The organism is Achromobacter sp. UBA4530, from assembly GCF_002388205.1.
In the GTDB taxonomy this organism is placed as follows: Bacteria; Pseudomonadota; Gammaproteobacteria; order Burkholderiales; family Burkholderiaceae_B; genus Achromobacter; species Achromobacter animicus.
Genome location: NZ_DGMA01000031.1, coordinates 126123 through 183476 on the forward strand (window position 1 = coordinate 126123; position 57354 = coordinate 183476).

At 66.6% G+C, this 57354-nt stretch carries 48 protein-coding genes (2 of these 48 running past the window's edge); 22 read left to right on the forward strand and 26 right to left on the reverse strand.

Going from position 1 to position 57354, the window contains the following annotated elements:
• On the forward strand, window positions 1-686 hold the 3' portion of the coding sequence (locus B2W22_RS21765; RefSeq protein ID WP_286939530.1) for an SMP-30/gluconolactonase/LRE family protein. Its footprint begins 199 nt before the window's first position; 686 of the gene's 885 nt are visible here — the last part of the coding sequence; its start codon lies beyond the left edge, outside the window; its stop codon occupies window positions 684-686.
• 14 nt (window positions 687-700) lie between these two features.
• On the opposite strand, the gene B2W22_RS21770 is transcribed toward B2W22_RS21765, so the two are convergent.
• On the reverse strand, window positions 701-1642 hold the full coding sequence (locus tag B2W22_RS21770; RefSeq protein WP_191579074.1) for a LysR family transcriptional regulator: 942 nt from the start codon (window positions 1640-1642) through the stop codon (window positions 701-703).
• Between the two features lie 108 nt (window positions 1643-1750).
• On the opposite strand from B2W22_RS21770, the gene B2W22_RS21775 reads away from it, so the two are divergent.
• Window positions 1751-2815, forward strand: a complete 1065-nt coding sequence (locus tag B2W22_RS21775) for an LLM class flavin-dependent oxidoreductase (protein ID WP_175184744.1) — start codon at window positions 1751-1753, stop codon at window positions 2813-2815.
• Between the two features lie 11 nt (window positions 2816-2826).
• On the forward strand, window positions 2827-3624 hold the full coding sequence (locus B2W22_RS21780) for a flavin reductase family protein (protein WP_286939531.1): 798 nt from the start codon (window positions 2827-2829) through the stop codon (window positions 3622-3624).
• A gap of 72 nt (window positions 3625-3696) precedes the next feature.
• On the opposite strand, the gene B2W22_RS21785 is transcribed toward B2W22_RS21780, so the two are convergent.
• Window positions 3697-4659: a tripartite tricarboxylate transporter substrate binding protein gene (locus tag B2W22_RS21785; protein ID WP_239211270.1), complete on the reverse strand. Its 963-nt coding sequence runs from the start codon at window positions 4657-4659 to the stop codon at window positions 3697-3699.
• A gap of 259 nt (window positions 4660-4918) precedes the next feature.
• Window positions 4919-5671: a Crp/Fnr family transcriptional regulator gene (locus B2W22_RS21790; RefSeq protein ID WP_246282898.1), complete on the reverse strand. Its 753-nt coding sequence runs from the start codon at window positions 5669-5671 to the stop codon at window positions 4919-4921.
• 147 nt (window positions 5672-5818) lie between these two features.
• On the opposite strand from B2W22_RS21790, the gene B2W22_RS21795 reads away from it, so the two are divergent.
• The 3 genes from B2W22_RS21795 to B2W22_RS21805 all read left to right on the forward strand — a co-directional run bounded on the left by B2W22_RS21795 (window position 5819) and on the right by B2W22_RS21805 (window position 8801).
• Complete coding sequence (locus B2W22_RS21795; RefSeq protein ID WP_175138001.1) at window positions 5819-7036, forward strand: ABC transporter substrate-binding protein; 1218 nt, start codon at window positions 5819-5821, stop codon at window positions 7034-7036.
• Window positions 7037-7046: 10 nt separating this feature from the next.
• Entirely contained in the window at window positions 7047-7961 is a 915-nt protein-coding gene (locus B2W22_RS21800) for a 3-keto-5-aminohexanoate cleavage protein (RefSeq protein WP_175137888.1), read from the forward strand.
• 63 nt (window positions 7962-8024) lie between these two features.
• Window positions 8025-8801 (forward strand): SDR family oxidoreductase, encoded by a 777-nt coding sequence (locus B2W22_RS21805; protein ID WP_218342821.1) that lies wholly within the window; start codon window positions 8025-8027, stop codon window positions 8799-8801.
• Between the two features lie 37 nt (window positions 8802-8838).
• On the opposite strand, the gene B2W22_RS21810 is transcribed toward B2W22_RS21805, so the two are convergent.
• Window positions 8839-10143 carry a YbfB/YjiJ family MFS transporter gene (locus tag B2W22_RS21810; RefSeq protein ID WP_286939532.1) on the reverse strand — a complete coding sequence of 435 codons (1305 nt, stop codon included), beginning with the start codon at window positions 10141-10143 and terminating at the stop codon, window positions 8839-8841.
• Between the two features lie 177 nt (window positions 10144-10320).
• Window positions 10321-11196 carry a LysR family transcriptional regulator gene (locus B2W22_RS21815; protein ID WP_286939533.1) on the reverse strand — a complete coding sequence of 292 codons (876 nt, stop codon included), beginning with the start codon at window positions 11194-11196 and terminating at the stop codon, window positions 10321-10323.
• A 171-nt stretch (window positions 11197-11367) separates the two neighbouring features.
• Between B2W22_RS21815 and B2W22_RS21820 the strand changes: the two genes are divergently transcribed.
• The 3 genes from B2W22_RS21820 to B2W22_RS21830 all read left to right on the forward strand — a co-directional run bounded on the left by B2W22_RS21820 (window position 11368) and on the right by B2W22_RS21830 (window position 15547).
• Window positions 11368-11949: a sigma-70 family RNA polymerase sigma factor gene (locus B2W22_RS21820; RefSeq protein ID WP_286939535.1), complete on the forward strand. Its 582-nt coding sequence runs from the start codon at window positions 11368-11370 to the stop codon at window positions 11947-11949.
• Entirely contained in the window at window positions 11946-12938 is a 993-nt protein-coding gene (locus tag B2W22_RS21825; RefSeq protein ID WP_286939536.1) for a FecR family protein, read from the forward strand. The genes B2W22_RS21820 and B2W22_RS21825 overlap by 4 nt, the downstream gene beginning before the upstream one ends.
• Before the next feature lie 251 nt (window positions 12939-13189).
• Complete coding sequence (locus B2W22_RS21830; RefSeq protein ID WP_286939650.1) at window positions 13190-15547, forward strand: TonB-dependent receptor; 2358 nt, start codon at window positions 13190-13192, stop codon at window positions 15545-15547.
• Between the two features lie 16 nt (window positions 15548-15563).
• Here B2W22_RS21830 and B2W22_RS21835 read toward each other — a convergent pair whose 3' ends face one another.
• Genes B2W22_RS21835 through B2W22_RS21855 form a run of 5 tightly spaced genes read right to left on the reverse strand, consistent with a single transcriptional unit; the run spans window position 15564 to window position 20607 of the window.
• Window positions 15564-17666 (reverse strand): TonB-dependent receptor family protein, encoded by a 2103-nt coding sequence (locus B2W22_RS21835; RefSeq protein WP_286939537.1) that lies wholly within the window; start codon window positions 17664-17666, stop codon window positions 15564-15566.
• A gap of 32 nt (window positions 17667-17698) precedes the next feature.
• A complete protein-coding gene (locus B2W22_RS21840; protein WP_218342825.1) occupies window positions 17699-18139 on the reverse strand; it encodes a CopD family copper resistance protein in 441 nt (146 codons plus the stop codon).
• The gene (locus B2W22_RS21845) at window positions 18136-18834 is read right to left on the reverse strand and encodes an ATP-binding cassette domain-containing protein (RefSeq protein ID WP_286939539.1); all 699 of its coding nucleotides are present in this window, start codon (window positions 18832-18834) and stop codon (window positions 18136-18138) included. The genes B2W22_RS21840 and B2W22_RS21845 overlap by 4 nt, the downstream gene beginning before the upstream one ends.
• On the reverse strand, window positions 18827-19606 hold the full coding sequence (locus tag B2W22_RS21850; RefSeq protein WP_286939540.1) for an ABC transporter permease: 780 nt from the start codon (window positions 19604-19606) through the stop codon (window positions 18827-18829). The genes B2W22_RS21845 and B2W22_RS21850 overlap by 8 nt, the downstream gene beginning before the upstream one ends.
• Window positions 19603-20607: an ABC transporter substrate-binding protein gene (locus tag B2W22_RS21855; protein WP_286939541.1), complete on the reverse strand. Its 1005-nt coding sequence runs from the start codon at window positions 20605-20607 to the stop codon at window positions 19603-19605. Before B2W22_RS21855 ends, B2W22_RS21850 begins: the two co-directional genes overlap by 4 nt.
• 57 nt (window positions 20608-20664) lie before the next feature.
• Here B2W22_RS21855 and B2W22_RS21860 point away from each other — a divergent pair, with 57 nt between their 5' ends.
• Window positions 20665-21378 (forward strand): Crp/Fnr family transcriptional regulator, encoded by a 714-nt coding sequence (locus B2W22_RS21860; RefSeq protein ID WP_286939542.1) that lies wholly within the window; start codon window positions 20665-20667, stop codon window positions 21376-21378.
• A 118-nt stretch (window positions 21379-21496) separates the two neighbouring features.
• The gene (locus B2W22_RS21865; RefSeq protein ID WP_254594909.1) at window positions 21497-22231 is read left to right on the forward strand and encodes a DUF1971 domain-containing protein; all 735 of its coding nucleotides are present in this window, start codon (window positions 21497-21499) and stop codon (window positions 22229-22231) included.
• Between the two features lie 18 nt (window positions 22232-22249).
• Here B2W22_RS21865 and B2W22_RS21870 read toward each other — a convergent pair whose 3' ends face one another.
• Window positions 22250-22948, reverse strand: a complete 699-nt coding sequence (locus tag B2W22_RS21870) for a response regulator transcription factor (protein ID WP_175122404.1) — start codon at window positions 22946-22948, stop codon at window positions 22250-22252.
• Between the two features lie 78 nt (window positions 22949-23026).
• Here B2W22_RS21870 and B2W22_RS21875 point away from each other — a divergent pair, with 78 nt between their 5' ends.
• The 3 genes from B2W22_RS21875 (at window position 23027) to B2W22_RS21885 (ending at window position 30067) form a co-directional block, all read left to right on the forward strand.
• Window positions 23027-25066, forward strand: a complete 2040-nt coding sequence (locus tag B2W22_RS21875) for a sensor histidine kinase (RefSeq protein ID WP_286939544.1) — start codon at window positions 23027-23029, stop codon at window positions 25064-25066.
• A gap of 289 nt (window positions 25067-25355) precedes the next feature.
• Window positions 25356-28376, forward strand: a complete 3021-nt coding sequence (locus B2W22_RS21880; protein ID WP_175122406.1) for an autotransporter domain-containing protein — start codon at window positions 25356-25358, stop codon at window positions 28374-28376.
• A 176-nt stretch (window positions 28377-28552) separates the two neighbouring features.
• A complete protein-coding gene (locus B2W22_RS21885) occupies window positions 28553-30067 on the forward strand; it encodes an argininosuccinate lyase (protein ID WP_286939545.1) in 1515 nt (504 codons plus the stop codon).
• A 53-nt stretch (window positions 30068-30120) separates the two neighbouring features.
• Here B2W22_RS21885 and B2W22_RS21890 read toward each other — a convergent pair whose 3' ends face one another.
• Window positions 30121-31023, reverse strand: coding sequence for a LysR family transcriptional regulator (locus tag B2W22_RS21890; RefSeq protein ID WP_286939546.1), 903 nt, complete (start codon window positions 31021-31023; stop codon window positions 30121-30123).
• A gap of 144 nt (window positions 31024-31167) precedes the next feature.
• Here B2W22_RS21890 and B2W22_RS21895 point away from each other — a divergent pair, with 144 nt between their 5' ends.
• A complete protein-coding gene (locus B2W22_RS21895) occupies window positions 31168-32586 on the forward strand; it encodes an MFS transporter (RefSeq protein WP_286939548.1) in 1419 nt (472 codons plus the stop codon).
• Window positions 32587-32680: 94 nt separating this feature from the next.
• On the opposite strand, the gene B2W22_RS21900 is transcribed toward B2W22_RS21895, so the two are convergent.
• From B2W22_RS21900 to B2W22_RS21915, 4 genes are read right to left on the reverse strand one after another with little or no spacing between them, the layout of a single operon-like run.
• On the reverse strand, window positions 32681-33646 hold the full coding sequence (locus B2W22_RS21900) for a Bug family tripartite tricarboxylate transporter substrate binding protein (RefSeq protein WP_175122410.1): 966 nt from the start codon (window positions 33644-33646) through the stop codon (window positions 32681-32683).
• A gap of 42 nt (window positions 33647-33688) precedes the next feature.
• Window positions 33689-34933 carry a CaiB/BaiF CoA transferase family protein gene (locus B2W22_RS21905; RefSeq protein WP_286939549.1) on the reverse strand — a complete coding sequence of 415 codons (1245 nt, stop codon included), beginning with the start codon at window positions 34931-34933 and terminating at the stop codon, window positions 33689-33691.
• A 30-nt stretch (window positions 34934-34963) separates the two neighbouring features.
• Window positions 34964-36109, reverse strand: a complete 1146-nt coding sequence (locus tag B2W22_RS21910; RefSeq protein WP_175122412.1) for an FAS1-like dehydratase domain-containing protein — start codon at window positions 36107-36109, stop codon at window positions 34964-34966.
• Window positions 36110-36150: 41 nt separating this feature from the next.
• Window positions 36151-37728, reverse strand: a complete 1578-nt coding sequence (locus B2W22_RS21915; protein ID WP_175122413.1) for an acyl-CoA synthetase — start codon at window positions 37726-37728, stop codon at window positions 36151-36153.
• A 168-nt stretch (window positions 37729-37896) separates the two neighbouring features.
• Between B2W22_RS21915 and B2W22_RS21920 the strand changes: the two genes are divergently transcribed.
• Genes B2W22_RS21920 through B2W22_RS28555 form a run of 3 tightly spaced genes read left to right on the forward strand, consistent with a single transcriptional unit; the run spans window position 37897 to window position 39362 of the window.
• Window positions 37897-38697, forward strand: a complete 801-nt coding sequence (locus B2W22_RS21920; RefSeq protein ID WP_175137867.1) for an IclR family transcriptional regulator — start codon at window positions 37897-37899, stop codon at window positions 38695-38697.
• A 4-nt stretch (window positions 38698-38701) separates the two neighbouring features.
• On the forward strand, window positions 38702-39244 hold the full coding sequence (locus tag B2W22_RS21925) for a PaaI family thioesterase (RefSeq protein ID WP_286939551.1): 543 nt from the start codon (window positions 38702-38704) through the stop codon (window positions 39242-39244).
• A complete protein-coding gene (locus tag B2W22_RS28555; protein ID WP_414632013.1) occupies window positions 39159-39362 on the forward strand; it encodes a pentapeptide repeat-containing protein in 204 nt (67 codons plus the stop codon). Before B2W22_RS21925 ends, B2W22_RS28555 begins: the two co-directional genes overlap by 86 nt.
• Here B2W22_RS28555 and B2W22_RS21930 read toward each other — a convergent pair.
• The gene (locus tag B2W22_RS21930; protein ID WP_175184723.1) at window positions 39266-41113 is read right to left on the reverse strand and encodes a methyl-accepting chemotaxis protein; all 1848 of its coding nucleotides are present in this window, start codon (window positions 41111-41113) and stop codon (window positions 39266-39268) included. The genes B2W22_RS28555 and B2W22_RS21930 overlap by 97 nt on opposite strands.
• 352 nt (window positions 41114-41465) lie before the next feature.
• On the opposite strand from B2W22_RS21930, the gene B2W22_RS21935 reads away from it, so the two are divergent.
• Window positions 41466-42218, forward strand: a complete 753-nt coding sequence (locus B2W22_RS21935; protein ID WP_286939553.1) for a 3D domain-containing protein — start codon at window positions 41466-41468, stop codon at window positions 42216-42218.
• A gap of 237 nt (window positions 42219-42455) precedes the next feature.
• Window positions 42456-42893, forward strand: a complete 438-nt coding sequence (locus B2W22_RS21940; protein WP_175122418.1) for a hypothetical protein — start codon at window positions 42456-42458, stop codon at window positions 42891-42893.
• 67 nt (window positions 42894-42960) lie between these two features.
• Here B2W22_RS21940 and prpF read toward each other — a convergent pair whose 3' ends face one another.
• From prpF to B2W22_RS21980, 8 genes are all read right to left on the reverse strand, one after another.
• Window positions 42961-44145 (reverse strand): 2-methylaconitate cis-trans isomerase PrpF, encoded by a 1185-nt coding sequence (prpF, locus tag B2W22_RS21945; protein ID WP_175122419.1) that lies wholly within the window; start codon window positions 44143-44145, stop codon window positions 42961-42963.
• A gap of 84 nt (window positions 44146-44229) precedes the next feature.
• A complete protein-coding gene (gene acnD, locus B2W22_RS21950) occupies window positions 44230-46845 on the reverse strand; it encodes a Fe/S-dependent 2-methylisocitrate dehydratase AcnD (protein WP_286939651.1) in 2616 nt (871 codons plus the stop codon).
• Window positions 46845-47555, reverse strand: coding sequence for a GntR family transcriptional regulator (locus B2W22_RS21955; RefSeq protein WP_286939554.1), 711 nt, complete (start codon window positions 47553-47555; stop codon window positions 46845-46847). The genes acnD and B2W22_RS21955 overlap by 1 nt, the downstream gene beginning before the upstream one ends.
• 140 nt (window positions 47556-47695) lie before the next feature.
• Window positions 47696-49501, reverse strand: coding sequence for an NAD(P)/FAD-dependent oxidoreductase (locus B2W22_RS21960; protein ID WP_286939556.1), 1806 nt, complete (start codon window positions 49499-49501; stop codon window positions 47696-47698).
• Between the two features lie 311 nt (window positions 49502-49812).
• The gene (locus B2W22_RS21965) at window positions 49813-51711 is read right to left on the reverse strand and encodes a sigma-54-dependent Fis family transcriptional regulator (protein WP_286939557.1); all 1899 of its coding nucleotides are present in this window, start codon (window positions 51709-51711) and stop codon (window positions 49813-49815) included.
• Between the two features lie 190 nt (window positions 51712-51901).
• Window positions 51902-52873, reverse strand: coding sequence for a Bug family tripartite tricarboxylate transporter substrate binding protein (locus B2W22_RS21970; protein ID WP_286939558.1), 972 nt, complete (start codon window positions 52871-52873; stop codon window positions 51902-51904).
• Window positions 52874-52977: 104 nt separating this feature from the next.
• The gene (locus tag B2W22_RS21975; protein WP_286939559.1) at window positions 52978-53862 is read right to left on the reverse strand and encodes an alpha/beta fold hydrolase; all 885 of its coding nucleotides are present in this window, start codon (window positions 53860-53862) and stop codon (window positions 52978-52980) included.
• On the reverse strand, window positions 53859-54461 hold the full coding sequence (locus B2W22_RS21980; RefSeq protein ID WP_286939560.1) for an amino acid synthesis family protein: 603 nt from the start codon (window positions 54459-54461) through the stop codon (window positions 53859-53861). The genes B2W22_RS21975 and B2W22_RS21980 overlap by 4 nt, the downstream gene beginning before the upstream one ends.
• A 123-nt stretch (window positions 54462-54584) precedes the next feature.
• Here B2W22_RS21980 and B2W22_RS21985 point away from each other — a divergent pair, with 123 nt between their 5' ends.
• Entirely contained in the window at window positions 54585-55493 is a 909-nt protein-coding gene (locus tag B2W22_RS21985; RefSeq protein WP_286939561.1) for a LysR family transcriptional regulator, read from the forward strand.
• Between the two features lie 33 nt (window positions 55494-55526).
• Here the strand turns inward: B2W22_RS21985 and B2W22_RS21990 are convergent, their stop codons facing one another.
• The gene (locus B2W22_RS21990) at window positions 55527-56432 is read right to left on the reverse strand and encodes a LysR family transcriptional regulator (protein ID WP_175184715.1); all 906 of its coding nucleotides are present in this window, start codon (window positions 56430-56432) and stop codon (window positions 55527-55529) included.
• A 113-nt stretch (window positions 56433-56545) separates the two neighbouring features.
• On the opposite strand from B2W22_RS21990, the gene B2W22_RS21995 reads away from it, so the two are divergent.
• Window positions 56546-57354: the 5' end (the start) of an indolepyruvate ferredoxin oxidoreductase family protein gene (locus B2W22_RS21995; protein ID WP_286939562.1), read on the forward strand. The gene runs 2728 nt beyond the window's last position; the window shows 809 of its 3537 coding nt (coding positions 1-809); the start codon lies at window positions 56546-56548; its stop codon lies off the right edge, out of view.

The following is a 57354-nucleotide window of genomic DNA, read 5'->3' on the forward strand; positions in this document are numbered from 1 at the left end:
TGGTGGCGCTGAAGGAGTCGTTTGCGCGCTTTTGGCCGGCGGACGGCAGCCTGCGGATGCTGGCCATTATCGAGGACAGCCACCCGAATCTGCGGTTGAACGACGGCACGCCCCTGCCGGACGGCAGCTTCGTGGCGGGGACCATGCATATCTACCGCGAGGCCGGGGAGCCGCCGCTGGGCGGCCTGTACCGCCTGGATCCCGCCGGCCGCCTTGACCGCATCGACGCGGGGCTGGGGGTGGTCAACGGGCCGGCCCTGCATCCGGATGGCACGCACTTTTACGTGTGCGACAGTTCGGTGCGCAAGATCTACCGCTACCGCATGGACGCGCAGGGCAGATTGTCGGAACGCGACGTCTTCGTCGATACGGACGCGCTAGGGTCGGCGCCCGACGGCTGCTGTTTCGACCGCGACGGCGGGTTATGGACGGCGTTGGTGCATGCCGGCGCCATTGCCAGGTTCGACCGCGACGGAAAGCTGGATGTGCGCATCGACCTGCCGGTCGCGCATCCGGCGTCGCTGTGTTTTGGCGGGGACGGGCTGGCCGACCTGTACGTCACCTCCATCAGCGACAGCGGACGCCTGTCGGCGGACGGCCCGATGGATGGTGCACTGCTGCGCGTGCGCGGCACGGGTTATGCCGGCGCGCCGCGTCCGCATTGCCGGATCCGGCCGCAAGGCTGATGCCTGCCGGCGCGTTAGTCGCTGGCGGCCGGCTTGCCGTACGCCGCAAAGCGCAGTTCCGCGCCGGATACGTGCGAGGCCACGAAGTCCAGGAACAGCCGGATCTTCACGGGGATCATGGCGGTGTCCAGGATGGTGGCGTACATGCCTTCTTCAAACGTCGTGTTGGTGACCCGGTAATCGGGGCATAGCCGCACCAGCGTGCCGCGCTCGATGTCGTGGTGCACGGTGTAGTCGTCCAGCAGCGCAATCCCTTCGCCCAGCCGGGCCAGTTCCAGCAAGGCCACGCCGTTGTTGGTGACGTGCCGGGGCTTGATCAGCACTTCGTCGATCGTGTCGCCCTGCTTGAAGCGCCAGCACGTCTGGTCGCCTGGCAGCAGGTAGGCCAGGCAGTCATGCTGCGCGATGTCCGCCGGCCGCGTAGGCAGTTCGCGATTCGCCAGGTACGCCGGCGAGGCCACCAGGTATCGTTCGCTCTTGAACAGGATGCGCCGCTTCAGCCCGGCTTCGACGGGCGGCGAGATGCGAAAGTCGATGTCGAAGTTATTGCGCCGCAGATCGGTTTTGGCTTCCGACAGCACGAGTTCGATGTGGATCTCGGGATAGGCCTCGCGGAACGCGGCGACCAGCTGCGGCAACACGCCCAGGCCGAACATCATGCGCGAATGCACACGCAGGATGCCCTTGGGCGCGGCGCGGATTTCGGTGATGTTGCGGTGCGCCTCGTTGATGTTCCAGAGGATGGTTTCGAGCTGGCGCGCGTATTCCTGGCCCGCTTCGGTCAGTACGACCTGCCGTGTGGAACGCAGCAGGAGCTTCACGTTGAGCTCGTTTTCGAAGTCGGTGATCATGCGCGACACCGAGGTGGCGGAGATGCCGAACTGGCGCGCGGTTTCCGAGAAGCTCTCGGTCTTCGAGATCGACAGAAAGAGCTCCATTGCGCGCAGTCTGTCCATCATTCCTCCACTTTATGCAGCACAGAACGCCGCTTTTCTTGTATTCCAGCCCATGACTACCGGCCTCTAGAATTTCCTCAAGGATTCAAGCATCAATGAGGAGACACAATGGAATTCGGCGTATTCATTCTGGCGCAGCAACGAGGTTACCACCAGTCCTCCGCGCAAGTCATCAACAACTCCATCGAGCAGACGGTGGCGGCCGAGCAAGCCGGGTTCAACACGGCCTGGTACGCCGAGCACCACTTCAACAACTACTCGCTGTCGCCGTCGCCGTTGATGACGGTGGCGCATGCGGCCGCGAAGACCAGCCGCATCCGTCTGGGCACGGCGGTGTGCATTTTGCCGCTGTATCACCCAGCGCGCTTCCTGGCCGAGGTCGGCTTCGTGGATACGGTGTCTAACGGCCGCCTGGAACTGGGTGTGGGATCCGGGTATCAGCAGTTCGAGTTCGAGCGCTTCGGCGTGCAGCTGGAAGAATCGGGCGCGATCTTCAATGAGTTCCTGGACGTCATCCCCAAGGGCCTGACGCAGAAGATCTTCGAGCATGACGGCAAGTTCCTGAAGATTCCGCCCAGCTCGATCGCGGTGCGCTGCATCCAGGATCCGATGCCGCCGCTGTGGATCACGTCGGGCAATCCGGTGACGCTGGGCCGCGGCGTGCGCGAGAACCACAACCTGTTCGTGACGGCGCTGCTCAAGGGCAACGACGCCATCGCCGAGCTGCGAGGCCGGCTGGAAAAGGTGGCGGACGACAATGGCAAGGACCTGGATCGCGATGTGAAGTTCGGCTTCCTGCGCTGCGGCTACGCGTCGGACAACAAAGCCGAGATCGACGCCTATCTGGATTGCGCACGCTTCCAGCGCCGCATTTCCGAAAGCTTGAAGTTCCGCCGCGCGCAGAGCGACGACGGCTACATGGTCAAGGAAGTGCCGTCGGAAACCGATCCTACCTTCGAGCAGCTTCGCAAGAACCTGCCGGTGGGGTCGGTCAATGAAGTCATCGACAAGATGCTGGAAGAGATCAGCATCCTGCGGCCCAAGCACATCGCGCTGCAAACGCAGCTTGGCGATTTCGACCAGAAGACGATGCTCAAGCAGATCGAACTCTGGGGCGACAAGATCATTCCCGCGATCCGCAAGGAAGTCGGCAGTACGACCGTCCTTGCCTGAAGGAGGGCAACATGCGTATCTACTTGAGCAATGCCGGCGCGATTGCGCTGCGCGATGCGGCTGATTTCGGCCGCCTGGATGTCATGGCGGATCCGCAGCCCGCGGATAGGCTCGAACGTGCGATCGCCCGCATTGGCCGGCGCGAGGACGAAAGGCACGTGCGGCTGTCGCCGTCGGTGCTGCGCTTTCTGTCACAGCACGCGGGCGATCCGGCGTGGGAAGCCAGCTTCTCGAAGATGGTGGATTACGCGGCGCGGCATGGATGGGTCGATGAACGCGGCGACATCCGCGCGCACATGGTGGTCAACGATTGCGACGAGGTGGTGTCGGTCGATGACTTCAAGGCGGCGATGCGCTCGCTGCCGGCGGGCATCAGCGCCGTCAGCACGGGCGACGGCGCCGACATGGCGGGGATGATCGTTTCCAGCCTCACGTCGATCTCTGCCGATCCGCCCATGGTCGGATTCTTTGTGCAGCAGACCGCGTCGGCGCATGCGCCGCTGCTGCGAAACGGCCGCTTCGTTGCCAACATCCTCGGAGAAGGCCATGCCGAAGTGATCGAGGCCTTTATGAAGAATCCTCAGGGCAGGGCGCGGTTCGCCCAAGGCGGTTGGGTGATGAACGAACATGGCGCGCCTGTGCTGCCCGATGCGCTGGCCAGCATCGAGTGCGACATCGTCTGCACCGAGAAACTGGGCACGCATGATCTCATCGTGGGCAAGATCCGCAGGACCGCCTGCCGGGAAGCGCGTCCGGTGATCAACTTCCAGTCCGCCACGCACGGCATCGCGCCGGCGCAGATCCAATGAACGAATGACCGCATCAGCCTGAACAGACAAGCCCGCCAAATTGGCGGGCTTGTCATTGGGAGAAGGGCTGGCTCAATCGAGAACGATGTGGTTTTCCTGGATGACCTTGCCCCAATATTGCCGGTCGGCGTCCAGTTGCGCTTCCAGTGCCTGCGGGCCGCCGGCCTTTTCGGTCTGGCCGTTGGCCACGAGCAGCTTTCGGAAGCTCTCGGATTGGACGGTCTTGATGGCGGCCGCGGAATAGGCCTCTACGATCGCGTCGGGCGTTCCCTTGGGCGCATGCAGCGCCGTCCAATAGCTGGCCTTGAGCTGGGGATAACCCAGTTCCGTCACGCAGGGCACTTCCGGCAGGGCCGGATCGCGCTGGTCGGTTGTCAGCGCCAGGATCTTCACCGCGCCCGCCTTCTGGTGGTCGGCCAGGGCGATGGGCGTCATGTAGGAGAGATCGTTGCGCCCGGTGATGAGGTCGATCAGGCTGGTGGGCGTGCTCTTGTAGGGCACGGCGGTCAGCGGGATGCCCAGCGTCTTGGACATGATCAGCCCGTATAGATCGGTGACGCTGCCGGGGCCTAGCGATCCGTAGGTGAGCGCGCGATTCTCTTTTTTTGCATAGGCCACCAGCTCCGCGAGGGAATTGACACCCATCTTCGCGGGCACGGTGATCGTGAGCGGGCCGTCGAACATCATGGCGACGGACTTGAAGCTGTCGAAGCCGTAGTTCAGGCTGGGGCGCAGCAGGATGTTCAGCGACAGAGGTCCGGAGCCGCCCATCAGCAGCATGCTGCCGTCGGCGGGCGCGCGTGCGACCTGCGATGTGCCGATGATGCCGTTGGCGCCAGGCTTGTTCTCGACGATGAAGTTCATGCCCAGCTCGGCGCCCATGCCTTCGGCCAGGAGGCGCGCGAAATTGTCGTTGGGGCCGCCCGCGGCATAGGGCACGATCAGGGTCACGGGCTTGGCCGCGGCCAGCACCGGCCGGGCAAACATCATGAGGGTTCCGGCCGCGATGAAGCCGCGGCGCGTGAGCTTGCGCATCTGTCTCTCTCCAGGTTCCCGCCGCCATGCGGGGACCGTGCCTTCCGCGGGCCGGATTCTTATGCTTTGACGCTGGCGGCTGGGTAGGCCGGAATCAGGCTCCCGGCCAGGGGTTGTCTTACATGCCGATGATAATTTTTATCCGACCGGCCGATTACCCCATCGATCTGCAGAACAGTTCTGCGAAGCAAGCAAGATTGCGCTTTGCCGCGGCGTTGCCGTTCGTGTCGGCGCCGCGTGATCGGCGGCAGCCCGGGCATTATGCCGGATTGCGGCTGATCTTCGCGCACCGGTACAACGCCTCCTTGTCCAGCACCGTCAACCCGCCGTAGTGCGTTTGCAGTACGCCTTCGCGCGCCAACCGGGTCAGCGCGGTGTTGCAGCGCTGGCGCGAGACGCCGCACAGGCCGGCGATCTCTTCCTGCGAGATCCGCAGCCGGCCCTTTGTGCCGGAATGGACCTCGGCGTCCAGTTGCGCCGCGACGGCGCGCGCGACCGTGGTGTCGACGTCGAGCAGCACGTTGCCCGTGTAGCAGCCCATCAGCCAGTTCACCCGCTGCGCCAGATGCGTCATCAACGCCTTGGTGAATTCGATGTTGTTGTTCCAGAGGCGTTCGCAGGTGTCGCGCGGCAGGATCACGATTCGGCTGGGGCGCAGGGCGACGACTTCGTATTCGAAGCGTTCGCGGCGGATCATGGTGGCTTCGCCGAACCAGCTTCCCGTGCTGAATCCGGCCAGCGACAACGTGCGGCCATCGGTGCCGGGCGACGACCACTTCACCAGGCCTTCGACCACGCCATACCAGCCAGGCGAGCGGGACCCCGCGCGAAACAGGTATTCGCCCGTCGCCAGCGACACCGTGCGCAGTTCGGCGCGCACCACATCGCGCTCGAGTTCGGGCAGTCCCTTGTACCAGGGCACCACGTCGAGCATCTTGTCCACGGCACTGCGCGCCGGCCTGCGATTCACGGCGGTCGCGTCGTTGCCCGCCAGGGCAGGCGGTTCGCGCATGTTCATTCCCTGTCTGGAGGTGGAATGCGGCCCAGGTAAACCCTAGGGTTCTTTGTCAACGTGATGACTGTCCGCAGGGGCAGCCGGACCGCAGAATGTTTGACGCCCACGGGCCAAAAACCATAAGAGGAGACCGGTATGTTGTCAATGCCACGCCTGCTGTCCGCCACCGCCATTGCCGGCGCCATTGCCGCCACGCTGCTGCCCGCCACGGCCGCGCAGGCGCAAGTGTCCGACGACGTGATCCGCATCGGATTCATCACCGACATGTCCGGCGTCTACTCGGGGCCGGATGGTCCTGGCGGCGCCGAAGCCATCAAGATGGCGATCGAGGAAATGGGCGGGCAGATCAACGGCAAGAAGATCGAGCTTTTGACCGCGGACCACCAGAACAAGGCTGACGTGGCGTCGGCCAAGGCGCGCGAATGGTTTGACCAGCGCGGCCTGGACATGCTGATCGGCGGCACCAATTCAAGCACGGCGCTGGCCATGTCGAAGGTGGCGGCGGACAAGAAGAAGCCGATCATCGTGGTCGGCGCCGGCGCGCCCGCGCTGACCAACGAGCAATGCACGCCCTACACGCTGAACTATGCCTACGACACCGTGGCGCAGGCGCGCGGCACGGGCGCGGCGGTGGTCAAGGCGGGCGGCAAGAGCTGGTATTTCCTGACGGCCGACTACGCTTTCGGGCATGCGCTGCAGGCCGACACCACCAAGGTGGTTGAGTCCGGCGGCGGCAAGGTCGTGGGCAGCGTGAAGCATCCGCTGGCCGCCAGCGATTTCTCGTCATTCCTGTTGCAGGCGCAAAGCAGCAAGGCCGAGATCCTGGCGCTGGCCAATGCGGGTGCGGACGCGACCAATTCAATCAAGGCGGCGAACGAGTTCGGCATCACCAAGTCGATGAAGCTGGCGGGCATGATCATGTTCATCAACGACATCCACGCGATGGGCCTGCCGGCCGCGCAGGGCATGTACCTGACCGACAGCTGGTACTGGAATGCGTCGGACGAGACGCGCGCGTGGAGCCGCAAGTTCTTCGACCGCCGGCAGGCCATGCCGTCGTCGCTGCAGGCGGCCGATTATTCGGCGGCATTGCAGTACCTGCGCGCGGTCAAGGCAACCGGCACGGACGACGCCGACAAGGTGCTGGCGTACTTGCGCGAGAACAAGCTGAACGACATGTACATCAAGGACGGCGTGGTGCGTCCCGATGGCCGCGTCGTGCATGACATGTACCTGCTGCAGGTCAAGAGCCCGGACCAGTCGAAGGAGCCGTGGGATTACTTCACGGTGGTGCAGGCCATCGACGGCAACGAGGCCTTCACGAAGCAGTCCGAAAGCCGCTGCGCGCTGTGGAAATCCTAGGAGAACTCGCATGGCCAAACGCAAAGTCATCGTGACCATTGCCCCGACCGGGGGCATGGCTCTGAAAAGCCAGAATCCGCACCTGCCGACGCAGCCCGCGGAGATCGCGGAGGATGTCTACCGCTGCTATAACGCGGGCGCCAGCGTGGTGGCGCTGCATGCGCGGCGTGCGGATGATCTGGCGACGTGCGACGCCGCCGTCTACCGGAAGATGAACCAGCTGATTCGCGAGCGCTGCGACATCGTGCTGAACAACTCCACGGGCGGTGGGGTGCATGGCGACATGGTCGCCGAGACCTCGCCCGGCACGTGGGAGATTCTGTGGGAGGAGCGTCTGAAGGGCATGGACGCGGGCGCGGAGATGTGCACGCTGGACGCCACCACGCTGAATCTGGCGTTCGGCGACCGCGAATACCTGATGAACACGCCGCTCAGCAAAGGGCGCGAGCTGGCCGTCGGCATGAAGGCGCGCGGCATCAAGCCCGAGTGGGAGGTGTTCAGTCCGACGCACATCCTGCAGGACGTGACGACGCTGATCAACGAGGACCTGGACGAAGGCCCGCACTTCATCAACCTGGTCATGAACGTGCATCGCAACTTCCAGAACGCCATGCCGTTTTCGCCGCGGCATCTGCAGATGATGGTGGACCTGCTGCCCAAGAACAGCGTCTTCTGCGTCAGCGGCATCGGGCCGTCGCAGTTGGAGGCCAACATCAGCGCGCTGCTGCTGGGCGGCCACGCGCGGGTCGGGCTGGAGGACAACCTGTATTACCGGCATGGCGAACTGGCCACCAACGTGCAGTTGACCGAGCGTATCGTGCGCATCATCCGCGAAATGGACATGGAGCCGGCCACGCCCGCCGAGGCGCGAGAAATCATGGGCTTGCCCCTAAAAAGCGGCATCCGTCCCGAGTTCGCGCTTTGACGTAACCGTCTGGCGGCGCGGCGCACGAGCCGCGCCGCCGCCACTTGTACATCGGGACATGACATGACCGAATCATTGAAAGGCGCCCGCGTGCTGGTCACCGCGGGCGCGCAGGGCATCGGACTGGCGATCGCGCGCAGGTTTGTGGATGCGGGCGCCGACGTGCATATCTGCGACGTGGACGAAGGGGCGCTCAAGGCGGCGCAAGAAAGCCTGCCCGCGTTGAGCGTCAGCCGGACGGACGTGTCTGATGAGACGCAGGTGCTGGCGATGTTCGAGGCGCTGGGCGCGCGGTGGGGCGCCTTGGATGTGCTGGTCAACAATGCGGGCGTGTCCGGGCCGACCAGCCGGCTCGAGGACACGACGCTGGACGCCTGGCGCAACACGCTGGACGTCAACCTGACCGGCACGTTCCTGTGCGCGCGCAGCGCGGTGCCGCTGCTGCGGGCCGCGGGCGGCGGCGCCATCGTCAATATCTCGTCCGTGGCGGGGCGCCTGGGCTTTTCTTTGCGTTCGCCTTACAGCGCCAGCAAGTTCGGGCTGGCCGGGCTGACCCAGACCTGGGCGATGGAGCTGGGGCCGTCGAACATCCGCGTCAATTCGGTGCTGCCGGGCGTGGTGTCGGGCGACCGCGTCGAGCGCATCATCGCCGCCCGCGCCGAAGCCGGCGGGGTCAGCAACGATGCGATGCGCGAGCAGCTTGTGGAAAAGGTGTCGCTGCGCCGCATGACGCGTCCGGAAGACGTGGCGAATCAGGTGGTGTTCCTGTGCTCTGAGCAAGGGGCGATGATCAGCGGGCAGAGCATCTCGGTGTGCGGGAATGTGGAGTATCTGGGATGAGCCTTCGTGTACGCCCGGCAGGCGCCGGGCGTGCGTGTCATCGGCAATCGGGCGCGGGGCCGCAGGGCTGGGGACTGCCTTGCAGCAGCCGGCCGATCAACTTTTCCACCGCGCCGGCCTCGGCCAGGACCGCGATGATCAGCGCCGCCGTGCCGATGACGAACATCGTCCGGTGCTGGCCGCCGCTGGCGCTGAACACGGCCGAGTAACCGTAACCGGCCAACGCCTGGAAGGTCGCAAAGCTGACTGTTGCGCGGCTCCAGGCCTGGTTTTGCGCAAAGGCATCGTGCGGAATCAGGTTGTGGATGCGCGCCAGCGCCAGGGGCACGATGCCCGGCGGGAAGGTGCCCGCCACCAGCGCGGCGGCGCCCAGCAATGCATGGTGGTGGCTGAAGCTCAAGGCGCCCATCGCGATCGCCTGAACAGCCAGCACGACGCGCAGGGCCTGGCGCGGGCCAAGCCGATCGCCCAGCCAGCCGTAAAGCGGGGGGCCTACCATTGCGCCGACGCCGTAGAGAATCCAGAAGCGCGCGCCGGCCGCGGCGCCCGCGCCCAGGCCGCGCTCGACGAAGTCCACCAGGAAGACCATCGCCGGGACCAGCGCTACGGCCATCAGCCCATACTGGCCGAACAGCAGGATCACGCCGGCGCGGTGATCGGAGGGCTGGCGGGCAGGGGAAGGCGTGCCCGCCACGGGGTCCGCCAACCGGCGCGACGCGGCGCCATGCGCTGGCCACGCACGCCAGGTCAGCAGGGTCAGCGCGGCCGAGATGGCGGCAAGACCCAGCCATGCCGCCTGCAGCCCCATGCCCAGCAGCCACGGCACGACCGTGCCGGAGCCTGCAATGCCGACGCCGATGCCCAGGAAGATGGCGCCGCCCGCCAGTCCGCGCCGCGCGCGCGGCACATGCGGCAGGATCGTCGCGGCCGCCAGCACCATGATGGCGCCGCCCGCGATGCCCGAGGCAAGACGCCAGCCGAAGAACCAGCCGATCGACAGCGGCAGGCTGCACGCCGCAAAGGCCAGCGTGACCAGCGCCATCATGACGCGCAGCACCTGAGTGCTGGAAAAGCGCCGCGCCAGCGGCTGGCCGATGAGCGCGCCGATGAGATAGCCGGTCAGGTTGGCAGCGCTCAGGAACACGACGCTGGACGAGGAGAACCAGTGCGCCTGGATCAGCGCGGGGACCAGCGGCGCGTAGGCGAAACGGGCCAGGCCGATGCTGGCCAGGCTGGCGGCGAACCCGGCAAGGACGTACCGCCATGCAGCGGTGCCTGCTACGGGCGGTGTTGCCACGGGAGTTGGCGTCGCGGCGGGGGCGACGGCGGATGAATGCGACATGGGGAACCTCACGCTTCGAATGCCGGGCGAAACCGACCGGCCTGCGAAAAAGTATAGGTAGCCAGCGCGCTGCAATCACGCAGCGTTTTGCAATTCGACCAATGCAAAAATGCGGCAGTAATTGCGGGCAATAACCGCTGGCAATAACCGCTGGCAGTCGTCGCTGACTGTCGCCGCCTATTGCGGCGGCGGGTCGAACTGCTTTGCGACGGCGTCGATGAATGCCCGCACCCGGGCCGTGTGCCGCAGGTCCTGGTGCGTCACCAGCCACACGGGAAAGCCGCCTGCGCGTTCGCGCGCCGGCCACAGGCGGACGAGTCCGCCGCGTTCGGCCATGGGCACGGGCAGTTCGCCGATGCCGATGCCGTCGGCAATCATGGCGCGCAGCATCAGGCTGGAATTGGCCGTGGCCACGATGCAGCCCGACTGGGCCGGTTCGCCGACGATGGTGGGCGCGCGGCCGCCTTCGAGGTAGGGCTGGTAGTACACCAGGTCATGCCCTTGCAGGCCCTCGCCTTCCGACGGCGTGCCGCGCAGTTCCAGATACTGCTCGCTGGCGTACAGGCCCACTGGCCAGCGGGCCAGTTGGCGCGCGACGAGATCCGGGTTCTCGGGCTTGATGTTACGGATGGCGATGTCCGCCTCGCGCCGGGCAAGGTTGGCCATCTGGGTCGACACGTTCAAACGGACACGCACGGCGGGGTGCTGCACGTGCAGCACCGCGATGGCTGGTATGACGAATTCCATGGCCAGCGAGTCGGTCGTCGCAACCTTGACCTCGCCTTCCAGCCGCCCGTCCGTGCCTTGGGCCTGCCGCACCAGGTCGTGGGCAAATTGCTCCATGCGTTCGGCGGCGCGCAGCACGCTTTCACCCGTGGGCGTGAGCGTGTATCCGGTGGAACTGCGCAGGAACAGCGTCGCGCCCAGGGTGTGTTCCAGCGTGGCGATGCGCCGCCCGATCGTGGCCTGATCGACGCCGGCCACGCGCGCGGCGCGCCGCAGCGTGCCTTCCCGTTGCAGCGCCAGAAAGATCCTTGCATCGTCCCAGTTCATCGCTTCCTTCGCGGCTGTGTGCCGGCTTCGCCGGGCCCGTCGGGGCAGCGGGATTATCGCCTAAACCCCCGTTGCCAAACCTCGCCACCCCGGTCCATAATCTGCGCTTTGTTAATTGATAACCGTTCGCATTAATAAGCAATGTGAGCGGTATCGCGTGCGGGCGGGATCGTGAGCGGATCGGAAGGGGCACCCCAGGACTTCGAGAGCCTATACGGCAATCACCACGGCTGGCTGCTGGCCTGGGTGAACTGGCGCCTGGGCAACGCGGCGGACGCCGCCGACCTGGCGCACGACGCGTTCGTGCGCCTCTTGACGCGCCCGTGCAAGTTCGACAACGCCCGCCATGCCCGGACCTATCTGCGCCGGATGGCCAACGGCATGTGCATCGACCTGTGGCGCCGCCGCGACCTGGAGCAGGCCTGGCTGGACGCCCTGGCCGCGCAGCCCGAGCCCACGGTGTCCTCGGCCGAGGATCAGGCCATGGTGCTGCAGGCCCTGGGCGAGATCGACGCGATGCTGCGCGGATTGCCGCCCAAGACCGCCCACGCCTTCGTCATGGCGGTGGCGTGCGAGATGACCGACCAGGAAGTGGCGGACGTGCTGGGCGTGTCGGCGCGCATGGTCCGCAAGTACGTCGCCCAGGCCATGCTGTGCTGCATGCAGCTTGAGGCGCGCCTGGCGGCAGGACATGCGGACGAGCCGGCCGGCCTGCCGCCGTTGCCCGCGGCATTGCAGGCGGCCGCCTCATGAGCGCCGCGCAGGCGCGCGAGCCCTCTCATCGTGCGATGGAGCAGGCCGCCGAGTGGTATGCGTTGCTGCGATCCGGCGATGCGTCGGCCGCCGAGCGCCAGCAATGGCAGCAATGGATCGACCGCGCGGCGGAACACCGCGAGGCCTGGGGCTACGTCGAACGCATCGGCCGCCGCTTTTCCCCGCTGCAATCCAGTCCTGACCGGGACGCCGCCGTGACGGCGTTCGGGCAGGCCGCGTCGGCCCGGCCGCGCGCTCGCCGGCAACTGCTGCTGGGGATGGCGGGGGCCCTGGGCATCGCCAGCCTGGGGTGGACGGCGTGGCGGCAGACGCCCTTGCCCCTGGCGGCTTCGACCTGGGGCGCGGACCATCGCGCGGGGCTGGGCGAAACGCGCCACGTCGCGCTGGCCGATGGCACCCAGGTCTGGCTGAAGGCGCTGAGCGCGTTCGATGTCGACTATGGCGCCACGTTGCGCCGCCTGCAGCTTGTTGCCGGAGAGCTGCTGATCCAGACCGCCGCGGACCCGATCCGTCCCTTTGTGGTCGACACCGCGCAGGGCCGGCTGCAGGCGCTGGGTACGCGTTTCACCGTGCGTGGGGAGGACGACGGCGTGGTGGTGGCCGTGCACGAAGGGGCCGTCCGGGTCGACACGGCCGGCAGCCGCGCCAGCGGCATCGTGCCGGCGGGGCGACAGGCGCGGTTCACCGCGGACACGTTGGACGGCTTCCTGCCGGTGGACCCGGCCCGCGAGGCCTGGACGCGCGGCGTGTTGGTGGCCGACAACACGCCGCTGGCGGACGTGGTGGCCGAATTGCGCCGCTATCACTTCGGCCACCTGGCCGTGGCGCCGGAGATCGCGCGGCTGCACGTCTTCGGCAGCTATCCCATCCGCGAGACCGACCGCGCGCTGGACATGCTGGCCTCGGTTTTGCCGGTGCGCGTGCGCCGCACGATGCCCTGGTGGATCAGCCTCGAAGCGCGCGCCTGAAAAAATTTTCCGCGAAACGGTTCCGGGTTTTGCCCGCTCGTTCGAATAAGGACAGTAAGAGCCGCTCGCGCCCTGCAATCCGCATGGCTGGCGCGCCGCTCTCCCTTCCAGAACTTACGCACGAGAGCACAGGTCCCGTCATGTCCCACCGTCCTACTTCCGCCGCCGCGGCCTTTCCCGTGAACCGCGCGCGCGCCTTGGCCTTCCGTCGCCGCCGCATTCCGTCCTGGGGCCTGCCGCTGGCCCTGGCGATGGCCGTTTCCGCGGTCTGGGGGCCGACGGCCCACGCGCAGGCCGCGCCCGCGTCGACCGGCGTGGCGGATCTGATGACGTTCGACATTGCCCCCGCGCCGCTGAATCAGGTGCTGACGCGGCTGGCGAACGCGTCCGGCATCCTGCTGGCCGCGCAGCCGTCGCTGGTGGCCGACCGCCAGAGCAATGGCGTGCGCGGCCGCTATACCCCCCATCAGGCGCTGGAGCAGGCCCTGGCCGGAACGGGATTGCGCGCCACGCGCGAGGCGCCGAACGAGTACCGCCTGAGCGTTTTGCCCGCCGGCCAGACCACCACGCTGGAACCCGTGACGGTGACGGCCTCGGGGCTGGCGAGCGGCTTGCCGCCCGTCTACCCGGGCGGCCAGGTGGCGCGCGGCGGACGTCTGGGCCTGCTGGGCGACCGCGACGACATGAGCACGCCATTCAGCGCGACGCAGTACACCGCCAAGCTGATCGAGGATCAGCAGGCGCAGAACATCGGCGACGTGCTGGTCAATGACCCCACCGTGCGCAATACGTACTCGCGTGGTGCGGGGCGCGATGAGTTCAACATCCGCGGGTTCACGCTGTTCAATTACGACGTGTCGTTCAATGGCCTGTACGGCGTGTCGCCGCGCAATTCCAGTTCGCTGATCGGGGTAGAGCGCGTGGAAGTGCTGCGCGGTCCCAATGCCTTGCTGAACGGGATGGCGCCCTACGGTTCCGTGGGCGGCTCAATCAACCTCGTGCCCAAGCGCGCGGGCGCCGATCCGCTGAACCGCTTTACCGTGTCGTACATCGGCGACAGCCAGTTCGGCGCGCACGCCGACCTGTCGCGCCGCTATGGCGAGAGCCAGGAGTGGGGCGTGCGCCTGAACGTGGCCGGCAGCAGCGGCGACCTGCCGATGGACGGCGCGAAGGAAGACCTGGGCGCCGTGGCGCTGGGCCTGGACTACCAGGGCGAGCGCCTGCGCGTGGAAGGCGACATCAACTACCAGAACCGCACCACCGATGCGCGCAGCGGCCTGCTGTTTCCGCCGCCGTCGGGCGTGGACATCGGCCGGGCGCCGGACGCGCGCCGCAATTTCTTTCCGTCGTGGACCTATTGGAAGACCAAGGAATGGTCGGGCGCGCTGCGCGCCGAGTACGACGTGTCGCCGGACTGGACCGTCTACGGCGCAGTGGGCGCGCGCAAACACGACTTTGAAAGCATGCAGACCAGCTGGCTGATGCTGAACGAAGCGGGTGATATCGGCGCGGTGCCGGCCCGCCTGAACGAGTCGCTGCTGAGCAAGACGGGCGAAATCGGCGTGCGGGGGCGCCTGCAGACCGGCCCGCTCAATCACGAGCCGGCGCTGAGCGCCAGCGTGCTGGACATCGACTATTCGGCGGCGCGGATCCGGTCCAGCACGGTGTTTTCCAACATCTACAACCCCGCGGACCTGCCCAAGCCGAACATCGCGCGGCCGTCGGATCTGCCGCGGGCCAGCGATTCCCGGCTGGTCAGCATTGCGCTGGCCGACACGATTTCGATGGCCGACGACCGCGTGCAGTTCATCGCGGGCGCGCGCCACCAGCGCGTGGAGTCGACCAACTTCGACGCGATGACCGGCCGCCAGACGTCGAACTACAACGAGTCCGCCGTCACGCCGGCGTTTGCCTTGACCGTCAAACCTACGGAGCGGCTGGCGCTGTATGGCAATTACATCGAGGGCCTGAGCCAGGGCGGGACGGCGCCCGAAGGCGCCGTCAACGCGGGTGAAGTGTTCGCGCCTGAAATCTCCAAGCAGTTCGAACTGGGCGCCAAGTACGATTTCGGCCAGTTTGAAACGACGCTCAGCGCGTTCCAGATCGAGCGTCCCAGCAGCTATCTGGATCCTGCCAGCCTGCGCTACGTGTCCAATGGCAAGCAGCGCAACCGCGGGCTGGAATTCCTGGTGCAGGGCGAGCCGACGCACGGCGTGCGCCTTTTGGGCGGCGTGGCCTATACCGATGCGCGCCTGACGCGTACCGAGGGCGGCGTCAATGACGGCAATCGCGCGCCGGCCGTGCCGCGTCTGCAATTCAACGCGGCAGCCGAATGGGACACGCCATTCGTGCCGGGCCTGACGCTGACCGCGCGGATGCTGCGCACCAGCTCGCAGATCGTCGACGTCGCCAACACGCAGGAGATTCCGGGCTGGACGCGCTTCGACGTGGGCGCGCGCTATGCCTTCAACGCCAACGGCAAGCCCGTGGTCATCCGTGCGATGGTCGAGAACGTGCTGAACAAGAACTACTGGCAGTCCGCGGCGCGCGAAGGTCTGACGGTCGGCGCGCCGCTGACGGTGCTGTTGTCCGTGAGCACGGAGTTCTAAGGCAAACGGTCCGCCATCAGAACTTGTACGCCACGCCCGCGCTGAACGCGCGGCCGTTGCCCGGCAGGAAGATGGGCATGGCGGGCGTGGCCGTGTTGCGGATGGCGTAGCTGCTGGCGTAGGTCTTGTCGGTGAGGTTGTCGGCCGTGACGTAGCCGCTCCAGTGCGCGTCGTGCTCGTAGGCGATCTTGAAGCCAAGGAGCGCATAGGCTTCCTGCTGCGTGCCGGGCGCGTTGGCGTGGTTGGTCTCCGTGTCGCTCATCAGCCAGCGCACGTTGGGGCCGAAGCGCCAGCCGCCGATGCGGTACATGACTTCGGCGCTCAGCAGATGGCGCGGCACGCCGGCGATGCGGTTGCCTTCGTATTGGCCGTTGCGGAAGCGGAAGTCGCTGAGCGTGTAGGCGATGCGGTAGTCGAACATGCCTTCGCCGGGCGAGGGCAGCGTGCCGGACAGCCCGGCCTCGATGCCCTGGTGGCGCGTGCGGCCGTTGTAATTGTAGGTGCCGGCGGGCGTGCCGTTTTCGTTGGTGACCGACATCAGCTCGTCGTCGACCTTGCTGCGGTACAGCGACACGCTCCAGTGCTGGTCGCGGCCGGCGACGGTGAACGTGCCGTCGCCGCCGACTTCATACGTGAGCGCGCGTTGCAGGTCCAGCTTGCTCATGGAGGTGCTGGCCGTGGCCGGGTTCATCGGCGCGGCGACTTCGCCGTTGACGATTTCCCAGAAGGTCGGCACTTCGTTGCTGCGGCTGACGTTGGCATACCAGCGCTGCGATGCGGCCGGCTGCCAGATCACGCCCAGCTTCGGCGTGGCGTAGCGCCAATCCTGATCCAGCGTCTTGCCGCTGTTGCGCTCGTGCGCGTCGCGCACCGCGACGGTGTATTTGACGTCACCCACCACGCTGAACTGCGGCGTCAGGTGCCAGTCCACGCCCACCATCGCGCTGCGGTTCTCGGCGCGCAGGTCGTAGTTGCCGAAGCGTTGCAGGCGCTGGCCGTCGGACGGGCGGATGGCGTACAGGTCGCGGTCCATGTTGCTGCGCTGCCAATCCAGGCCGGCGCGGTAGTCCACGGTGCCGATCTTGCCGTTCAGTTGCCAGGCCAGGCCGTAGGTGTCGCTGTCGGTCACGTTGGCGACCTGCGGATTGGTGAAGTCGTCGTTCGTGTGCTGCCAGTAGACGCCGGCCGTCTGGTTGAAGGTCTCGGTGCCCCAGAAGCTGCGGTTGGCGAGGCGGAACTGGTTGGTGTTGCGGTGCGGGTCGCGGTTGTAGACGTTGTTGGCAATGTCCTGCGGCGAGTTGCCGTCGCCCAGCACGCTGCGCGGGTCTTCGACCATGCGCGCCTTCGGGATAGGCTGGGGAATGTCGAACTTCAGGTCGGTGTACGAAAGATAGGTGCGGTTTTCAAACAGGCCGCGGCGGAAGCCGACGTTGCCCTGGAAGCTGGTGCGTTCGGACGACGACTGGTGGCGATAGCCGTCCGACTTGTCGTAGCCGAAGGCGAAGCGGCCGTCGAAGCGTTCGTCCTGAAAGCCTTTGGCCAGCGTGACGTTGCGGGTGCCGAAGCTGCCGCCGCCTAGCCGGATGAAGTCGCCCTGCGTGCCGGTGAGCGACTGGAAGTCGACCTCGCCGCCCAGCGTGCTGGCGCCGGGGGCCAGCGCATTGGCCCCGCGCCGCACGGCGATGATGCCGGCATTGCGTGGTTCGAGCAGGCTGATGATGAAGGAACCGTCCGCGTCGTTGAGCGGCAGACCGTCCTGCATCAGCAGGATGCCGCGCGACAGCGGGTTGCTCTGGATGCCGGAGCCGCGGATGTTCAAACGCGGCTGGTCCAGGCCCCCAAAGAATTCCTGCACGATGACGCCGGGCTGGTATTCCAGCGCGTCGCGCAGCGTGATGAGACGCACGGCCTGCTGCGGCTGGATCAGGTTGGTGCCGCCGGGCACGGCCTGCAATTCGGCTTGCGTGCGTTGCACGCTGGGTTCCAGCGCATTGGGGATGGTGGTCCCGGAAACGACGACGGGGGCCAGCGACGGCGCATCCTGCGCCATGGCGACGGACAGCCCGAGGGCGCTCAGGGTGAGGGTGGATGCGAGCTGGCGCAGGACAGGGGTAGACATCAGATGGATTCCACGAAGGACGGGCCTGGGCGTTACCAGGAAATGTGAAACATGGTCTTGGCCAGCAACACGATGCCGGCCATGTGACAGAACACGCTCAGATGCACGCGTGAACGGAGCGCGGCGTGCAGGCGTTGGCGGCGCGCCAGCGTCATGGCCGTGATGACGTGCAGCAGCACGCTGCCGGCCAGCGCCATCTTCAAGAGCAGCAAGGCGGCGAAGGCCGAGCTGCCGGGGCTGGCGAGCACGGCGCGGTAGTGCCAGGCCATGCCCAGCCCGCAGGCGTAGAGCACGACCAGGACCCAGGGCATCACACGTCGCACGCGCGGCGCCAGTTGCTGCGACAGCGCGCGGCGCACGTCGGCGGGCAGGCGTCTGGCGACGGGTTCGAGGAACAGCACTTCGAAGATCACGGTGCCGATGAAGATCAGCGCGGCGAACAGATGCACGATGTGCAGGGCGAGGTAGGTCATGGTTGCTTCCTTGAGTCGAGCAGCAGGGCGTGCAGGCGTTCGGCGTCGGCGGCGCGCTGCGGGCTGCCAATAGACCCGCTGAGCGAGACGGGTTCGAGGCAGCCGTTGCCGACCATGACGCAGCGGTCGACCAGGCCCAGCAGTTCCTGCGGGTCGTGGCTGATGCAGATGAGGGCCGCGCCCAGGCGCGCGACTTCTTCGTGGCAGCACGCGGAGAGCTGGCGGCGCAGCGCGGGGTCGAGCGCGCTGAAGGGTTCGTCGAGCAATAGCAGGTCGGGCTCAAGCGCCAGCGCGCGGGCCAGCGAGACCCGCTGCGCCATGCCGCCCGACAGCTCTCCCGGCCAGGCATTGCCCGCGCCCAAGAGCCCGACCCGGGCCAGCCATTCATCCGCTTTCGCGCGGGCGTCGGCCATGCGCAGGCCGGTGGCGCGCAGCGGTAGCGCCACGTTGTCGCGCGCATTGCGCCAGGGCAAGAGGCGCGGCTCCTGGAACATCAGCACCGGATGCCGGAACGTGTTGCGCAGCGTGCCTGCCGTGGGCGCGAGCAGTCCCGCCGCCAGACGCAGCAGCGAGCTCTTGCCCGCGCCGCTGGGGCCGGCAAGGCCCAGCCGCTCGCCGGCCGCCAGCCGTAAGTCGATGCGGGCCAGCACGGGCTGGGCGCCAAAGCGCAGCACGAGGTTTTGCATTTCAAGCATGGCTCGGCTCCATCCAGCGTCCCAGGCGGCGCTGCAACGGTTGCAGCAGTGCAAATTCCAGCAGGGCGACCAGGCCGAAGATCAGCAGCACCCACGCAAAGAGTTCGGCGGTGTCGAACGTGCTGCGGGCATTGGCGAGCGCATAACCGACGCCGTTCTCCGCGCCCAGCACTTCGGCCATCACCACCAGGCGCACGCCGCCGCACAGGGCGATGAGCAGGGCGGCCAGAAGCGGCGCGCTGAGCGCGGGCAGGTAGAGGTGGCGCAGGCGCAGCCACGGGCCGTAGCGATAGACGTGCGTCATCTCCATCAGCCGCCGGTCCACGTGCAGCATGCCCTTGACGGTGTTGACGTACATGCCGGGCGCCATCATCAGCGTGGTGATGAAGATGACCATGGGCGATCCCATGCCGAACCACAGCATGGCCAGCACGACCATCACCACGGGCGGCACGGCCATCAGCAGCCAGCGCAAAGGTTCGATGAGGCCACGCAGGCGCGCGCTGTGCCCGGCCAGCACGCCGAGCGTGAAGCCGATGGAGGCGCCGGCCAGCACGCCCACGCCGATGCGCATCAGGCTGACGCCTGCGTTGGCGAAGAACTGTTCGCTGCGCACGAGGGGGCCGATGGCGCGCAGCGCGTCCCAGGGCGTGGCCATGAGCAGCGGGCCAAGATGGCGGGCGGTCAGGTGCCATGCCAGCAGCAACAGCAGGACGCCGGCCACGCTCCAGCCGCGCGACGTGCGCGCGGGACTTGCGGCGGGGGCGCTCATGGTCCGTAGAAGCCGACAGGGGGCAGCTCGCCGCCGATGGCCTGCGGAAAGCGGCTGGCCAGCAGGCGGTACAGCGCTTCCAGCTCGGGACGGGCATCGTGGGCGCTGCGGCTGTCCAGCCGCGTGCCGCGAATCGCAGTCACGACAGCCGGCGCGGGCAGGTGCGGCAGGTGTTCGCGCACGAGGTCGGCGCAGGCTTCGGGGTTGGCCGCGCACCAGCGCGCCGACGCGGCGTAGGCGGCGTCCACCGCGCGGCACAGCGGGGTATCGTCCGCCACGCCTGCGCCGGCCATGACGCCGGCTTGCGGCAATGAAGGCTGTTGGGGAAAGCTGCCGCGCCACGCGGCTTCCAGGCTCTGGCCGCGGTGCAGCGCCATGCCGCCGGCCTGTTGCGCGCGCCACAGCAGCAGCGAGGCCATGGGTTCGACGAGCAGCACGCTTTCCGCCTGACCACTCAGCATGAGGGCGATGGCGTCCTGGCCGTCGCGGGTGCGGCGCAGCGTAACCGGCGCCAGGCCTTTGTCGGCCTGGGCCTGCAGCAAGGTGTCCAGCAGCACGGCGGGAAGATCGCGCTGGAAGGGCGCGACCAGCTCGCGTCCCGCCAGGTCAGCGAAGGTCTTGATGTCGGGATTGCGGCTGACGAGCCACAGAATGCCCCAGACCGAGATGTTCAACAGGCGCACCGGCATGCCGCGGTTGTGCAGCAGGGCGGGCAGGGTGCTGGGCGCCGCGCTGAACTCGACGTCGCGGTTCACCAGCAGCGTGCGCAACTGGTCCGGCGTCTGCCACAAGCGGAAGCGCAGCTTGTCGGTGTGATCGGCCAGCGCGCCGGTGGCCGCCATGTGCATCAGCGGATAGCTGACCACGGCGCCCGGTCCCGCGAGGGTCAGTTGGGCCCGGCGTTCGAGCGTGGCGGCCCGGACAGATGCAAGGCGCGGCAGGAGGGCGGCGCCCAACGCCGCGGCGCAGAAGCGGCGGCGGGTGTGCTGAGGTGAGGTCATTATTCTAAATAGGAACTATTATCGTTTTATTCTCACACTCAAGCCGAACGACCCAGAATGACAAATATCAATGTGCTCGAGCCGCGCGCGGCGGCCGTCCGCCTGCTTGCACAGCATCCGCTGCTGGCCGGATTACCGGCGGGCGTGGCCGACGATCTTCTGCTCGATGCGAGCGTGCTGCGGGCGCCGGCCGGGCAGATCCTGTTCGGCGAAGGCGACGAGGCGCGCCACTACCTGCTGGTCGAGACCGGGCAGGCCGAGGTCATGCGCTACAGCTACAACGGCGACGAGCGCGTGTTCCGGGTTTTCGAGCCAGGGCAACTGATGGCCGAGGCCGCGATGTTCATGCCGCACGGCCGCTATCCGATGCAGGCGCGCGCGCGGACGGATGTGCAGTGCTGGCGGCTGGCTCGCACGAAGCTGCACGACGCGTGCCGGCGCTGGCCCGATCTGGCGCTCAAGCTGCTGGCCGGTATGAGCCAGGCGGTTTATGACCAGGTGAACAAGGTCGACTGGATGACGTCCAGTTCTGCAGCGGAACGGCTGGCGAACTACCTGATGGGGCTGCAGGAACGGCAGGGCGCCACGCTGACGCTGCCGCTGAACCAGCGCCAGCTTGCGGCGCATTTGGGCATACGCGCTGAAACGCTGAGCCGGCTGCTGAACGACTGGCAGGCGCAGGGCTATATCAGCGGCAAGCGTAGCCAGTGGGTGGTGACTGATCCGGCCCATCTGGCCAGCCTGTCGATGACGGCGAAGCGGCCGTTCTGACACGCTCAAACGCACGCGTGCGCCGGGATCGGGCGCGCTTTTTATGCGGTCGCGTGACGTGAAAAGGCGCGCGCGCCAATGACCTTCGTCATGTGACCGGACGCGCGGCGTGCGGAGAATGGCAGGCGTTCTCACGTCCAAGCGCTTCCCGCCTTTCATGCCTTTCACGCCGCAATCCGAACCCGCTAGCCCGACGCCAGCCCCCACCGAAGACGACATCCGCAGGCTGGTCCACACCTTCTACGCCAAGGTGCGCGAAGACGAGGTGCTGGGTCCGATTTTCAACGCGCGCGTGAAGGACTGGGACCATCACCTGTCGCTGCTCTGCGATTTCTGGTCGTCGCTGGTGCTGGGTACGCGCCGCTTCAAGGGAGCGCCGATCCCGGCGCATGCGCGCATTCCAGATCTGTCGTGGCCGCTCTTTGAACGTTGGCTGGCGCTGTTTCACGCCACGACGGCGGCGCTGGGACACGCGCAGTTGCAGACGACGGCGGACGCAATGGCCGATCGTATCGCGGCCAAGCTGTGGGCCGTCTGGCAGGCGCGGGCGGACATCGCCAGCCTGCCCGACCGCTTGCCGCCCGGCGTGCAGCCCTATATGGACAGTCCCGTGTTCACGCCGGACAACCTGCCGGACGCGCTGAAGGCGGCGCATTCCACCAAGCCCGGCACGTGGGGACTGTTGAAGGTGCACGCGGGCGTGCTGCGTTTTGTGCTGGACGATGCCCCGCATACCGAAGCCGTGCTGACCGCGGGCCAGCAGGTGGTGATCGAACCCGGCGTGCGGCATCACGTGGCGTTTGAACTGCCGGGCCGCTTCGAGATCACGTTCTGCCGGGCGGCCGAAGCCTGATGCGCGGCGCGGCCGGGGTCAGTCCTTGACCTTTGCAGGCTGATAGAAGCAGTAGCCGCTGCTGCGCAGTGTCTTGACGGGCAGCGTCTGGCCGCTCAGGGCTTCGACGCGGCGGCGCAGCCGGCGCATCTGCGTATCGAGCCGGCGTTGATCGTAGTCCAGGTAATCGGCGCCCAGGGCTTCGACGATCTGCCGGCGGCTGATGTTTTCGCCGGGCTGGCTCATCAGGCAATGCAGCACGGTCAGGTCCTGCTGCGACAGCGGCATGGCCGCCGCGCCAGGAATGTGCAGGCGGCGGGGGCCGATTTCAAGCAGCCAGCTCAAAGGCGGCTGATCCCGGCCCGGCTGAGGCAGCCCCAGCCGGCGCACCAGCGCGGCCAGCGTTGCAGCCAGTTCATCCAGGTCGCAACCCTTGCCCAGATAATGGTCGGCGCCCATGCCCAGGCCCGAAATCCGGTCAGGGCCGGTCTGGCGCGCGCTGAACACCACGATGCCCACTTGCTGACCTTCCTGGCGCAGACGTTGGATCAGGTCCAGGCCGCAGCCATCCGGGAGACCGATGTCGATGACGGCCAGATGATGGCGGGCGGGGTCGAAGCGCTGGTCGAATTCCTGCAGGCTGGACGCGCACGAGGGGGCGTATCCCAACTCTTCGAGGAATTCGCCGAGCTCCTGACGCAGCACGGGTTCATCTTCGAGCAGGATCACTTCAGGCATGAGGCGCCTGAGGAATGCAGCGTGAGGGGCTGGTGTAATCTGCCGGGTTGCACGGAAATGCTGCGTAGATTGCGATTGATGAAACGGGAATGTTACTCCAGGGCCACGCTGTGGCTGACGCTGCTGGCCTGCCTGTTCGCGGGCCTGCTGGCCGCGGCCGCACCGGCGCGCGCCGAGCCGCTGCGCCTGGATGGCTTCCATAGCGTCCAGGACGCGGCCGGGCATCTTGAGCGCCTGATCGATCCCGATGGCGAGCTCGACGTGGGAAATGCCGCCAGCGCGAACGGCTGGACGCCGCTGCCGGGCAGCCTGAGTGCCGGCTTCACGCCCGCGACGATCTGGCTGCGCCTGCCCGTGCAGGTCGATAAGGTCATGCACGGCGGCTGGATGCTGCGCCTGACCAACGCACTGCTGGACGACGCGCGCATCTACGTGGGCCATGGCGGCGGCTGGACGATGCTAGGACGCAGCGGCGAGGATCTGGCGCGGCGCAAATGGCCGGTGGACTATCGCAGCCCCGTGATCCAGTTCAATCCGTCCAAGCCAGGCGAATACGTCATCCTGGTGCGGCTGCAAAGCAAGAACGCCATGGCGACGCGGCTGGAAGTCTGGCAGCGGCTGGCGTTCGACAACCAGTCGCGCCGCGAGGGCCTGTTGTTCGGGCTGTATTTCGGCTTCTATCTGCTGCTGATCTGCGCGCACGCGGCGTTCTGGCTGGTCACGCGCGCGCCGATGAGCGGACTGTTCCTGGCCTACATCGGCAATTGCGTCTTCAACGAGGTGCTGTCGCTGGGGCTGGTGCAGCAGTTGACCGGCCTGCCGGTAGCCTGGAGCGATCGGCTGCTGGGCGTTGGCATCGCCGTCAGCCTGCCGGTGGCGCTGCGTGTCGCGTTCCGCCAGTTGAACCTGGAAGCTTTGTATCCGCGCGCCGTGCGCTGGCTGGACTGGCTGTTCTGGGGCATCGCCGCGATCTGTTCCGCGCTGATCGTGACGGGGCACTACGGCGCCGGCATGCAGCCGATTCAGGCGCTGGCGCTGCTGGTGATCGTGGGATTCACGACGCTGGCGGCTTATCTGCTCAAGCGCGGCTGGCGGCCGGCCCGCTTTTTCGCGTTGGCGTTCGGGGTGTTCTACCTGGGCGTGCTGATCGCTTTCCTGCGCAACCTCGGGGTGTTTCCGGTCAACGCCTTTACCGAATACGTCTCCACGCTGGGCACGATGCTGCACATGCTGCTGCTGAGTCTGTTCATTGTTGGCCGTTACGAACGCCGCCGCCGCGTCCGCGAACTGCAGCAGGCCAACCTGGCGGCCGATCTGGCACGCCAGCACAGCCACTGGCTGGAACGCGAAGTTGCGCTGCGCACGGCCGAAATGCAAGGCGAGATCGAACGCCGCGTCGCGCTGGAGGGCGAGCTGCGCACGTCGCTGGAAAAGGAACGGCAGATGTTCACGGAGCAGCGCGAATTCGTGGCGATGGTGTCGCACGAATTCCGCACGCCGCTGGCGATCATCACGACGTCGGCGCAGCAGCTTGGTCGCAACCTGGCTGCGCCACTGGAGAAAAGCCTGGCGCGCTGCGCCAACATCCGCAATGCGGCCACGCGCCTGCTGGCGCTGGTGGACGAATACCTGACCGATGACCGCATGCGTGAACCGCGCGCCGAGCTGCGCATGACCCGGTGCGATCTGCCGGCGCTGCTGCAGGACCTGGCGAGCGAGTATCCGCCGGGGCGGGTGCAAAGCACCTACGAGACGCCCATACGCGCGCTCGATTGCGACGCGGGCATGCTGCGGATTGCCCTGCGCAATCTGCTGGCCAATGCTGACCGGCATTGCGAGGCAGGTGGAAGGGTGAGCGTCTTGGTAAGCGAAGAGGGGGACATGCTGCGCATCGCCGTCTCCAATCCTGGCAGCCGCATTCCGCCTGCCGAGCAGGAACGGCTGTTCCAGAAGTACTACCGCGGCCACAACGCCATGCGGCATCCCGGGGCGGGCTTGGGCCTGTATCTGGTGAGTTCGATTGCAGAGCGGCTTGGTGGATCCGTCGCGCTGGCGTCGGCCGGCGGTGACGAACCGGTGTCTTTCTGCCTGGATTTGCCCCACGCCGCAGCAGCCTGAACGCGTGGTCGGCGCACTAATCGGGACGTCGCGGCGCGCGATTGTTGCGTGAACGCATCTATTTGTTTCAGGCGACGCCATGGGTAGCTGCATTCAAAATCGGGAAAAGCGCGCGATTCTCTGCCTAATTTGCGCGATTTGAGGTGGGGGATTCTCGGATCTTACAAATCGCTCAGATTTGCTCAGATTCCGTTTTGCAATGATCGGTACATTTCAGACACGAAATTTACATGGTCACTACAAAATGTCTCGCCGCTTCCCGCTTACTCGTATTGCTGTATTGCTTAGCTTGAGCCTTTCGCCTATTGCCACCCCGTACGCGCTGGCGCAGATCAGCCCGGAGTATTTGCAGGATGGATACGCGGATCCCCTCGTGTTTGGCAACATCGAAAACACGGCGTCCTCCAACTATCCCTACATTCGCCTGCAAAGCGGTGCGGTGCGGAATGGCGACCTTATCAACAGCGCGCGCCTGCAGGGCGGGTACTACGACGGCTCCTTCTCGGTGGAAGCGTCGACGCTGAACGGAAACATCCGCAACGAAGCCAACAGCACGGCTTACGGCGTGGGTCTCGCCCAAGGCAAAGTGAGCGGCGACATCGTCAACAACGGCGATCTCTACGGCCGATACATCATCTTCGGTTTTGCAGGCGTCTCGCCCATGGCTCAGCCGTCGAGTTCCAGCGTGACGATCACCAGCCACAGCACCGTCGGCGGCAAGATCATCAACAACGGAACCATCTATTCCGACAGCAACTCCGTCGTTTTCCCGACGAGCGGACTGGCGATTGAAATCTCGAACAGCAGCGCGGTCAACGGCGGCATCGAAAACAACGGCACGATCAACGGCGGCATTCTGGTCACGGACGGCTCTGCCGTGAACAGCGACATCGTCAACATCGGCACCATCAACGCGAACAACATCGCCTCCTCGTCCATGCCGGTGAACAATCTGGCCCTGGAACTCAGGAATGCCAGCACTGTCACCGGCAACATCGACAACAAAGGCACCCTGAACGGCGGCATCCTGATCGGCGACAATTCGCACGTGAAGGGCGACATCGTCAATGCCGGCGTCATCTACGCGAGCTCGCCCTCCCCGATCTTCCCGAGCAGCAATCTGGCGGTGGAAGTGCGCAATGGCAGCACCGTCGACGGACGCATCGAAAACTCGCAGACCATCAACGGCGGCATCATGGTGAGCGGCGGCGCCGAAGTGACGGGCGGCATCGTCAACAGCGGCTCGATCCTCGCCAACACCTACATGTTCGCCTCCAGCAGTGTCGCGGTCGACGTCGAGGGCGCCGGCCAGCCGATGGTGATCACGAACACCGGCACCATCATCGGCGACGTGCGCCTTGGCGCCTCCACGTTGAATATCGACGGCGGCAACATCTATGGCGCCATCACCGGCGAGGACAACCAGCACAGCTTCCTGTTTGCCAGCGGCGGCGGCACCAGCACGGTGAACATCAACACCAACTATGCGCCCCAAGGCAACATCACCGTCGGCGCCGTGAACGTCGCAGCGGGCAAGACGCTCACGCTGTCCGGCACGAAGGTCAATGGCCTGCTGACCGTGAACGGCACCCTGGCCGGTTCCGGCGATGTGGGCAACACGACGCTGGCGTCGGGCGCAACGCTGTCGCCGGGCACCGCCGCGAAAACGGGCCACGTGATGATGTCGGCCATGACGCTGGCGCCGATTGGGTCGATCGGCATCATCCCGACCAATTCCGAAATCGGCACCGTGACGGTGAACGGCGACCTGACCTTCATGCCCGGCTCGACCTACCGCGTCGATGCAACCGACGATGGCAAGAGCGACCGCGTGAACGTCACGGGCACGGCCAATCTGGCCGGTAACGTCGTGCATATCGGTTCGGGTGGCACCTACGCCGCATCGACCGCCTACACGATCCTGTCTGCCAACAGCGTGAACGGCAAGTTTGGCGGCGTGTCCAGCGATCTGGCTTATCTGCAACCGACGTTGAACCAGGAAGGCAACGACGTGGTGCTGAAGCTGGACATGAAGCAGGTGCCCGTGGACCCGGACCCGAAGCCGACCAATCCGGACCCCAAGCCGGCCGAGCCGGACACCAAGCCCAGCCCGGGCAAGCCCGTCGACAACGGTGGCGGCAACACGGACAGCGGAACCCGTCCGATCGAGTTCGCCGACCTCGCGGTGACCGGCAACCAGCGTTCGGCGGCGAATGCGGTGCAAACCCTGCCCAAGACCAGCTCGCTGTACACCCGCGTCCTGAACCTGCCCAACGGCGCGCCGGCCGGCGTGTTCGCCGATCTGTCGGGCGAATCGTTCGGCAGCAGCGTGTCGGCGATGCAGAACGTCAGCAACAACGTCGCCAGCCTGCCCACGGCACAACTGCGCGCCAACATGAACGCCGGCTTCATCCCCGGCCCGCCCACGGCGCAAGTCGGCCGCGGCGACGCCTCCATGCTGCCGCGTTCGAACGCGCAGCCGCTGTGGGCGCAGGCCTTCGGCAACTGGCGCTCGATGGACGGCAACGGCAACGTCGCCAAGTCCCGTGAGCGTGATGTCGGCATCTTCGTTGGCGGCGACCACGGCGTGGGCAACGGTTGGCGCCTGGGTGGCGCGTTCGGTTACACCGACAGCCGCATCACCGTGGACGACCGTTCGGCCAAGTCCGACGTGAACAGCTACAGCGCGATCCTGTACGGCGGCAAGTCGTTCGAAGCCGGCTCGGGCAAGATCAACTTCACCGCTGGCCTGGCCTACACGTGGCATGACATCGACAGCAAGCGCAACATCAACGCGGCAGGCCAGTACCAGGAACTGAAGGCTGACTACAGCGCCAGCACCGGCCAGGTCTTCACCGACGTCGGCTACGCGATCCCGCTGAACGACCGTGTCACGCTGGAACCGTTCTTCGGCGCCGACTTCAGCGACCTGCGCACCCGCGGCTTCTCGGAGTCGGGCGGTGACGCCGCGCTGAGCGGTCGCAGCAGCACCAACAACGTGGGCACCACCACGCTGGGCCTGCGCGCGCAGACCACGTTTGACGTGAAGGACACCGCGGGCCGTCTGCGCGGCATGCTGGGCTGGCGCCATGCCTACGGCGACGTCAATCCGGAAGCCACGATGTCGTTCGACGGCAGCCAGCCGTTCACCGTGGCGGGCAACCCGCTGGCGCGTGACGCGGCTGTGATGGAAGTGGGCGTGGACCTGGCAATGAGCAAGAACGCCACGCTGGGCCTGGCTTACTCGGGTCAATTCGGCGACGGCAACCGTCAGAACACCGGCACCGTCAACGTGAGCTGGCGCTTCTAAGGCATTCCGTCTCGGCGGATGCGAAAGGCCGGCCTCTTCGGAGGCCGGCTTTTTTTGCGTCGGCGGCCTATCTTCGCTCAGCCCGTTGTCAGGCGCCCGCGCCTCCGTGCAATACCGGGTGTCCGGCGAAAACGCGCTCCGATACACTGTCCGGTCACCCCTATAACGAGAACGCCATGAGACAGTTTCTTCCGACCCTGGGCGCCGCCCTGGTGCTAACGCTGGCCGGCAATGCGGCCACCGCGCAGCAATCTCCGCCGCGCGACCCCTTCTTCTGGTTGGGAGAAATCAACAAGGCCACCACGGTCATCAATGCCGACGAAGGCCTGCTCGACAAGTCCATGGCGCCACGCCTGGCGGCTGGCGTCGCAAAAGTCATCCACGACGGCAACCAGCCCGGCGCCAAGCGGCCGGCCACCGTCATCACCTTTGAACCGCTACTGATCAAGGCCGCTGGCGAAGACATCACCCTGCTGCACGCCGGCCGTTCCAGCCAGGACATGCACGCCACCTACCGCAGCGCCATCCTGCGCGACAAGCTGCTGGATCTGGCGGACCAGTTGAATGCCACATCCACCACGCTGGTGGAGCTGGCGGCCAAGCATGCGGGCACCATCGTGCCCAACTACACCAACGGCGTGGCCGCGCAGCCCAACAGTTACGGACACTATCTGCTGGGTCAGGCCGCGGGTCTGGCGCGGGACGCGCAACGCATCCGCGAAGCCTACGTCCGCATCGACCGGTCGCCTATGGGCACCACCGTGCTGAACGGCACGAGCTGGCCGCTGGACCGCAAGCGCATGGCGCAATACCTGGGCTTCGAGGCGCTGGTCGACAACGCCTACGATGCCTCGCAGATCTCGTCCATGGACCAGCCCGTCGAGGTCGCCTCCATCGTCACCAGCATTGCGCTGCGCACGGGCAATTTCGTCGAGGACGTCATGACCCAATACGCCCAGTCGCGCCCGTGGATCCTGCTGGAAGAAGGGGGCGGCAACACGTACGTGTCCAGCGCCATGCCGCAAAAACGCAATCCGGGCCTGCTCAACGACACGCGCAGCGACGCGTCCACGGCTGTGAGCTTGGCGATGGGGCCGGTCCTGCAGACGCACAACATCACGCCGGGCATGAGCGATCCCAAGGACGTGAAGCAGAATTCCGCGATGGTCGATAGCGGCATTTCGGCGCTCAAGCGCTGGGACCGCGTGCTCAAGGCCATGGTCATCAGCCCCGACCGTGCGCTGGAAGAGCTGAACAGCGACTGGACGGCCTCGCAGGAGCTGGCGGACGTGCTGATGCACAAGTACAAGCTGCCGTTCCGTGCGGGCCATCACTTTGCGTCCGAGGTCGTGTCGTACGCCAAGGCGAACAACATCAAGCCGCTGGATTTTCCGTATGAACAGGCGCGCCGCATCTATGCCGATGCGATGAAGGACTCGAAGTACGGCACCGACCTGCCGATGAGCGAAGCCGAGTTCCGCTCGACGCTGGATCCTGTGGCCATCGTGAAGAACCGCGCCACCATCGGCGGTCCGCAGCCCAAGGAAATGGACCGCATGATCCAGGCCGCGCGCGAACAGCTGGCCGCGCAGGACAAGTGGATCAAGGCGCGCCGCGCGCATATCCGCGATTCGCTGGCGGAACTGGACAAGAAGTTCGACGCACTGGTGGCCAGCGCGCCCAAGCAATAACGCCCGCCGGCGGAATTTGTGCGCACTGCCGGCGCGCTCCTCGCTGGGCGGACCTATCGGAGAGCGCCCGTCCCGCAAGCCTGAAGCACGATGCCGCGCAGCCAGCGATGGGCGGCATCGCCGTCCATTCGCGGGTGCCACAGCATCGACACCGTAAAGGGCGCCATTGCGAACGGCAGCGCAAAGCTGCGCATGCCCTCGCGCATCATGGCGGTGTGCCGATCGGGCACCGTGGCGATCATGTCGGTTTCGCGGACCAGCGCCAGCGCCGTTGAATAGCTGCCCGCAATCGTGGCGATCTGGCGCGCGCGGCCGGCCTGCGCCAGGGGTTCATCCATGGGGCCTGATTCCCGTCCGCGGCGCGATATCAGAATGTGGCGCGCCGCCAAATAACGCGTCAGCGTGACGTTGCCGCGCGCCAGCGGATGGGCGGCGCGCATGACGCCGATGTACCGATCCTGAAAAAGCGCGCGCGTGCGCAGTTCAGGACTAGCCGACTCGCTCACCACCCCGGTTTCCAAGTCCACAGCGCCTTCGCGCAGCGGCGCGCTGTTCTTGTCCAGTTTCTGCATGAAGCGCAACCGCACCCCCGGCGCTTCGTCGTCAATCAGCGCGAGCAGACGCGCGCCAAAGTTTTCTACGAAGCCATCCGTGACGCGCAGCGTGAAGGTGCGAACGAGCGATGCAGGATCAAGGTCTTGCGAGGGACGCAGCACGGCTTGCGCATCCCTGACCAGCCCGCCGACCTGCTCGCGCAGCGCCAGCGCCCTTGGCGTGGGAACCAGACCACGTCCAGCGCGCACCAGCAGCGGATCGCCCGTGGTGTCGCGCAGCCGCGCCAACGCGCGGCTCATGGCGGAAGGACTCAGGCGCAGACGCCGGGCGGCGCCGGCCACGCTGCCCTCGGAGAGCAGCGCATCCAGGGTGATGAGAAGGTTGAGGTCGGGCGCGGACATGCGGCAAACGTAGCACGCCGGCGAAAAACGCGCCGGGATCTGGCATGGCGTCACATGCAGGTATTTGCTGCAAATGGTGCGTCTTCCGCCAGGCATGGGAGAGGCATACGCTGGGATTCCATTTCCCCTTTGCACGTCGCCATCATGTCGCTCGCCGCTTCGCCCGTATCGTCATCCCCCTCCCGCCTCTCGCTATTGGCCTGCCTGTCCCTGTCGATGCTGCTGGCCTCCCTGGGCACCAGCATCGCCAACGTGGGCCTGCCCGCGTTCACCCACGCATTCGGCGCGTCGTTTCAGTCGGTGCAATGGGTGGTGCTGGCCTACCTGCTGGCCATCACGACCGCCGTGGTCAGCGCCGGACGGCTGGGCGACCTGATCGGTCGCCGACGCCTGATGCTGGCCGGGATCGCCTGGTTTACGGTCGCCTCCGTGACGTGCGCAGCCGCGCCCGGACTGTGGACCCTGGTGGCCGCGCGCGCCGCGCAGGGCTTGGGCGCGGCCGTGCTGATGACGCTGGCCATGGCCTTTGCCGGCGAGGCAGCGCAGAAGGGAAGGGCGGGTAGCGCCATGGGCCTGTTGGGCACGATGTCGGCGGCCGGCACCGCACTCGGGCCGACGCTGGGCGGCGCGCTGATTGCGGGTCCGGGATGGCGGGCGATCTTTCTCGTCAATCTGCCGCTCGGTCTGCTGGCGTTCTGGCTGGCGTGGCGGCATCTGCCCCGCGATTCGCAACGCGCCGCGGCGCAGACGATTCGTTTCGATTGGCTGGGTAGTGTGCTGCTGTCGCTGACGCTGGCGGTCTACGCGCTGTCCATGACGCTCGGACGCGGCAGCTTCGGCAAGATCAACGGTGTTCTGCTTGCGGCGGCGGCGGGCGGCGCGGGTCTGTTTGCGTGGGTGCAGTCGCGGACGGCAAACCCGCTGGTGCGGCCGGCGATGATGGCCAATCCCGTGCTGGCGGGCGGCTTCGCGGCCAACGCGCTGGTCGCGACGGTGATGATGGCCACCTTGGTGATCGGGCCGTTCTTTCTGGCCGGGGCGTTGGGATTGGATGCGATGCGCGTCGGGGTGGCAATGTCTTGCGGTCCGCTCGTCGCTGCTCTGGCAGGTGTACCGGCGGGGCGCTGCGTGGACCGCTTTGGCGCCCGGCCGATGACGCTTGCCGCATTGATCGCAATGACGGGCGCATCGGCGATGCTGCCCGTTGCGTCGGATGCGTTCGGAGCGACAGGATATGTTGTCGCGCTGGGCGTGCTGACGGCCGGGTATGCGCTGTTTCAGGCAGCCAACAACACCGCGGTCATGGCCCGGGCGGGCGGCAACGATCGCGGCGCCGTGTCCGGCATGTTGAACCTGTCTCGCAACTTGGGGTTGATTACAGGGGCGTCGGCGATGGGCGCGGTGTTTGCCGTGGGCGCCGGGGCGACGGCGCTGGCTGATGCCGCGCCCGCTCAACTGGCGGCCGGGTTGCACGCGACGTTTGTGATGGCCGCCGTGTTGTGCGCGCTGGCGATGGCAGCGGTGGCGGTTGGCGGGTGGAGGCTTGCTGCAGGCCGATCGTAAGGCGGCTTTGGCTCATGCGGTTGCCGGTCGCAACCGCGGCGCAGTGGAACGACCTGCGCCGCGTTGCCGCTCAACGCTGACGGTTACGCCGAAGTCACTCCGCCTTCAACCCCGCCTGCACGATCAGCGGTTGCCACTTCTGCCGTTCGCTGCGTGCAAACGCGGCCAGTTCCTCGGGCGTGCCGCCGCCGGGTTCATGCCCCAGATCCAGCAGCTTCTGCCTCACTTCCGGCCGCGCCAGGATCTTGGCCAGGTCCTCGTTCAATCGCTTGATCGCCGCCGGCGGCGTGCCCTTCGGCGCATACAGGCCGTTCCACGCGATCACCTGGAACCCATCCAGCCCCTGTCCCGCCACCGACGGCACGCCGGGCAGCAGGGCCGACTCCTTCAACGACGTCACCGCCAGCGGGCGCAGCTTGCCGCTGGTGATGAACGAGCGCGCGGCGCTGACGGTGTCGATGCCGACCTGCACCTGGCCGCCCAAGAGGTCCGTCGTGGCGGTGGCCGAGCCCTTGTAGGGGATGCCGCGAACGCTGTTGACCCCTTGCTGCTTGAGCAGTTCGTACACAAGGCGCGCGGTGGTGCTGGGCATGCCGACGTTGACGCTGTCGGGCTTGGCCTTGGCGCTGTTGCGCAGGTCGGCCAGGCTGGCGTAGGGCGAGGACGGCGTCGTCAGCAGCACCATGGGAAACGAACTGACCAGCATGACGGGCGCGAAGTCCTTCTCCGGGTCGAAATTGGTGGACGCGTACATGTACTGGTTCAGCACGTGCGTGCCGTTGGTGCCCATCAGCAGCGTGTAGCCGTCGGGCGCGGCGCGCGCGGCTTCGGACGCGCCGATGTTGCCGCCCGCGCCGGGGCGGTTCTCCACGATGAAGGGTTGGCCCAGGTCGCGGGCCAGGTATTCGGCCAGATAGCGGGCGGCGACGTCGGTGCCCTGGCCGGCCTGGTAGGGGACGATGATCTTGACGGGTTTGGAGGGGTAGCTGTCGGCGGCCGCGGCGGGCTGCGCGAACAGCAGCGGCGCCGCTAGCGCGGCGATCAGGCGTAAGGTCTTCATGGTGGTCTCCTCGTTTTTATATATGGCTGCATCGGATTGCGGCTAGGGCTTGGGAGGCGGCCATCGCGGCAGGATGCCCTGTTCCTGCAACGCCGCGATCTGTGAATCGCCGAAGCCGGCCTCCCGGAGGACTTCGACGGTGTGCTGTGCATAGGCGGGCGGCAGCCGGTCCACGCGCGCGGGCGCTTGCGACAGCCGGACTGCGGGACCGATGCCGTGATAGCAATCGCGATCGACGCGCATGCCGCGATGCGCGGTGTGCGCCTGCGCAAAGGCTTCGGGCACGCTGTTGACCGGCCCAGCCGGTACGCCAAGCTTCATCAGTTCCGCGCACAGCGCATCGCGCGCACGCGTCGCCAGGGCGCTTTCGATGGCGTCCCGCAACGCGTCGCGGTGCGACAGCCGCGCCCGGTTGGTGGCAAAGCGCGGATCGTCCGGCAACGATGGCAGGCCCGCGTAGTCGCAGAAGCGGCGGAACTGGCGGTCGTTGACGACGCCCAGGAAGATCTCGCCATCGCGGCAGGCGTAGCGGTCATACGGGGCGATGTTGGGATGCGCGCTGCCCAGGAGGCCCGGCGTCTGGTCGGTGTGCATCCAGTTGGCGGCATGCGGCACCAGCAGGCTGAGCGCGGTGTCGAACAGGGTGACTTCGACCCGCTGGCCAAGACCCGTGCGCGCCCGGTGGTAAAGCGCCAGCAGGATGCCGGACTGCGCGGTGTAGCCGGTAAGATGGTCGACGATGGGCACGCCGACGCGGGTCGGTCCGCCGGCGGGCTCGCCGTTGATGCTCATCAATCCGCACATGGCCTGCAGCACCGCGTCGTAGCCGGGCAGGCCGCCCAGCGGCCCGTCTTCGCCGAAGCCCGTGATGGCGCAGTGGATGAGCTGGGGAAAGCGGGGCTTCAGGTCCGCCTCGTAGTCCAGGCCCCACTTGGCCATCGTGCCGGGGACGAAGTTCTCGATCAGGACGTCGGCGTCGGCCAGCAACGCCAGCAGCACGTCGCGGCCGGCGGGCTTGGACAGGTCCAGCCCGATGGCGCGCTTGCCGCGGTTGACGGCGGTGAAGTAGGCGGCGTCGCCGTCGGCGTTGACCGGCGGGCCCAGCGTGCGCGTTTCGTCGCCGCCGGGCGGCTCGACCTTGATGACATCCGCGCCCTGGTCCGCCAGCATCTGCGTGCACAGCGGGCCGGCCAGGACGCGCGACAGGTCGATGACGCGCAGGCCGTCCAGCGCGCCCCGCGGACGGACCTCGGGGCTTGGTGCAGCATGTTCCGATGAATCAGACATCGCCCACCTCGTCTTGGGGGTTGCCGCGGGTCAGGCGCGGGTAGGCAATTCGACCACACCGGTGCCCAGGACGGAAAGCTCGTCGTCCTGGTTGCGCGCTTCCTGTTCGATCTCGACCAGGTGACGGCCGTCTTCCACGTACTTGCGCACCACCTTGCCCTTGAAGAACAGCATGTCGCCCTCGGGGTTGTGGCGGCGGATCTTGCACGTGGACTTGCGCAGGAACCCGGCGTCGCCCATCCAGTTGGTAAGGTGATGGGTCAGCCACGAATTGCGCTCGGGACCGTAGTCGTAGGCGCCGGGCGCGCCGACTTCCAGCGCGAAGTCTTCTTCCCAGTGGACGCGCTCGGGCACATCGGGAATGCCGAAGCGGTTGGTGATGCCCACGCCCGGATGCGCGTCGATGAGCTGCCACGCCAGCTTGTTGGCCCGGATGTACAGGCCGCCCCAGCCCTGCGCGAAGGCGATGAAGCCGGTGACCGTCATCGGGCCCTTGAACATCACGGGCAGTTCCTCGCCTTCCTTCACGTCTTCCCAGTAGCGCGGCGTGGCGCCGCGCACTTCTTCCTGGGCGTAGAGCTTGTAGGCTTCCTTGATTTCCTCGGGGCTGTAGCGGCGCGGTTCGCGGGCGCGGACTTCGGCATACTTGCTGCCCTGTTCGCGCGCGTGGTCGCGTTCGGTGCGGAAGCACCAGCTGTCGGCCTCGGCGACCTTGTCGCCGTCCTGGTTGAAGAAGTCCACGTGATAGATCTGCTGCACGGCGCGGCCCGCAAAGCGGGTCTGGTGTTCGATCAGGTTCTTCAGGTGCGCTTCGGTGGAAATGATGTCGTTACGCTTGACCGTCTTGTGCCAGGTCCAGTCCGCGCCCGACCACATGGCGTGTACGCCGGGCAGCCCGCCCACATAACCGGACACGATGCGGCTGGTGGCAAACAGGAAGCTGGGCAGCGCGATGATGCCGCCGTGCTGGGTTTTGGCTGCGTACTCCGGGTCCGACCACAGCGGGTTGTCGTCGCCGATGCCGTGGGCGTAATGGCGGATGTTGTCGCGCGTGGCTTCGTAGCACCACGGCTCGGCGGTGGCGCCGATCTTCACGCCGATGCGTTCGCGCAGCTCGTCCAGCCCGCGTTCGGTGATCTTGGGAAAGCTGCGTTCGGTCTTGGTCTGGGTCAGCATGATGTCTCCTGGGTTTGAGAGGTGGCCTGTGCCGGGTAGCCCTAGGCGTGGGCGGCGCCGGCGGGCGTGGTGTCGGCGGTCGCAAGCTCTTGCTCCCGCAATTTCCTGCGATGGATCTTTCCGGCGGGCGTCTTGGGCAGTTCAGCCACAAACACGACCTGCCGCGGATACTCGTGCTGCGCCAGGCGGCTGCGCACGGCGTCCTGGATTTCCTGCACGAAGGCGTCGTCGCCGGGGCGCGCCGACACCACGAAGGCCTTGACGACCTGGCCGCGCAGCGGGTCGGGCACGCCGATGGCGGCGGCCTCCGTTACGTCGCGGTGCTTGAGGATGGCGTCTTCGATCTCGACGGCGCTCATGGTCCAGCCGGCCGAGATGATGACGTCGTCGGCGCGGCCCCCATGCCAGAAGTAGCCGTCTTCGTCCACGCGCCCGAGATCCTTGGTGGCGACCCACGCGTCGCGGCGCCACAGCTTGAGCTCGCCGGTTTCGCCGGGCGCGCAGGGCTGGCCGTTGGCGTCCTGCACTTCGACGCGTAGGCCCGGCACGGGTTTGCCCAGCGAGCCGGCCTTGACCGTGAAATCCGGCGCGCCGGGATAGTTGACAAGGCAGACGCCGATTTCCGTCGTGCCGTACATGCTGCAGACGGGCCGGCCGAAGGTGGCTTCGACGAAGGCGGACGTTTCACTGTCGATGGGCTCGCCGGTGAAGGACACCTTGTCCAGGTGATAGCGGTAGCGTGCCGCCGCGCCGCTGTTGCGCATCATCCGGTAGTGGGTGGCGGCGGCGGAGATGTTGGTGAAACGGTGGTCCTGCAAGGCCTGCAGCAGACGTTCGGCATTGAACTTGCCGGCATACGCGCCGATGGTGACGCCCAGCGCCAGCGGCGCCAGCGTGCCGTGCCACAGGCCGTGCCCCCAGGCGGGCGACGACGGGCACATGTAGCGGTCGCCGGGCCGGATGCCGGTGCCGTACAGCGCGGCCAGCATCAGCGTGACCAGGGCGCGGTGCGTGTGCTTGACGGCGTCGGGCAGCTCGCGCGTCGTGCCCGACGTGTACTGGAAGATGGCCAGATCGTCGGCGCGCGTGCGGCATTCGTAATGGGGCGGGTAGGCGGCCAGTGTGCCGAGAAAGGCGTCGTCGGCGATGACCACGCGCATGTCCTCGCCGCCGGCGGCAAGCGGGGCCTTTTCGGCGTTGGTCACCAGCATGCGCGGCTGGCAGTCCTGAACACGCAGCCGGATGCCGTCGGGGCCGAACAGCGTGAAGAGCGGCACGGCGATGGCGCCCATCTTCATCGCGCCGAACATGGCCACGTAGAACGGCAGCGACGGTTCCAGCATGACGGCGACGCGGTCGCCGGCGCGGATGCCCTGCTCAACCAGGTAGTGCGCGAAACGCGAGGATTCCTCGGCGATCTGGCGGAACGAGTAGGTCTCGTCCCCGCCGGCGGCGCGCACCAGGATGATCGCCGGCTCGGCCTTGTCCGCATGCCGGTCGATGCATTCGTGCGCGATGTTCATGTGTTCGCGGTTGCCATCGAACAGCTCCCAGAGCTTGTCCGAGGAACAGAGCGCCTGGGCGTCCGCGTAGGAAAGGGTATCGGTCAGCTTCGTCATTTCGTCGTACCTGTGTGGGTCAGCAACCTGTGGAACCCACTATGCGCGCCGCCAAATAAATTGTCAATGACGTTTATTGATTGTATATAGACAATTGAAAGGCGTGGAGGCGGCCCCGCGAGGCGGGCGCCGCACGGTATGCTTGCCGCAATAAAAATGGAGAACCCGATGAGTGAAACCGGTACCCCGGAAATTGCCAGCGCCGGCGGCCCGCGCGTGCGGCCTGTGCCGGCCGTGACGCGATCGATCGCGATCCTGCGCCTTCTGGGCCGGGGCGGCGAGCCCATGACGCTGAAGGCCATCTCGCAGGAACTGGGCATGGTGACCAGCACGTGCCTGCACATTCTTCGCGTCCTGGTGGAAGAAGGCTTGGTGAAGGTCGACCCCGGCGCCAAGCGCTACAGCCTGGGCGTGGGCATGCTGACGCTGGCGCGCAGCGTGATCGAAAGCAACCCGTTCCCCGCGCTGGCGCAGCCCGTGCTGGATCGCATCGCCAACGCGGCCAGTGTCACCGCGATCGGCGTCGAGGTATCCGGCAGCGATCACATGGTGGTGCTGGCGCTGTCACGGTCCAACGCGCCGTTCCGCCTGCATGTGGACGTGGGAAGCCGCTTTCCGGCGCTGATCAGTGCAACGGGCCGGCTGGTCGCCGCGTTTGCGGATCTGTCCGAGAAGGAGCTGGAGCGGCGCTTCAAGGCCCTGCGCTGGGATCAGGCCCCCGAGTTCGCGGCGTGGAAGGCCGACGTGGACGCCGTGCGGCGGCAGGGCTACAGCGTGGACCGCAACAACTACATCAACGGCGTCGTCGTGATCGCGGTGCCGGTGTTCGACAGTCATCAGCGGCTGACGCATGCGTTGGTGGCTGCAGGGTTGGCCGAACAGCTCGATGCGGCGCGCGTGGAATCGCTGGCGGCGGAACTGCAGGGCGAGGCGCGCGCGTTGTCGCAACTGATGGCGGCCAGGAGCTAGACCCATGGACACGCATTCCGCCGACGATTCCGCCGTTCCGCCCGGTTGGCGCAAACGCACGTTGCCCGGGTTTGCGGGCCTGATCGGGCCGTTGTGGGTGCGCAAGGAGGACGATGGTTGGGCATATGGCCTGTTGACCACCGCCGACCATCTGAATCCCGCAGGCGTGGTGCACGGCGGATTGCTGACCGCGCTGCTGGACCACGGCATCAGCGCGATTGCGTGGGAAGCGCTGGGCCGGCGCGCCTGCGTGACCGTGCAACTGGACACGCATTTTCTGGCGGCGGCGCGCGAAGGACAGTTTCTGCAAGTGCGCGGCCGCGTGGCGCGGGCCACATCGTCGCTGGTGTTCATGCAGGGGGAATTGAGCGCGGACGGGGAGGTCGTCGCGACGGCGGTTGCCGTGCTCAAGCAGGTCGGTCCGCCCTGGAAAACGGGGGGAGAATCTGCGGCAGGCGAACCTGCGGCAGGCGGACCTGCGGCAGGCGATCCTGCGGCAGGCGGACCTGCGGCAGGCAAACCAGCCGCAGGCACGCCGGCGGAGTAACTCCCCGCCGGCGGTTCCGGATCAGCTCTGCGGCAGTGCGATCAGCCGGCCGGCGCTGGCCGCTTCTTCCTCGCGCAGCTTGAATCGCGCAACGGCATCTGCCAACACACGCGCCTGATCGCTCAACATCCCCGACGCCGCCGTCGATTGCTCGACGAGCGCCGCGTTCTGCTGCGTGGCCTGATCCATGTCGGCGACCGAGCGATCGATTTGCCCCAACCCCGTGCTCTGCTCGGCCATGGCGCCGTGGATCTCGCTCACCATCCGCTGCACGCGGTTGATGCCGTCGACGATCTCGGTCATGGTCGAACCGGCGGCCTGCACGCGTTCCGTGCCGCTCTTCACGTTCTGCACCGACGCCTCGATCAGCGTCTTGATCTCTTGCGCGGAAGCCGCGCTGCGTTGCGCGAGCGTGCGCACTTCACCTGCCACCACCGCGAAACCGCGGCCCTGTTCGCCGGCACGCGCAGCCTCGACCGCCGCGTTCAGCGCCAGGATGTTGGTCTGGAAGGCGATGCCGTCGATCACGCGGATGATCTCGGTGATGCGCCGCGACGATTGCGAAATCTCGTCCATGGTGGTGACAGCGTCCTTGACCACTTGCCCGCCGCGTGCGGCGACCGCGCTGGCTTCGTCGGCCAGGCGCGTCGCGTGCTCGGCGGTTTCCTCGGTCTGACGCACGCTGGACGCAAGCTCGGTCAGCGCCGACGACGTTTCCTCAAGCGAGGCGGCCGACGTTTCCGTGCGCTGCGACAGATCGCGGTTGCCCATGTCGATCTCTCGCGTGGCGGCGCTCATCGAGTGCACGCCGCTGCGCACCTCGCGCATGACGTGGGTGATCTTCTCCACGAACGCGTTGAACGAGGCCGAAATCTGCGCGACCTCGTCATGACCGACCACGGCCAGACGGTGCGTCATGTCGCCGTCGCCGGAACCGATGGTGTCCATGGCGTCGCGCACGGCGGACAGACGCTTGAAGGCGCGCGACGTGATCACGCTGGCGATGCCCACGGCCACCAGCGTCAGGACCACCAGCGAGATCAGGGTTGCGTTCAACACCTGCGTCAGGCCGACGGTGGCCTCGGTCTTGTCCAGCGCCACGACCAGATACCAGTCGGTGCCGGGAATGCGGCGCGCCTTCAGCAGCTTCTGCGCGCCGTCCAGCGCAATCTCGACGGGCGCTGCGCCGTCGCGGGCCATGGCGGCGATCGCCTCGGCAGTCAGGGCCGGCGAGATGTCGGTCGACGGCTTGAGCGCCAGCTTGTCGTTCAGGTGCGAGATCACCTGGCCGTCCGTGCCCAGCACAAATGCGCTGCTGGACGGGGTGGGATGGATGGCCTTGATGATGTCCTTCACGCCGTCGAGCGGCACGGCGCCGCTCAGCACGCCGGTCGTCTGGCCGTTGCGGATCATCGGCGCGGTGAACGCCACGTACAGCACGCCGGTGCTGGAATCACCGTAGGGCTTGGTGATCGTCAGCTTGCCGGCGGCCACGGCGCTCTTGTACCAGGGCCGGGCGGTCGGATCGTAATCCGCCGCGGTCTTGGTGGTGGAAAAGAAGGTCTTGTCGGACCAGCCGATGGTGGTGATGGGAAAGCCGTTGGTCTCGCCCATGAGCTTGGTCAGGCCCCGGGGATCGCCTTTCTCGACCACCTTCGCCGTGGCGTCGACAGCCTGCGCCTTGTCGGCCGACCAGCGCTCGATGGCGCTGGCGTTGCCGGAGGCCACGGCGTTCAGGGTTGCGGCGATGGTGGACATCATGTTGTCGCGCACGATCTGGTAGGTGATGAGGCCCGAGAGCGTAAGCGCTCCCACCACCGTAAAGCAGGTAATAAGCAAAATGCGGTTGCGCAGCGACGTTATCTTCATGCTCGTGTACTGGATACGCCGACGGGGAAAGTCGGCGGGTTGCTAGTCGGCCGGGAAATCCCCGGCCGCAATCCGCTAACGGCAGGCGGATGCGGCGACTTTAGGGAGGGAGACCAGAACTTTTGATGTAGTGACCGCGCCGCGGTAAGCAAGCGATCAGCGCTTGAGCGATCTTTTGCGAGGCCTGCACGGGTTGATCTCCTAAAGCGGCGGGGCAGGCCGAGTAGCCTTCCGCAATACCCAAAATCGAGCATGCGAATCTACTGAAAAGCTGTCGATAATTTTTGACGGGTAGCTAAGGTGATTTTCAACGCCCAATTTGGCCGGCCGGGTCAACAACGAGAGGACCATCATGAATGAAAAAGGCGATTCTGTTGTTTCACTAGGCGCTTCACACTTGACCGCGAATGCTGATGCGGATCAGGCGGATTTTTCGCTTCCCGCGCCGGACGTCGCTACTGTTAAACAGCACAATCTTTGGGCGACCCATTACTTCGTGTACGCAGCTTCGGCCTCACCGGATGGCATACCATTTGTAGACAAGGCGGGGAATCCCATCTCCGATAATGTTTCCCAAAAGGATTGGTGTCTTGCTGCCATCGAGGGAACTGTTCAGGTCTCAATGAATGGCAAACTGCGGACGTTGAACTACGGCGGCACAAGAACCGATGCCCAAGTTGACTGTGCTGCGGTCCTAGGAATAGATCCCGCAATAAAGCCGTGGATCACGAAAACCGGACACTCGTACTTCAGGGCTGCGGTCGGCAAGTACGGAGATGGTGGAAGCAATTATCGGCTGATCCCGTTCCGGACCGTTGCCGTGGACAAAAACGTCTTCCCGTTTGGAACTGTCTTTTTTATTCCTGATGCGAAAGGGGTTAGCGTCACGTTGCCGTCAGGGCGTGTCGTTTATCACGATGGCTACTTCTTTGCCGCAGATACTGGAGGCGCCATCAAAGGCAACCATATCGATGTCTTCTGCGGTACCAGCGCGCAGAACTGTTTCCCCGGATTCATTACAAGCAATAGCGACAAGACGTTTGTGGCAATGGAGATTTCAGATGCTGCGGTAAAGGACGTTCTGGAAGCAATGCATGCCGCGTAGAACTGCTTGCTTGGAAGAATGAGGGTGGTCGCTAGACCAACTCTGTCATCAGAACTTGGTCGGGCCGTTAAGCCCGGTTAGAGGAGTCTTATGTTGCCGCGGAGGGCGATAGTCTGGGCGGGCATATTTGCGCTGGCGACGAATTCCGTCGCAGCGGCGGAGCCTTGGTCCCCGCGAGCCGATTGCCCTTTCGTGCCGTCGGGTGATAACAGGCTGCCGCCCGAGGCGCAGACTGCCTTGGTCGATCTGGACATCGAACATCGAATTACCCAGACGCTCAATAGCCGGAAGACAGCTTCAAATTATCACGGGCCGGATATGACGTTGAAAGGCCGAAATTACACTGCGGCTGTAGATCTGAGTGTGCGTTGCTTGGACGCTTCGTCTATCAAGCGCCTACTGTCGCAACTGGCCAACCATGGCTTTGCCGCGTGGTATCGCGAGAATGGCAAGGATGGTTGGAAGGGCGCTAACCATATCCACGCGGTGTGGGCCGCAGAACCGCTGAAGCCGCAACTTCGCGATCAAATTAAGAGTTGGCTCAACGGCCGCACCGGTCTAGTTGGAAACGGAAAGTATGAATTTTGGCAGCCGTCGTCGGAAGAACTGTTGAAAGTCAGCGCACAGTACGAAGCATCAAAAGCGCTATTGCCGGGTGATAAGGGGGCGAAATAACGTGACAAGGCAGTCGCATGCAGCGACTGCCTGGATTTGCATGCTTCTTCGCATGGCCCTGACGCGCTCAGAACCCCTCACGCGGCACGTGCACGCGGCCTTCCATCAGCACGCGCGCGCTGCGGCTCATGATGGCTTTGGTCACTTTCCAGTCGCCATCCACCAACTGCGCTTGCGCGCCGACTCGCAGGGTGCCCGACGGGTGTCCAAAGCACACGTTGTCGCGCTCGCCGCCGCCGGCCGCCAGGTTCACCAGCGTGCCGGGCACGGCTGCTGCCGTGGCGATCGCGACCGACGCCGTGCCCATCATGGCGTGATGCAGCTTGCCCATGGACAACGCACGCACCAGCACGTCGATGTCGCTCGTGCCGATCTTCTTGCCGCTGGACGAAATGTATTCCTTGGGCGGGGCGACGAAGGCGATCTTGGGGGTGTGCTGGCGGCTGGCGGCCTCGGCGAGGTCCTTGATGAGGCCCATGCGCAGCGCGCCGTGGGCGCGGATGGTCTCAAAGCGCGACAGCGCGGCGGTGTCGCCGTTGATGGCGTCCTGCAGCTCCGTGCCGCTGTACCCCAGCGCGTCGGCTTCCAGGAAGATCGTCGGGATGCCGGAATTGATCATCGTGGCCTTGAACGTGCCCACGCCGGGCACTTCCAGGTTGTCGACCAGGTTGCCGGTGGGGAACATGGAGCCGCCGTCGCCTTCCTCCGCCGGGTCCATGAATTCCAAACGCAGTTCGGCGGCGGGGAAGGTCACGCCGTCCAGTTCAAAATCGCCGGTTTCCTGCACCGCGCCGCCGGTGATGGGCACGTGAGCCACGATGGTCTTCTGGATGTTGGCTTGCCAGATGCGCACGACCGCAACGCCGTCCTGCGGAACGCGGGCGGGGTCGACCAGGCCGTTGGTGATGGCAAAAGGGCCGACCGCGGCCGACAGGTTGCCGCAGTTGCCGCTCCAGTCCACGAAAGGCTGGTCGATGGAGACCTGGCCGAAGAGGTAGTCCACGTCATGGTCGGGTCGCGTGCTTTTGGCGACGATGACGGTCTTGCTGGTGCTGGACGTGGCGGCGCCCATGCCGTCAATCTGCTTGCCGTAGGGATCGGGGCTGCCGATCACGCGCAGGAGCAGCGCGTCGCGCGCGGCGCCCGGCACGCGGGCGGATTCCGGCAGGTCGTCCAGCTTGAAGAACACGCCTTTGCTGGTGCCGCCGCGCATGTAGGTGGCGGCGATCTTGGTTTGGGGAGCATGTGCCATGTGTCGATCCTGAAATATCGGTCCTGAGATATCGGAGTAGGGCGGCGGGCGCTGCACACGCCCGCCGGTCTGTACAACGGCCGGTCAGGCCAGCTTGCCGGCGTCCGTCGCCGAGGCGGCTTCCAGGAAATCCTGGGCAAAGCGCTGCAGCACGCCGCCGGCTTCGTAGATGGACACTTCTTCGGCGGTGTCCAGGCGGCAGGTCACCGGCACCTGTTCGGTGCTGCCGTTGCGGCGGTGAATCACCAGCGTCAGGTCCGCGCGCGGCTTGCGTTCCCCGATGACGTCGTAGCTTTCGGTGCCGTCGAGAGCCAGCGTCTTGCGGTCGACGCCCGGCTTGAATTCCAGCGGCAGCACGCCCATGCCGATCAGGTTGGTGCGGTGGATGCGCTCGAAGCCTTCGGCCACGATGGCTTCCACGCCGGCCAGGCGCACACCCTTGGCGGCCCAGTCGCGCGACGAACCCTGGCCGTAATCGGCGCCGGCCACGATGATGAGCGGCTGCTTGCGGTCCATGTAGGTCTCGATGGCCTCCCACATGCGCATGACCTGGCCTTCCGGTTCCACGCGCGCCAGCGAACCTTGCTGCACCGAGCCGTCGGCATTCTTCACCATTTCGTTGAAGAGCTTGGGGTTGGCGAACGTGGCGCGCTGCGCGGTCAGGTGGTCGCCGCGGTGCGTGGCGTACGAGTTGAAGTCTTCTTCGGGCAGGCCCATCTTGTGCAGGTATTCGCCTGCGGCGCTGTCCATCAGGATGGCGTTGGACGGCGACAGGTGGTCGGTGGTGATGTTGTCGCCCAGTACGGCCAGCGGCAGCATGCCGCGCAGCGTGCGCTCGCCGGCCAGCGCGCCTTCCCAGTACGGCGGACGGCGGATGTACGTGCTTTGCGGGCGCCAGTCGTACAGCGGGCTGACGGCCGTTTGGCGGTCGTCCTTGATGCCGAACATGGGGGCGTAGACCTTGCGGAACTGCTCGGGCTTGACCGCCGACTTGACCATGGCGTCGATCTCTTCGTCGCTGGGCCAGATGTCCTTCAGGCGGATCTCGCGGCCATCGGCGGCCACGCCCAGGACGTCGCGCTCGATGTCGAAGCGGATGGTGCCGGCAATGGCGTAGGCCACGACCAGCGGCGGCGAGGCCAGGAAGGCCTGCTTGGCGTACGGGTGGATGCGGCCGTCGAAGTTGCGGTTGCCGGAGAGCACGGCGGTCGCGTACAGATCGCGGTCGATGATTTCCTGCTGAATTTTCGGGTCCAGCGCGCCGGACATGCCGTTGCACGTGGTACAGGCAAACGCCACGACGCCAAAGCCCAGTTGTTCCAGTTCGTGCGTGAGGCCGGCTTCTTCCAGATAGAGCTGCACGGCCTTGGATCCCGGCGCCAGCGAGCTCTTGACCCACGGCTTGCGCACGAGGCCCGCGCGGTTGGCGTTGCGCGCCAACAGGCCCGCGGCAATCACGTTGCGCGGGTTGCTGGTGTTGGTGCAGCTGGTGATGGCGGCGATGATGACGGCGCCGTCGGGCATCAGGCCCGGCTGGTTCTCGACCACGCCGGCGATGCCGCGCTCGGCCAGGTCGGACACCGGCAGGCGGCGATGCGGGTTGGACGGGCCGGCCAGCGTGCGCACGACGGTGGACAGGTCAAAGCGCAGCACGCGCTCGTACTGCGCCGTCTTCAGGCTGTCGGACCACAGGCCCGCGGTCTTGGCGTAGTTTTCCACCAGCGCGATCTGGTCGTCCTCGCGGCCGGTCAGGCGCAGGTAGTCGATGGTCTGCTGGTCGATGGAGAACATCGCCGCGGTGGCGCCATATTCCGGCGCCATGTTCGAGATGGTGGCGCGATCGCCCAGCGTCAGGCTGGACGCGCCTTCGCCGTAGAACTCCAGGTACGCGCCCACCACCTTTTCCTTGCGCAGGAATTCGGTCAGGGTCAGCACGATGTCGGTGGCGGTGATGCCGGGCTGCGCGCGGCCGGACAGTTCGACGCCGACGATGTCGGGCAGGCGCATCCAGGATGCGCGGCCCAGCATGACGTTCTCGGCTTCCAGGCCGCCCACGCCGATGGCGATGACGCCCAGCGCGTCCACGTGCGGCGTGTGGCTGTCGGTGCCGACCAGCGTGTCGGGGAAGGCCACGCCGTCCTGCGTGTAGATCACCGGCGACATCCGTTCCAGGTTGATCTGGTGCATGATGCCGTTGCCCGGCGGCACGACCTCGATGTTCTCGAAGGCCTGCTTGGTCCAGTCGATGAAATGGAAGCGGTCTTCGTTGCGGCGGTCTTCCACCGCGCGGTTCTTGGCGAAGGCGTCCGGGTCGTTGCCGTCGTATTCCACCGCCAGCGAGTGGTCCACGATCAACTGCACTGGCACCACGGGGTTGACCTTGGCCGGGTCGCCGCCCTTGTCGGCGATAGCGTCGCGCAGGCCCGCCAGGTCCACCAGCGCGGTCTGACCCAGGATGTCATGACAGACCACGCGCGCGGGAAACCACGGAAAGTCCAGGTCGCGGCGGCGTTCGATCAGCTGCTTGAGCGCGTCGGTCAGCAGCGCGGGGTCGCACCGGCGCACCAGGTTTTCGGCCAGGACACGGGACGTGTAAGGCAGGCCGTCATACGCGCCGGGCGCGATGGCCTCCACGGCCGCGCGGGCGTCGAAATAGTCCAGGCGGGTGCCGGGCAGGTTCTTGCGGTACGACTTGTTCATCATGCCTCCGTGCGCTGTTGCGTGCTTTGCGCGATCTGTTGTTCGATGTTGATGCGGGATGCGCGGATGTGCCGGCGCATCAGAAGTTCAGCCAGTTCGCCATCGCCGTCGGCGATTGCGTCCAGAATGCGGTGGTGCTCGGCATAGGCCTGCCGCGGGCGGTTGGGCGTCGTCGAGTACTGGATGCGGTACATGCGCGCCAATTGATAGAGCTCGTCGCACAGCATGCGGAACAGCATCTGATTGCCGCTGCCTTTGACGATGCGGTAGTGGAAATCGTAGTCCCCTTCCTGCTGGTAATAGCCCAGCCCGGCCTGGAAGGCTTCGTCGCGTTCGTGCGCTTCCAGCACGCCGCGCAGCTCGTCGATTTCCGACGGCGGCATGCGGTCGGCGGCCAGGCGGCAGGCGGTGCCTTCCAGCGATTCGCGGATTTCGTAGAGTTCGACCAGTTCCTGGATCGACAGGGACACGACGCGCGCACCGGCGTGCGGCACGCGCACCAGCAGCTTCTGGCCCTCCAGCCGGTGCAGGGCCTCGCGCAGCGGACCGCGGCTGACCCCGTGGATGCGCGCCAGTTCGGGTTCGGAGATCTTGCTGCCCGGGGCGATCTCGCCCTTGACGATGGCGGACTGGATCTTGCGGAAGATGTGGTCCGACAGGGTTTCGCCATCGGAAGGCAGCGTGCCCGGCAGGGTGAGCACTTTGCTCATGGTGTCGACAATTCGTTCCGTTTTTGGGGTGATTCGCGGAAAAACGCGTGGGTATCGCGTTGAAGTGTCAACAATTTACTCCCCGGACGGGGGCGGGCGCAAGGGCCGCCGGCCCCCTGCGCGCCCCGTTGCCCGTGCGCCTACCGCTTGTGGTGCACCTCCTGCATTCCGTATACCTGCACGGGGAGGCCGGCGTGGCGGGCCTTCAATTGCAGGGACAGATACTGTGAGTAATGGCGCGACTGGTGCAGGTTGCCGCCGTGAAACCACAGGGCCTCCTGCTGCGTGGGCTTCCACATGTTGCGCTGTTCGCCTTCCCACGGTCCCGGGTCCTTGGTGGTGGCCGAACCCAATCCCCAGCATTTGCCCACTTTGTCCGCGACCTCTTGGCTGATCAGGTCCGCTGCCCAACCGTTCATCGAGCCGTAGCCGGTGGCGTAGACCACCAGGTCGGCGGGCAGGGTGACGCCGTTGGTCAGCACGACGGCGTCGCGCGTCAGGCGGCTGACGTCGGTGCGCGATTGCAGCTTGATGCTGCCGTCGATGATGAGATCGCATGCGCCCACGTCGATGTAATAGCCCGAGCCGCGCCGCAGGTATTTCATGAAGAGGCCCGAGCCGTCGTCGCCCCAATCCAGCATGAAGCCTGCGGCTTCCAGCTTCTGGTAGAACTCGGCGTCGCGCTCGCGCATCTGCTCGTAGAGCGGGATCTGGAATTGCGCCAGGATCTTGTAGGGCACCGACGCGAAGGTCAGGTCGGCCTTGCGCGTGGTCATGCCATTGGCCAGCGCCTGCTCGGAATACAGCCCGCCCAGCCCGATGTCCATCAGCGTCTCGGAGCGCACGATGTGCGTGGACGATCGCTGCACCATCGTGACGTTGGCGCCGCCTTCCCACAACGCCGCGCAGATGTCGTGGGCCGAATTGTTGGCGCCGATGACGACGACGTTCTTGCCGCGGTAGGCGTCCGGGCCGGGGTGGCGCGAGGAATGCTGCTGCTCGCCCTGGAATTCATCCTGCCCCGGAAAGCTGGGCACGTTGGGCTTGCCCGACATGCCGGTGGCCAGCACGAGCTGCTTGGGCCGCAGCACCACGGGCTTGCCCTCGCGCACGACGTGGACCTCCCATTCCTTTTTGTCCTCGTCGTAGCGTGCCGACTCGCAGACGGTGGAGGTCCAGTAGTTCAGCTCCATCACCTTCGTGTACATCTCCAGCCAGTCGCCGATCTTGTCCTTGGGCGCGAAGACGGGCCAGTTTTCGGGGAAGGGGATGTAGGGCAGGTGGTCGTACCAGACCGGGTCGTGCAGGCACAGCGACTTGTAGCGCTTCCTCCAGCTGTCGCCGGCGCGCTCGTTCTTTTCGAGGATGAGCGTGGGCACGTCGAGCTGGCGCAGACGCGCGCCCAGCGCGATGCCGCCCTGGCCGCCGCCGATGATCAGCACGTAGGGCTGCGTCTCGTAGCCCAGCTCGGCGGCTTCGCGCTCGCGTTTCTCCAGCCAGGTCTGGCGTTCGCGGCTGTGGCCGTGCTGGGCGCCCATGGGCCGACGCACGCCGCTCGGTTCTTCGTGGCCCTTCAGTTCCGACATGGTGGTGAGCAGCGTCCAGATCTTGCCGTCCTTGACCCGGATGTGGCCGTAGCCGCGCGCGAGATTCGTATCGACGCGGAACCACCCCTGCAGCAGGCCGCCTTCTTCGGTGGTCGCCTCGGCCTCGTCGCGGGTGAAGCGCACCGGCTCGACGTGTTGCAACTGATGTTCCAGCATGTCGCGGATCTGGTCCTGGCCTTCCAGCGTGCGCAGGTTCCAGGAAAACAGCACCAGGTCGCGCCAATAGCATTCGTCCTGGAACATCCGGGCAACGGCGTCGATGTCCTTGTTGCCCAGCGCAGTGTTCAGCTGCGTAAGCAACGCGTCCAAGGCGGCGTCGGCGGCGTGGTCGATCGGCATGTCATGTCTCCTTGCCCGGGGTGGGCGGTCGTTGTCGTGGCGGACGCACGGTCCGGCGGCCGGCGGTCCGGCGGCCGGCGGTCCGGCGGTCCGGCGGTCCGGCGGCGGCCCCGTCCTGTGTCGGAAGGTGGTCGCCGATCAGGAACATGCAAATGCCATGCCAGGTGAGTCGGACGGGGGACGCCCCGGCGCGCGCGGGCCGAGGCGGGAGTGGGGGTGTGGCGCGATGCCACACCTGTGGCGCGACGCTGTGGCGCAACGCTGTCGCGCAACCCCGCGCAACCCCGCGCGATCCGCGCAACGCTGCGGCGTCAGCGGCGCGAGGCCAATCCGTAGCGCCGCATCTGGCGATGCACGGTGGAACGGTCCACGCCCATGCGACGCGCCGCTTCCGATACGTTGCCCGCGCAGCTGGCCAGCGTGGCGCGCAGCGCGGCTTCCTCGGGGCTGCCAGCCGCTGGCGCTGCCGCCAGCGCCAGTGTGTCGGGCAGGTCGTGCGGCTGGATGACGCCGTGTTCGCATAGCGCGGCAGCCACCGCAATGACGTTGGCCAGTTCACGGATGTTGCCTGGCCACGCGTGGGCTTTCAGCGCAATCAACGCGGCAGGCGACAGCGCGGGCGCGCCGGATTCGTCCTGGTGCCGCGCCAGCATGCGCGCGATCAGCCAGTCCAGGTCCTGGCGTTCGCGCAGCGGCGGCACGGTGAGCGCGGCCGCGTTGATGCGGTAGTACAGGTCTTCACGAAAGCGCCCCTCGCGCACCAGCGCGCCCAGGTCGCGGTGCGACGCCGACACCAGCGACAGGCGCAGCGCGCGCGGCGCATTGGCGCCGATCGGCGTGACCTCGGATTCCGCCAGCACGCGCAGCAGGCGGCTTTGCAGCGCCAGCGGCATGTCGCCGATCTCGTCCAGAAAGAGGGTGCCGCCGTCGGCCTCCTCGATGAGACCCTTGCGGCCCTTGGGGGCGGCGCCGGTGTAGGCGCCCGGCAGGTAACCGAACAACTCGCTTTCGATCAGCGATTCGGGGATGGCGGCGCAATTGACAGCGACGAAGCGGCCAGCGCGGCGGCTTTCATCGTGGATGGCGCGCGCCAGGTATTCCTTGCCGACGCCGGTTTCGCCCTGCAGCAGCATGGGCAGGCCCTGCCGCGCCAGCTTGGCGGCGCGCACCAGCAGCGCGGCCATGCGGTCGTCGCCGCCGTCCAGGCCGCGCAGCGCCGAGGGCGCCTCGCGCACCGCCACGGTGGCGCCGCGCGGGCGGCGGTTGGGTTCGATGGCGTGGGCAAAGAGGGCGTCGCCGTCACGCGCGACGATCAGCCGGTCCTGCGGCGCGCGGCCGCGCGTGTACTGCGGCAGATCGTCCAGCTGCACGTCGAAAAAGCGCGTCACCGGCAGGCCGATCAGGTCATGCGGATTGCGCCAGTCCAGCCCGGCGGCGCGCGCCAGCAGCTTGGCGCCGTTATGCGTCATGCCGAGCACGCGGCCGGCCCCGTCCAGCGAAATCGCGGCTTCCGGATCCACATCCAGGAATTCCGGCGAGCGGGCAAAGCGCAGCACCCATTCGTTGCGCGTACGCGCCATCAGGTTGGCGAGCTCGATGCGCCGCGTGGTGCTGTTGACCAGATGCAGCGCCAGATTCTGGCTGGCCTTCAGGCTGGGCGAACTGAGTAGCGAGATGTCCAGCACGGCGGCCAGCTCGCCGTCGGCGCTGTAGATGGGCGCGGCGGTGCAGGACAGCGGCGTGTGCGTGTTGTCGAAGTGATCGGTCTGGTGAATGGTGAGCGCTTCGCCCGTTTCCAGGCAGGCGCCGACGGCGCAGGTGCCGGCGCGCTGCTCGGACCATTCCGACCCCAGATACAGCCCGGCCTTGCGCAGTTGGGCGGTCTGCTGGGCATCGCCCAGGAATTCCACGGTGACGCCTTGCCGGTCGGCCAGCAGCAGCACGTAGTTCTGGCCCGCCACCTGCCGGAACAGGTGATCCAGCCCGCTGCGGGCGATGGCGATCAGGGCTTCGGATTGCTGGCGGTGTTCACGCAGGCGGCCGTCCGGGACGATGTAGGCCTCGCAGGCGTGGGCCGGGTCGAGGCGGTACTGATCCAGGCAGCGCAACCAGCTGCGCACCACGTGCGCGTCTCGCTGCGTGGGCAGGCCCTGGCCGACCTGTTCGATTTCGCGGATATGGGCGGAGTGCAGGGATTCCTGACTGGGCATGTCGTCTCCAGGTTTGCCCGATCTGCGCCGGATCAACGGGCAGCATGCCCAAGCGGAGACGCCGCTGTAAATGCTGGTTATCCAGCAGTCGCGCGGCCCCGGCAGCCGGCATCCCGGGGTTCCAAATCCGGCCCAGCAATCTGGCCCCGCGTTCCGGCCCCGAATCCCCCTTAGGTCGGCTTGCTACCGCCTACAGATCCACCCGCACCTTCCTTGACTGCACCAGCCCGGCGACATCCCGGATCTCTGCCAGCAGCGCGTCTAGCAACTGCGCGGGCGTGCCACCGGTAGGCTCGAAACCTTGCTCAGCCAGCTTGGCGTGCACGGACTCGGTTTTCAGGGCGCGGTTGATGCCTTGGTTCAAGGCCGCAATCGTCGCCTCGGGCGTTCCCGCCGCGCAGTAAGTGCCGAACTGGATCTGCGCCGAAAATCCCGCAAAGCCGCTTTCGGCAACGGTGGGAATGTCCGGGTATTTGGGCAGGCGCTGCGGGCTGGTCACGGCCAGCACGCGCAGGCGGCCGCTCTTCAGGTAGGGCTCGACCGCGGCGACGGTGGCCACCACCACCTGGATCTGGCCGCCCAGCAGGTCGGTCATCATCGGGCCGGTGCCGCGATACGGCACGTGCAGCATCTCGATGCCGCACGCGGCCTGCAGCAGCTCGGTGGCCAGGTGCTGAGGTGTCGCGTTGCCCGGGGTGCCGAAGGTCAGCCCCTTGGGCTCGCGCCGCGCCTGCGCCACCAGTGCGGCGATCGTCTTGGCCGGCAGGTCGCTGTTGACCGCCACCATGTAAGGCGACCGCGCGATGGGGCAGACGGGGGCCAACTGTTTCAGCACGTCTTCGGGCGGCCGGGCGTAGTAGCGCACCGACGGGACCAGGCCGGCAAACAGCAACATGCTGCCGTCCTTGGCGCCATTGGCCGTGTAGTCCGCGCCCAGCATGCCGCTGGCGCCGGGTTTGTTTTCGACGATGACCGAGCGCTCCAGCGCGCCTTCCAGCGACGCCGCGATGACGCGGCCCAGCACGTCGGTGCCGCCGCCCGGCGGGAAGGGCACGATCACGCGCAGGGGCTGTTCGCGCGCGACGGCCAGGCGGGTGGCGGTGGCGCCCAGCGGGGCGAGCGACATTGCCGCGAGGGTCTTGATGAGGGTTCTGCGGTCCATGTGTTTTGTCTCCGTCCCCGCATCGTGGCGGGGTGTCGCGCATCGTCTCTGTCAGGGCGGACGATTTCGGGTTCTGGGGATTGCGGTTGATGCGGTGTCGTCAGCTACGCCTTTGCGGAATGCGTCGGCGCTGAATTCGGTTGCGCCGAGTTCGCCTGCGTTGAATCCGCTTGTGTTGAATTCGTCAGCGTGGTTTGCGTCTGCGTGGATTGCGTCTGCGCCGGATGCGCCGACACAAAGCTGCGCAGCGCGGCCGCCACCGTGCCGGGTTCCTCTACCGGCAGCATATGACGCTGTTCGGGCGCCACGCGAGCGCACGCCCGAGGCAGCGCGCGCGCCAGCTCCCGCGTCATGCGCGGGTTGGAGCCGACATCGTTCTCGCCCGTCATGACCAGCACAGGGCAGGCGATGTCCGGCGCGGCCTGCGCCAGCAGCGGATCACCCAGCGCGAACAGCGCGTAGGCGGACAGGAAGCTCTCGCGGTCGTTGTCCAGCAGGCGCTGTTCGATCTGCGCCACGCGCGCGGGCCGCGCCGCTTGAAATGCCGGGGTGAACCAGCGCGTCAAGGACACCTTGGCGGCCTCCTGCGGATCCTGCGTGGCGGCCGACGCCAGCCGGGCGCGCACCGCCGCGGCTTCTTCTTGCGTGCGGCGAAACACGGTGCTCAGCAGCACCAGCCGGCTGACGCGATCGGGGCGTGCCGCCGCATAGGCGCCCGCGATGAGGCCGCCCATGGAATAACCCAACACGGTCGCCTGTTGCCAGCCCACGGCGTCCAGTTCCGCGTCCAGTTGCGCAATGAAGTCCTGCATGTCCGCCTGGCCGCGCAACGCGGGCGCGGCGCCGTGGCCCAGCAGGTCATAGCGCAGCACGTCGAAATCCGGCTCCAGCAAAGGCGCCAGATCGTCCCACAGCGTGTGGTCCAGGCCGACGCCATGCAGCAGGACCAAAGGTTCGCCGCGGCCGGCGCGCCGCCGTTGGGTATTCATTTTGCACGCGCCTCCTGCGCTTCCTGTTCCAGTTTCTTCAGGTCCGAATAGCGGTTGCCGATGCGGTGATGCGGACGGCCTGAGGTGGCCGCGCCCAGCGCGATCACGATCTCGTCCGGCGCCGGCGCGTCGTTGATGGTGGTCTGCACCGTCAGGTAGTGCGAGCGCAGGCCTTCGTCCAGCTTGTGCATCAGCGGCACCGAGATCACGCAGCCGGGACCGCCGCGCATGTTGGTGAAGCTGAGATAGCTGGTGCCGCCCACCGCGTTGCGGTAGAAGTTGCCGAAGCGCAGCGTGTGGATCAGCGCGGACGCGTGTTCGACCTCGCCAGCGGTGCCCACCACGGCGGCCTTGCCGTAGGCCTCGATGTTGTCCGCCGATCCGGCCTGGCGCAGGATCTCGCTGACCAAGAGTTCGCCCAGCGGCGGCGCGGCTTCCAGGATGCCGGGCCGCAGGTCTTCCTGGAACGGCAGGCCGGCCCACGGATTGCGGATCACGGCGGCGGCCACGATCATCACCAGCGGGCGTTCGGCTGCGCGGCCGCCTTCGATGAGGGTTTTCTCGACGTAACTGACTACCTTGCGCACTTGCAGTGACATACGCGCTGCTCCGAAAGCTGGGGGATGAATGACGAGTCCATTGTTCGGCTCGAAGCGCGTTTTTGACAATCCAAATTAACGTGAGCTAACTTCAGAAAATCCGAATTTGGCCCGGCGTCCGTCATGCCCACTTCCCTGAAAATCCAGCACCTGCGCCAGTTCCTGATGGCCGCCGACCACGGCAGTTTTCGTGTCGCCGCGCAGGGCACGTTCCGGTCGCAGGCGGCCGTGTCCGCCGCCATGCAGGACTTGGAGCAGCAGTTGGGCGCGCCGCTCTTCGAACCCGGCAAGCGCGCCCAGCTGACGGCGCTGGGCCAGGCGGTGGCGCCACTGTTCCGCGAGCTGCTGGCCACGCATGACCGCGTGCTGGATGCGGCGCGGCAGTTCGGCATGGGCAGCCAGGGGCCCGTGGCGCTGGCCGTCATGCCATCGCTGGCCGACGAATGGCTGCCCCGTCTGCTGGAACGCTATGCGCGCAGCCATCCCGATGTCCGCATCCGCGCACTGGACGAAACGTCGCCCGAGGTGCACCGGCTGGTGCTGTCAGGGGAAGTGCAGGTGGGCGTGGCTGGACAATCCCCGCGCACCGCCGAGGTGGCCTTCACCCCGGTGGCGCGCGATGCGTTCGGGCTGGTCTGCAAGAAAACCCACCCGCTCGCACGGCGGCGCGGTCCGGTGACGTGGGCGGCGCTGGCCGACGAACGCCTGATCGGCAACGCCACCTTCGAAACGCTGAAGAACCGTCAACTGGGCAGCGGCATCGACGACCCGGCGATCGTGGTGTCCAACCGCGCGTCGCTGTTGGCCAGCGTGGTAGGCGGCCTGGGCGTGACGGTGCTGCCGGTGCTGGCGCGGCCCGCGGCGGGCAGCGGGCTGGCTTTCGTGCCGCTGGTGGAGCCCGTGGTCGAGCGCATCGTCGGCGTGCTGACACGCAAGGAAGAGACGCTGCTGCCGTCGGTGGCTGCGATGCACGCGCTGGCGCTGCGGTCGCTGGCGCAGTTCACGCGCCGCAAGGGCGCGGTGCTGGTGTAGGCGGAAAGCGGTCAGCCGGGCTGCGGGCCGGCGTCACCCCCCGCACGCATAGATCATGAATTGCCGGAAGGCCTCGGCCGGCTTGGCCATGGCCGCGCGCGGATGCCACAACAGACCGGCTTCCATCGGCGGCACGGCGTCGGTGATGGGCACCGCTTCGATCTTGCGGCCTTCAAGCGACCAGGGGCGGTAGACCATGTCGGACAGCATCGTGATGCCAAAGCCATGCGCGACCAGCCCCCGCAGCGCTTCCATCGACCGCGTCCTGAAGGCAATGTCCGGCTGCAGGCCGTGGCTGCGCCAATAACCCAGCGTGGAACGTTCGCCTTCGTCCATTTCCAGCAGGATGTACGGATAGCGCGCAATGTCGGCCAGCGCGGGCGCGGCCGCCTGCGTCAGCGGGTGGCCCGCCGCCGTCCACAACTGGCGCCGCGATCGCACCAGCACGTGATGGCCAAAGCGCTCGCGTTTGTCGATGTTGGACAGCAGCGCCACGCCCAGCTCCACGTCGCCGCTGGCTACGGCCTGTTCGATCTCGGGGCGGTCCAGGTCGACCAGGTCCAGCACCACGTCGGGATAGCGCCGCCGAAAGCGCGCCAGTAAATCGGGCAGAAAGTACCCCAGCACCGTATACGAGGCAGCGATGCGCACCGAGCCGCGCAGCGCATAGCGCTGAAACCCCGGCTCGCGCAGTGCGTCATCCAGCGAATCGAGCACGTCGCGCGCGCGCTGGTGGAAGTTGTGGCCCTCGGGCGTCAGCGTCACCCCGTGCGCGTGTCGGTCGAACAGGCGCACGCCCAGTTGCGCCTCCAGCGCCAGCACGGCATTGGTGACCGCCGATTGGGACACATGTTCGTCGGCCGCCGCCATGGAAAACCGCCCGGTGCGGGCGGCGGCGGCGAAGTACCGGAGTTGGCGAAGCGTGACTTCATTAGCCATGTGTTTTTCACATACCAGCTAGTTGAATATATGAATATACGATGGCTGCGCGCCTTCCTACACTGCGGAAAACACGTAAATGCCCGCACCACAGATTGCAGGAGACAACCCCGATGAACGCCCCTCTACCCCCCGGCGTGGCCGATACCCATGGCCTGTCGCTGGACGACAAATACGCGCAGCCCACCGGCCGCGTCTACCTGAGCGGCACGCAGGCGCTGGTGCGCCTGCCGTTGATGCAGAAGCAGCGCGACCAGCAGGCCGGCCTGAACACGGCGGGCTATGTGTCCGGTTACCGGGGCTCGCCGCTGGGCGGTCTGGACCAGGCGCTGTGGAAGGCCAAGCGCCATCTGAAGGCGAACGACGTGGTGTTTCAGCCCGGCCTGAACGAAGATCTGGCGGCGACTGCAGTCTGGGGATCGCAGCAGCTCAATCTGTTTCCCGGCGCGCAGCGCGATGGCGTCTTTGGCATGTGGTACGGCAAGGGGCCGGGTGTGGACAGGTCGGTGGACGTGCTCAAGCACGCCAATTCGGCCGGCACGTCCGCGCACGGCGGGGTCCTGATGCTGGCGGGCGACGACCACGCCGCCAAGTCGTCGTCGGTGGCGCACCAGTCGGAACACGTGCTGATCGCCAGCGGCATTCCGGTGCTGTACCCCTCCAACGTGCAGGAGTACCTGGATTACGGCCTGCACGGCTGGGCCATGAGCCGGCACACCGGTCTGTGGGTGGCAATGAAGTGCGTGACGGATGTGGTGGAATCCAGCGCCTCGGTCGACGTGGACCCGTCGCGCGTGCAGATCGTGCTGCCCGAAGACGGCATGCCGCCGGGCGGTTTGAACATCCGCTGGCCCGATTCGCCGCTGGCGCAGGAGGCGCGGCTGCTGGACCACAAGTGGTACGCGGCGCTGGCCTATGTGCG

Coding starts and splice junctions, on each gene's coding strand:
- B2W22_RS21795 (WP_175138001.1), top strand. CDS start 5,819: ATGCCACGCCTGCTGTCCGCCACCGCCATTGCCGGCGCCATTGCCGCC.
- B2W22_RS21785 (WP_239211270.1), bottom strand. CDS start 4,659: ATGCGCAAGCTCACGCGCCGCGGCTTCATCGCGGCCGGAACCCTCATG.
- B2W22_RS21815 (WP_286939533.1), bottom strand. CDS start 11,196: ATGAACTGGGACGATGCAAGGATCTTTCTGGCGCTGCAACGGGAAGGC.
- B2W22_RS21980 (WP_286939560.1), bottom strand. CDS start 54,461: ATGTCACTGCAAGTGCGCAAGGTAGTCAGTTACGTCGAGAAAACCCTC.
- B2W22_RS21855 (WP_286939541.1), bottom strand. CDS start 20,607: ATGACCTCACCTCAGCACACCCGCCGCCGCTTCTGCGCCGCGGCGTTG.
- B2W22_RS21975 (WP_286939559.1), bottom strand. CDS start 53,862: ATGAATACCCAACGGCGGCGCGCCGGCCGCGGCGAACCTTTGGTCCTG.
- B2W22_RS21770 (WP_191579074.1), bottom strand. CDS start 1,642: ATGGACAGACTGCGCGCAATGGAGCTCTTTCTGTCGATCTCGAAGACC.
- B2W22_RS21775 (WP_175184744.1), top strand. CDS start 1,751: ATGGAATTCGGCGTATTCATTCTGGCGCAGCAACGAGGTTACCACCAG.
- B2W22_RS21990 (WP_175184715.1), bottom strand. CDS start 56,432: ATGGCTAATGAAGTCACGCTTCGCCAACTCCGGTACTTCGCCGCCGCC.
- B2W22_RS21875 (WP_286939544.1), top strand. CDS start 23,027: ATGAAACGGGAATGTTACTCCAGGGCCACGCTGTGGCTGACGCTGCTG.
- B2W22_RS21835 (WP_286939537.1), bottom strand. CDS start 17,666: ATGTCTACCCCTGTCCTGCGCCAGCTCGCATCCACCCTCACCCTGAGC.
- B2W22_RS21805 (WP_218342821.1), top strand. CDS start 8,025: ATGACCGAATCATTGAAAGGCGCCCGCGTGCTGGTCACCGCGGGCGCG.
- B2W22_RS21905 (WP_286939549.1), bottom strand. CDS start 34,933: ATGTCTGATTCATCGGAACATGCTGCACCAAGCCCCGAGGTCCGTCCG.
- B2W22_RS21985 (WP_286939561.1), top strand. CDS start 54,585: ATGCCCACTTCCCTGAAAATCCAGCACCTGCGCCAGTTCCTGATGGCC.
- prpF (WP_175122419.1), bottom strand. CDS start 44,145: ATGGCACATGCTCCCCAAACCAAGATCGCCGCCACCTACATGCGCGGC.
- B2W22_RS21960 (WP_286939556.1), bottom strand. CDS start 49,501: ATGCCGATCGACCACGCCGCCGACGCCGCCTTGGACGCGTTGCTTACG.
- B2W22_RS21810 (WP_286939532.1), bottom strand. CDS start 10,143: ATGTCGCATTCATCCGCCGTCGCCCCCGCCGCGACGCCAACTCCCGTG.
- B2W22_RS21890 (WP_286939546.1), bottom strand. CDS start 31,023: ATGTCCGCGCCCGACCTCAACCTTCTCATCACCCTGGATGCGCTGCTC.
- B2W22_RS21920 (WP_175137867.1), top strand. CDS start 37,897: ATGAGTGAAACCGGTACCCCGGAAATTGCCAGCGCCGGCGGCCCGCGC.
- B2W22_RS21860 (WP_286939542.1), top strand. CDS start 20,665: ATGACAAATATCAATGTGCTCGAGCCGCGCGCGGCGGCCGTCCGCCTG.
- B2W22_RS21930 (WP_175184723.1), bottom strand. CDS start 41,113: ATGAAGATAACGTCGCTGCGCAACCGCATTTTGCTTATTACCTGCTTT.
- B2W22_RS21780 (WP_286939531.1), top strand. CDS start 2,827: ATGCGTATCTACTTGAGCAATGCCGGCGCGATTGCGCTGCGCGATGCG.
- B2W22_RS21840 (WP_218342825.1), bottom strand. CDS start 18,139: ATGACCTACCTCGCCCTGCACATCGTGCATCTGTTCGCCGCGCTGATC.
- B2W22_RS21850 (WP_286939540.1), bottom strand. CDS start 19,606: ATGAGCGCCCCCGCCGCAAGTCCCGCGCGCACGTCGCGCGGCTGGAGC.
- B2W22_RS21885 (WP_286939545.1), top strand. CDS start 28,553: ATGAGACAGTTTCTTCCGACCCTGGGCGCCGCCCTGGTGCTAACGCTG.
- B2W22_RS21895 (WP_286939548.1), top strand. CDS start 31,168: ATGTCGCTCGCCGCTTCGCCCGTATCGTCATCCCCCTCCCGCCTCTCG.
- B2W22_RS21870 (WP_175122404.1), bottom strand. CDS start 22,948: ATGCCTGAAGTGATCCTGCTCGAAGATGAACCCGTGCTGCGTCAGGAG.
- B2W22_RS21915 (WP_175122413.1), bottom strand. CDS start 37,728: ATGACGAAGCTGACCGATACCCTTTCCTACGCGGACGCCCAGGCGCTC.
- B2W22_RS21865 (WP_254594909.1), top strand. CDS start 21,497: ATGGCAGGCGTTCTCACGTCCAAGCGCTTCCCGCCTTTCATGCCTTTC.
- B2W22_RS21830 (WP_286939650.1), top strand. CDS start 13,190: ATGGCCGTTTCCGCGGTCTGGGGGCCGACGGCCCACGCGCAGGCCGCG.
- B2W22_RS21900 (WP_175122410.1), bottom strand. CDS start 33,646: ATGAAGACCTTACGCCTGATCGCCGCGCTAGCGGCGCCGCTGCTGTTC.
- B2W22_RS21955 (WP_286939554.1), bottom strand. CDS start 47,555: ATGAGCAAAGTGCTCACCCTGCCGGGCACGCTGCCTTCCGATGGCGAA.
- B2W22_RS21965 (WP_286939557.1), bottom strand. CDS start 51,711: ATGCCCAGTCAGGAATCCCTGCACTCCGCCCATATCCGCGAAATCGAA.
- B2W22_RS21910 (WP_175122412.1), bottom strand. CDS start 36,109: ATGCTGACCCAGACCAAGACCGAACGCAGCTTTCCCAAGATCACCGAA.
- B2W22_RS21925 (WP_286939551.1), top strand. CDS start 38,702: ATGGACACGCATTCCGCCGACGATTCCGCCGTTCCGCCCGGTTGGCGC.
- acnD (WP_286939651.1), bottom strand. CDS start 46,845: ATGAACAAGTCGTACCGCAAGAACCTGCCCGGCACCCGCCTGGACTAT.
- B2W22_RS21970 (WP_286939558.1), bottom strand. CDS start 52,873: ATGGACCGCAGAACCCTCATCAAGACCCTCGCGGCAATGTCGCTCGCC.
- B2W22_RS21845 (WP_286939539.1), bottom strand. CDS start 18,834: ATGCTTGAAATGCAAAACCTCGTGCTGCGCTTTGGCGCCCAGCCCGTG.
- B2W22_RS21825 (WP_286939536.1), top strand. CDS start 11,946: ATGAGCGCCGCGCAGGCGCGCGAGCCCTCTCATCGTGCGATGGAGCAG.
- B2W22_RS21800 (WP_175137888.1), top strand. CDS start 7,047: ATGGCCAAACGCAAAGTCATCGTGACCATTGCCCCGACCGGGGGCATG.
- B2W22_RS21935 (WP_286939553.1), top strand. CDS start 41,466: ATGAATGAAAAAGGCGATTCTGTTGTTTCACTAGGCGCTTCACACTTG.
- B2W22_RS21790 (WP_246282898.1), bottom strand. CDS start 5,671: ATGCGCGAACCGCCTGCCCTGGCGGGCAACGACGCGACCGCCGTGAAT.